At 40.3% G+C, this 57,671-nt stretch carries 51 protein-coding genes and 2 pseudogenes (1 of these 53 running past the window's edge); 38 read left to right on the top strand and 15 right to left on the bottom strand.

Annotated features, from left to right (window positions below; genetic code table 11):
* The 3 genes from pepF to QM450_RS05275 all read left to right on the top strand — a co-directional run.
* Positions 1-389 carry the final stretch of an oligoendopeptidase F gene (gene pepF / locus QM450_RS05285; RefSeq protein ID WP_414319902.1) on the top strand. Its footprint begins 1,408 nt before the window's first position, so 389 of the gene's 1,797 nt are visible here — the last part of the coding sequence; its start codon lies beyond the left edge, outside the window; it ends in the stop codon at positions 387-389.
* A gap of 355 nt (positions 390-744) precedes the next feature.
* Positions 745-1,536 (top strand): DUF2785 domain-containing protein, encoded by a 792-nt coding sequence (locus QM450_RS05280; RefSeq protein ID WP_414319901.1) that lies wholly within the window; start codon positions 745-747, stop codon positions 1,534-1,536.
* Positions 1,537-1,645: 109 nt separating this feature from the next.
* The gene (locus QM450_RS05275) at positions 1,646-2,314 is read left to right on the top strand and encodes an MIP/aquaporin family protein (RefSeq protein ID WP_414319900.1); all 669 of its coding nucleotides are present in this window, start codon (positions 1,646-1,648) and stop codon (positions 2,312-2,314) included.
* 597 nt (positions 2,315-2,911) lie between these two features.
* On the opposite strand, the gene queF is transcribed toward QM450_RS05275, so the two are convergent.
* From queF to QM450_RS05240, 7 genes are all read right to left on the bottom strand, one after another.
* Positions 2,912-3,403, bottom strand: coding sequence for a preQ(1) synthase (gene queF / locus QM450_RS05270; RefSeq protein WP_000082589.1), 492 nt, complete (start codon positions 3,401-3,403; stop codon positions 2,912-2,914).
* Positions 3,404-3,422: 19 nt separating this feature from the next.
* Positions 3,423-4,139, bottom strand: a complete 717-nt coding sequence (queE, locus tag QM450_RS05265; protein ID WP_414319899.1) for a 7-carboxy-7-deazaguanine synthase QueE — start codon at positions 4,137-4,139, stop codon at positions 3,423-3,425.
* Positions 4,132-4,575 (bottom strand): 6-carboxytetrahydropterin synthase QueD, encoded by a 444-nt coding sequence (gene queD / locus QM450_RS05260; protein ID WP_414319898.1) that lies wholly within the window; start codon positions 4,573-4,575, stop codon positions 4,132-4,134. Before queD ends, queE begins: the two co-directional genes overlap by 8 nt.
* Positions 4,575-5,228, bottom strand: coding sequence for a 7-cyano-7-deazaguanine synthase QueC (gene queC / locus QM450_RS05255; protein ID WP_261063345.1), 654 nt, complete (start codon positions 5,226-5,228; stop codon positions 4,575-4,577). The genes queD and queC overlap by 1 nt, the downstream gene beginning before the upstream one ends.
* A gap of 201 nt (positions 5,229-5,429) precedes the next feature.
* On the bottom strand, positions 5,430-5,744 hold the full coding sequence (gene trxA, locus QM450_RS05250; RefSeq protein WP_001029581.1) for a thioredoxin: 315 nt from the start codon (positions 5,742-5,744) through the stop codon (positions 5,430-5,432).
* Between the two features lie 15 nt (positions 5,745-5,759).
* On the bottom strand, positions 5,760-5,981 hold the full coding sequence (locus QM450_RS05245; RefSeq protein ID WP_000570251.1) for a DUF4649 family protein: 222 nt from the start codon (positions 5,979-5,981) through the stop codon (positions 5,760-5,762).
* A 97-nt stretch (positions 5,982-6,078) separates the two neighbouring features.
* Positions 6,079-6,459 (bottom strand): MarR family winged helix-turn-helix transcriptional regulator, encoded by a 381-nt coding sequence (locus QM450_RS05240; RefSeq protein ID WP_075227290.1) that lies wholly within the window; start codon positions 6,457-6,459, stop codon positions 6,079-6,081.
* 181 nt (positions 6,460-6,640) lie between these two features.
* Here QM450_RS05240 and QM450_RS05235 point away from each other — a divergent pair, with 181 nt between their 5' ends.
* From QM450_RS05235 to QM450_RS05210, 6 genes and pseudogenes are all read left to right on the top strand, one after another.
* Positions 6,641-7,015: a CidA/LrgA family protein gene (locus QM450_RS05235; protein WP_000781321.1), complete on the top strand. Its 375-nt coding sequence runs from the start codon at positions 6,641-6,643 to the stop codon at positions 7,013-7,015.
* Positions 7,012-7,707 carry an LrgB family protein gene (locus QM450_RS05230; protein ID WP_414319897.1) on the top strand — a complete coding sequence of 232 codons (696 nt, stop codon included), beginning with the start codon at positions 7,012-7,014 and terminating at the stop codon, positions 7,705-7,707. The genes QM450_RS05235 and QM450_RS05230 overlap by 4 nt, the downstream gene beginning before the upstream one ends.
* Before the next feature lie 154 nt (positions 7,708-7,861).
* Positions 7,862-8,584 carry a hypothetical protein gene (locus QM450_RS05225; RefSeq protein ID WP_414319896.1) on the top strand — a complete coding sequence of 241 codons (723 nt, stop codon included), beginning with the start codon at positions 7,862-7,864 and terminating at the stop codon, positions 8,582-8,584.
* A 185-nt stretch (positions 8,585-8,769) separates the two neighbouring features.
* Positions 8,770-10,041 carry a radical SAM protein gene (locus QM450_RS05220; protein WP_414319895.1) on the top strand — a complete coding sequence of 424 codons (1,272 nt, stop codon included), beginning with the start codon at positions 8,770-8,772 and terminating at the stop codon, positions 10,039-10,041.
* The gene (locus QM450_RS05215) at positions 10,038-11,498 is read left to right on the top strand and encodes an ATP-binding cassette domain-containing protein (protein ID WP_414319894.1); all 1,461 of its coding nucleotides are present in this window, start codon (positions 10,038-10,040) and stop codon (positions 11,496-11,498) included. Before QM450_RS05220 ends, QM450_RS05215 begins: the two co-directional genes overlap by 4 nt.
* 219 nt (positions 11,499-11,717) lie before the next feature.
* A pseudogene (locus QM450_RS05210) lies at positions 11,718-12,583 on the top strand (IS630 family transposase).
* A 139-nt stretch (positions 12,584-12,722) separates the two neighbouring features.
* Here the strand turns inward: QM450_RS05210 and QM450_RS05205 are convergent.
* The gene (locus QM450_RS05205) at positions 12,723-14,270 is read right to left on the bottom strand and encodes an ATP-binding cassette domain-containing protein (protein ID WP_414319893.1); all 1,548 of its coding nucleotides are present in this window, start codon (positions 14,268-14,270) and stop codon (positions 12,723-12,725) included.
* Between the two features lie 89 nt (positions 14,271-14,359).
* On the opposite strand from QM450_RS05205, the pseudogene QM450_RS05200 reads away from it, so the two are divergent.
* Positions 14,360-15,206: pseudogene (locus QM450_RS05200) on the top strand (IS630 family transposase).
* Positions 15,207-15,252: 46 nt separating this feature from the next.
* On the opposite strand, the gene treR reads toward QM450_RS05200, so the two are convergent.
* Positions 15,253-15,960 (bottom strand): trehalose operon repressor, encoded by a 708-nt coding sequence (gene treR / locus QM450_RS05195; protein WP_414319892.1) that lies wholly within the window; start codon positions 15,958-15,960, stop codon positions 15,253-15,255.
* 189 nt (positions 15,961-16,149) lie between these two features.
* Here treR and treP point away from each other — a divergent pair, with 189 nt between their 5' ends.
* The 15 genes from treP to QM450_RS05120 all read left to right on the top strand — a co-directional run bounded on the left by treP (position 16,150) and on the right by QM450_RS05120 (position 27,818).
* Positions 16,150-18,117, top strand: a complete 1,968-nt coding sequence (gene treP, locus QM450_RS05190) for a PTS system trehalose-specific EIIBC component (RefSeq protein WP_414319891.1) — start codon at positions 16,150-16,152, stop codon at positions 18,115-18,117.
* A 6-nt stretch (positions 18,118-18,123) separates the two neighbouring features.
* A complete protein-coding gene (locus QM450_RS05185) occupies positions 18,124-18,321 on the top strand; it encodes a hypothetical protein (protein WP_414319890.1) in 198 nt (65 codons plus the stop codon).
* A gap of 52 nt (positions 18,322-18,373) precedes the next feature.
* A complete protein-coding gene (treC, locus tag QM450_RS05180) occupies positions 18,374-19,999 on the top strand; it encodes an alpha,alpha-phosphotrehalase (RefSeq protein ID WP_414319889.1) in 1,626 nt (541 codons plus the stop codon).
* Between the two features lie 143 nt (positions 20,000-20,142).
* On the top strand, positions 20,143-20,391 hold the full coding sequence (locus tag QM450_RS05175; protein ID WP_414319888.1) for a YneF family protein: 249 nt from the start codon (positions 20,143-20,145) through the stop codon (positions 20,389-20,391).
* Between the two features lie 207 nt (positions 20,392-20,598).
* Positions 20,599-21,393, top strand: a complete 795-nt coding sequence (gene racE / locus QM450_RS05170) for a glutamate racemase (protein ID WP_414319887.1) — start codon at positions 20,599-20,601, stop codon at positions 21,391-21,393.
* Positions 21,351-22,361 (top strand): nucleoside-triphosphate diphosphatase, encoded by a 1,011-nt coding sequence (locus QM450_RS05165; RefSeq protein WP_414319886.1) that lies wholly within the window; start codon positions 21,351-21,353, stop codon positions 22,359-22,361. The genes racE and QM450_RS05165 overlap by 43 nt, the downstream gene beginning before the upstream one ends.
* Positions 22,337-22,858 carry a metallophosphoesterase gene (locus QM450_RS05160; RefSeq protein ID WP_004251713.1) on the top strand — a complete coding sequence of 174 codons (522 nt, stop codon included), beginning with the start codon at positions 22,337-22,339 and terminating at the stop codon, positions 22,856-22,858. The genes QM450_RS05165 and QM450_RS05160 overlap by 25 nt, the downstream gene beginning before the upstream one ends.
* Positions 22,855-23,316: a cyclic-di-AMP-binding protein CbpB gene (gene cbpB, locus QM450_RS05155; RefSeq protein WP_303404129.1), complete on the top strand. Its 462-nt coding sequence runs from the start codon at positions 22,855-22,857 to the stop codon at positions 23,314-23,316. Before QM450_RS05160 ends, cbpB begins: the two co-directional genes overlap by 4 nt.
* Positions 23,313-24,047, top strand: a complete 735-nt coding sequence (gene xerD, locus QM450_RS05150) for a site-specific tyrosine recombinase XerD (protein WP_414319885.1) — start codon at positions 23,313-23,315, stop codon at positions 24,045-24,047. Before cbpB ends, xerD begins: the two co-directional genes overlap by 4 nt.
* Entirely contained in the window at positions 24,047-24,781 is a 735-nt protein-coding gene (locus QM450_RS05145) for a segregation/condensation protein A (RefSeq protein ID WP_414319884.1), read from the top strand. Before xerD ends, QM450_RS05145 begins: the two co-directional genes overlap by 1 nt.
* Before the next feature lie 12 nt (positions 24,782-24,793).
* Complete coding sequence (scpB, locus tag QM450_RS05140; RefSeq protein ID WP_414319883.1) at positions 24,794-25,363, top strand: SMC-Scp complex subunit ScpB; 570 nt, start codon at positions 24,794-24,796, stop codon at positions 25,361-25,363.
* The gene (locus tag QM450_RS05135; RefSeq protein ID WP_016466836.1) at positions 25,350-26,075 is read left to right on the top strand and encodes a pseudouridine synthase; all 726 of its coding nucleotides are present in this window, start codon (positions 25,350-25,352) and stop codon (positions 26,073-26,075) included. Before scpB ends, QM450_RS05135 begins: the two co-directional genes overlap by 14 nt.
* Positions 26,075-26,329 (top strand): membrane protein insertion efficiency factor YidD, encoded by a 255-nt coding sequence (yidD, locus tag QM450_RS05130; RefSeq protein WP_049510280.1) that lies wholly within the window; start codon positions 26,075-26,077, stop codon positions 26,327-26,329. Before QM450_RS05135 ends, yidD begins: the two co-directional genes overlap by 1 nt.
* 103 nt (positions 26,330-26,432) lie before the next feature.
* Positions 26,433-27,497, top strand: coding sequence for a glutamyl aminopeptidase (pepA, locus tag QM450_RS05125; RefSeq protein ID WP_000209210.1), 1,065 nt, complete (start codon positions 26,433-26,435; stop codon positions 27,495-27,497).
* 24 nt (positions 27,498-27,521) lie between these two features.
* The gene (locus QM450_RS05120) at positions 27,522-27,818 is read left to right on the top strand and encodes an enterocin immunity protein (RefSeq protein ID WP_049510283.1); all 297 of its coding nucleotides are present in this window, start codon (positions 27,522-27,524) and stop codon (positions 27,816-27,818) included.
* Between the two features lie 134 nt (positions 27,819-27,952).
* On the opposite strand, the gene QM450_RS05115 is transcribed toward QM450_RS05120, so the two are convergent.
* A complete protein-coding gene (locus QM450_RS05115; protein ID WP_414319882.1) occupies positions 27,953-29,584 on the bottom strand; it encodes a Na/Pi cotransporter family protein in 1,632 nt (543 codons plus the stop codon).
* Between the two features lie 302 nt (positions 29,585-29,886).
* On the opposite strand from QM450_RS05115, the gene QM450_RS05110 reads away from it, so the two are divergent.
* The 8 genes from QM450_RS05110 (at position 29,887) to folK (ending at position 42,358) form a co-directional block, all read left to right on the top strand.
* Positions 29,887-35,142, top strand: a complete 5,256-nt coding sequence (locus QM450_RS05110) for an endo-beta-N-acetylglucosaminidase (RefSeq protein WP_414319881.1) — start codon at positions 29,887-29,889, stop codon at positions 35,140-35,142.
* Positions 35,143-35,445: 303 nt separating this feature from the next.
* Positions 35,446-35,985 carry a hypothetical protein gene (locus QM450_RS05105; RefSeq protein ID WP_414319880.1) on the top strand — a complete coding sequence of 180 codons (540 nt, stop codon included), beginning with the start codon at positions 35,446-35,448 and terminating at the stop codon, positions 35,983-35,985.
* Between the two features lie 385 nt (positions 35,986-36,370).
* Positions 36,371-37,054, top strand: a complete 684-nt coding sequence (locus tag QM450_RS05100) for a hypothetical protein (protein WP_414319879.1) — start codon at positions 36,371-36,373, stop codon at positions 37,052-37,054.
* 309 nt (positions 37,055-37,363) lie between these two features.
* The gene (locus QM450_RS05095; RefSeq protein WP_001096781.1) at positions 37,364-38,563 is read left to right on the top strand and encodes a phosphoglycerate kinase; all 1,200 of its coding nucleotides are present in this window, start codon (positions 37,364-37,366) and stop codon (positions 38,561-38,563) included.
* 135 nt (positions 38,564-38,698) lie between these two features.
* Entirely contained in the window at positions 38,699-39,649 is a 951-nt protein-coding gene (gene folP, locus QM450_RS05090) for a dihydropteroate synthase (protein WP_414319878.1), read from the top strand.
* A 1-nt stretch (position 39,650) separates the two neighbouring features.
* The gene (locus tag QM450_RS05085; RefSeq protein ID WP_414319877.1) at positions 39,651-40,949 is read left to right on the top strand and encodes a bifunctional folylpolyglutamate synthase/dihydrofolate synthase; all 1,299 of its coding nucleotides are present in this window, start codon (positions 39,651-39,653) and stop codon (positions 40,947-40,949) included.
* Position 40,950: 1 nt separating this feature from the next.
* A complete protein-coding gene (gene folE / locus QM450_RS05080) occupies positions 40,951-41,505 on the top strand; it encodes a GTP cyclohydrolase I FolE (protein ID WP_414319876.1) in 555 nt (184 codons plus the stop codon).
* A 40-nt stretch (positions 41,506-41,545) separates the two neighbouring features.
* A complete protein-coding gene (gene folK, locus QM450_RS05075; protein WP_414319875.1) occupies positions 41,546-42,358 on the top strand; it encodes a 2-amino-4-hydroxy-6-hydroxymethyldihydropteridine diphosphokinase in 813 nt (270 codons plus the stop codon).
* A 42-nt stretch (positions 42,359-42,400) separates the two neighbouring features.
* Here folK and QM450_RS05070 read toward each other — a convergent pair whose 3' ends face one another.
* The gene (locus QM450_RS05070; RefSeq protein WP_000885928.1) at positions 42,401-42,718 is read right to left on the bottom strand and encodes a DUF960 domain-containing protein; all 318 of its coding nucleotides are present in this window, start codon (positions 42,716-42,718) and stop codon (positions 42,401-42,403) included.
* A gap of 205 nt (positions 42,719-42,923) precedes the next feature.
* Between QM450_RS05070 and ccpA the strand changes: the two genes are divergently transcribed.
* On the top strand, positions 42,924-43,931 hold the full coding sequence (gene ccpA, locus QM450_RS05065; RefSeq protein WP_414319874.1) for a catabolite control protein A: 1,008 nt from the start codon (positions 42,924-42,926) through the stop codon (positions 43,929-43,931).
* Between the two features lie 257 nt (positions 43,932-44,188).
* Here ccpA and QM450_RS05060 read toward each other — a convergent pair whose 3' ends face one another.
* Positions 44,189-45,151, bottom strand: coding sequence for an asparaginase (locus QM450_RS05060; RefSeq protein ID WP_414319873.1), 963 nt, complete (start codon positions 45,149-45,151; stop codon positions 44,189-44,191).
* Positions 45,152-45,216: 65 nt separating this feature from the next.
* On the opposite strand from QM450_RS05060, the gene QM450_RS05055 reads away from it, so the two are divergent.
* Positions 45,217-46,608 carry a Cof-type HAD-IIB family hydrolase gene (locus QM450_RS05055; protein ID WP_414319872.1) on the top strand — a complete coding sequence of 464 codons (1,392 nt, stop codon included), beginning with the start codon at positions 45,217-45,219 and terminating at the stop codon, positions 46,606-46,608.
* A 221-nt stretch (positions 46,609-46,829) separates the two neighbouring features.
* Here QM450_RS05055 and QM450_RS05050 read toward each other — a convergent pair whose 3' ends face one another.
* The gene (locus QM450_RS05050; RefSeq protein ID WP_045762643.1) at positions 46,830-47,282 is read right to left on the bottom strand and encodes a universal stress protein; all 453 of its coding nucleotides are present in this window, start codon (positions 47,280-47,282) and stop codon (positions 46,830-46,832) included.
* Between the two features lie 144 nt (positions 47,283-47,426).
* Between QM450_RS05050 and QM450_RS05045 the strand changes: the two genes are divergently transcribed.
* Complete coding sequence (locus QM450_RS05045) at positions 47,427-48,266, top strand: metallophosphoesterase family protein (RefSeq protein ID WP_414319871.1); 840 nt, start codon at positions 47,427-47,429, stop codon at positions 48,264-48,266.
* 71 nt (positions 48,267-48,337) lie between these two features.
* Positions 48,338-48,775 (top strand): Rrf2 family transcriptional regulator, encoded by a 438-nt coding sequence (locus tag QM450_RS05040; protein ID WP_414319870.1) that lies wholly within the window; start codon positions 48,338-48,340, stop codon positions 48,773-48,775.
* A gap of 577 nt (positions 48,776-49,352) precedes the next feature.
* Here QM450_RS05040 and QM450_RS05035 read toward each other — a convergent pair.
* Positions 49,353-53,048, bottom strand: a complete 3,696-nt coding sequence (locus tag QM450_RS05035; protein WP_414319869.1) for a pullulanase — start codon at positions 53,046-53,048, stop codon at positions 49,353-49,355.
* Between the two features lie 634 nt (positions 53,049-53,682).
* Positions 53,683-55,152: a M protein trans-acting positive regulator PRD domain-containing protein gene (locus tag QM450_RS05030; protein WP_414319868.1), complete on the bottom strand. Its 1,470-nt coding sequence runs from the start codon at positions 55,150-55,152 to the stop codon at positions 53,683-53,685.
* A gap of 293 nt (positions 55,153-55,445) precedes the next feature.
* Between QM450_RS05030 and QM450_RS05025 the strand changes: the two genes are divergently transcribed.
* A partial coding sequence (locus QM450_RS05025) for an Ig-like domain-containing protein (protein ID WP_414319867.1) occupies positions 55,446-57,671 on the top strand: 2,226 nt, incomplete at its 3' end.

Below are 57,671 nucleotides of genomic sequence, written 5' to 3'. Positions count from 1 at the left end.
TTGAAGAAGGAGAAACTTTCGGAGCAAGCAAACTCAACAGCATTATGAAGGAAGTTTTGACCGAATTCTGGGGAGATGCTATTGAAATTGACGATGATGCAGCTCTGACTTGGATGCGCCAAGCTCACTACTACATGGGCTTGTATAGTTACACCTACTCAGCAGGACTAGTCATCTCGACTGCAGGTTACCTCCATCTGAAACATTCAGAAACTGGAGCTGAAGACTGGCTCAATCTCCTCAAATCAGGTGGTAGCAAGACACCGCTTGAGTCAGCTATGATTATCGGAGCAGATATCTCTACAGATAAACCACTTCGTGATACCATCCAATTCTTGTCTGACACAGTTGACCAGATTATCGCCTATAGTGCGGAGTTGGGGGAGTAAAGGAATAGAAAGGCTGTTTTATAGTAGATTGAATCTAGAACAGTACACTACAACTGATAAAAATATTTCTAGCAATTAGTTTGACTTTCCTAATTCCTCTGTTCATATCTTATTTCAATCTACTATAGAATAATGCTCCTGGGTTTGTTGAGCGTCATTATAATTGGACTAGCTGTAGCTATTTTCAAAAACGCCGTTGAAGGTCGTGATGTTAAATTTGAACTTGCTGTAGAGCTACTACTGATAGTTATTTACTTCATTTTAGACCAGTTATCCCAGATTCTATTTCCTTAAGAATTTAATATAAAGTCATCTGCGGATGATTTTTTGACAACTCATAAAAAGAGGTGGGCAGATGTATCCAGAATTGAAAAGAAAAGTAGTAGAAGAAAAACCGAGTTATCGTCAAGAAGAACTCCTGTGGTTGCTTGAGCACATAGGGGATCCGAGTCCAGAAATTCGCGATGCATTGGTTTTTACTAGTCTGGCTAGGGGGATTCAAGAAGAGTTATTTACCAAGGAGCAATTTCAGTTGATCGCTGCTGAGATTGTCTCTGATGGTGGCCTAGATAAAGAGATTGATAAGACAGGAGCTTCAACGCCTGAACGTTCTTTTAGGGCCCTTATTTATGCTAATCTCTTATCTGCCGATGGCAATGAACAGTCTCTTTTTTATCAAGTGCTTAAAACTGAAATCAGAAATACGATGCTCGATCAAGGGTTGCATTACCTTGAAAAAGAAGAGGATACGACAGGTTTTTCAAGCCAGTATGGTTGGGTGCATGCTTTTGCTCATGGGGCTGATCTTTTGACTGAAGTTGTTTGTCATCCAGACATTTCTGCAAGTCGAATTGATGAGGTGTTTGAGATCCTTGGTCCTATGTTTCAAAGAATTTCGGTTCGATTTATAGATGATGAGGACTGGCGCTTGGCCAGAGTCCTTTACGAACCTATTTTGCAAGGCAAGGTGGAGCAAGCGACACTGGCTTCTTGGATAAAGTCACTTGATTTTCCGATAGAAGAGAGGGAAGATTTTTATAAATTTTCCAATTTCAGATCCTGTCTCTTAGAAGTCTATGTTCAACTCGACCAGAGAAATAGTTTACAAGATGACTTGAAAGAAGCTATTCAATCTTTCCAATATTAGATTTTGATTATCAAATGTGAAAACTTACACAATGTTTCCAAGCACATTTCTTGAAACCCTTTCCTTCTTTTGATAGACTAATACATAGTTTGAAAAAAGGAGACTTAACATGAAAAAATTTGTTGCTGAATTAATCGGTACTTTTATGCTTGTGTTCATCGGAACAGGAGCTGTTGTTTTTGGAAATGGTGTTGAAGGCCTTGGACACCTTGGGATTGCTCTTGCCTTTGGTTTGGCAATCGTAGTGGCAGCCTTCTCAATCGGAACTGTTTCAGGTGCTCACTTGAACCCAGCTGTTTCTATCGCTATGTTTGTTAACAAACGTTTGTCATCTTCAGAGCTTGTAAACTACATTCTTGGTCAAGTGGTTGGTGCTTTCCTTGCGTCTGGAGCTGTATTCTTCCTCTTGGCAAATTCAGGTATGTCAACTGCAAGTCTTGGTGAAAATGCCTTGGCAAATGGAGTAACTGTCTTTGGTGGTTTCTTATTTGAAACAATTGCAACTTTCTTGTTTGTTTTGGTCATCATGACTGTAACTTCAGCAAGCAAAGGTAATGGCGCAATCGCTGGTTTGGTCATCGGTTTGTCATTGACAGCTTTGATTCTAGCTGGCTTGAACATTACTGGACTTTCAGTAAACCCAGCTCGTAGCTTGGCTCCTGCTGTCTTGGTAGGTGGCGCAGCCCTTCAACAAATTTGGATTTTCATCCTTGCACCAATCGTTGGTGGAGTTCTTGCAGCTCTTGTTGCTAAAAACTTTCTTGGAACTGAAGAATAATTGAAACTCAAAAAGCCTTGCTCCTCATGATGAGGAACAGGGCTTTTTCGTATCTGTTGATACTCAATATAGTAGATTGAATATAGAATAGTACACTACAACTGCTAAAAATATTTCTAGAAATTAGTTTGACTTTTCTAATCTCTCTGTTCATATCTTATTTCAATCCACTAGATAAACATTTTTTCAATTTTAAATTTATAGTAGATCAAATACAAAACGGTACACTGTGAATTCTAAAAAATGCTAGAAATTGACTTAACTACTCTGGTAAATTTGTTTAGATTCTATTTCATTTCACTATAAAAATCAAAGAGCAAACTAGCCGCAGGTTGCTCAAAGCACTGCTTGAGGTTGTAGAAAGAACTGACGAAGTCAGCTCAAAACATGGTTTTGAGATTGTAGATGAAGAGGCTGGGAAAAAAGTCTTTGGAATCAGAAAAACGCATAGTATCAGGTATTGAAAAACCTTGATGCTATGCGTTTTATTGTGGGGATATTTATTTCATTTTCTCCTGAAATTGAGTTTTTGCCCAGCCTCAACCATACCTACGGCAAGGCAACGTTGACGCGGTTTGAAGAGATTTTCGAAGAGTATTAGCGGTTGTCAATTTTCTCTGGATAAAGGTCGTGTTGGAAGAGGCGTTGTTCTGCCAAGCCTTCATACTTGGTACCAGGTCTACCGTAGTTGTAGTAAGGGTCGATTGAAATACCACCGCGAGGTGTAAATTTCCCCCAAACCTCTAAGTAGCGAGGGTCTAGCAAATTAACCAAGTCTTTTCCGATGGTGTTGATACAGTTTTCATGAAAATCTCCATGGTTTCGGTAGCTAAAGAGGTAGAGTTTGAGGGATTTTGACTCGACACAGAGCTTGTCAGGAATGTAGGAAATATAAATCGTCGCAAAGTCTGGCTGAGCAGTGATTGGACAAAGTGAGGTAAATTCAGGGCAGTTGAACTTGATGAAATAGTCATTTTCCACATGACGATTGTCAAAGGATTCGAGGACTTCGGGTTGATATTCGAAAATGTAGTTGGTTTCTTTGTTGCCGAGGAGGCTTAGGTTTTTCATTTCTTCTTGTTGTGACATGATTTTTTTCTTTCTAATCTTAAACACCACGTTGGTTGTCGTAGAGGAGGGTATGGAGTTGAGGAAGGACGCGGACATTGCCCCAGCTATCGTCAGTAGCGACGCGTTCCCAGAGTTCTTTGAGGCGGTCCAGTTGGTCTTGGACAATATTGCCTGTGGCCTTGGGCTCAGGATTTCCTGCTGATAAGAAGAGAACATCTGGTTGGTAGCGCTCTTGAATGCCTTTGGCAAAGGCCAAATCCGCATCATCAAAGACAGGGATTTTAAAGGTGACCTTGTCTGGATTTAGTTGGGAAACGATAAAGTCCAAGGTTTCAAAGTTGACTTCCATCTTGGATGAAGGAGGTTTGGGGCTGAGAGTGATCTGATCGATATCTTTTAACCAATTTTGCCAGCGAGAACCTTGAGTCTCGACAGCAAGGGTGACACCACGTTCCTTGAGCTTGGTGACCAATTCGGCCATGTTGGCTGCTAGGATAGCAGGATTTCCCCCAGATAGGGTGACGTAGTCGTAGCTCCCCAATTTATCCAAGGCAGCAATGACCTCGTCAGCAGTCATACGAGTTGGCTTTTCAGAGCCATCCCAAGTAAAGGCAGAGTCGCACCAGTCGCAGTGATAGTCGCAACCGGCAGTGCGGACAAACATGGTTTTCTGCCCAATTGCACGGCCTTCGCCTTGAAAGGTTGGGCCGAAAATTTCCAAAACTGGTAGTTTGAGGACACGCTCCCTAGTCATCTAACCACTCCCGTCTAAACTCCGCAAAGGCAGTCGGAGTTTCATAGAGGCGAACGTATTCCAAACGGAGACCGCGTTCGCCTGGCAACTCTTGGTTCATGGTTTGGAAAATCCAGTAAACCATATTTTCAGCAGTCGTGTTCATATAGGGCAGGGTTTCATTGAGATAGCGATGATCCAAGTGGGGCTCTAAGTAGTTCTTGTAGATCGTTTTGATGTCTCCGAAATCGTAGGTCATGCCCCGTTCATCTAAAAATCCACTGACAGCGATTTGCAAATGGTAGGTGTGGCCGTGCAGGGACTTGCATTTTCCCTCGTAGTGAAAGAGGTGGTGGGCAGCATCAAAGGTAAATTCTTTTGATACCAAGGTTCTGTGAGGATTGTAGACAAGAGACTCCCCAGTTTCCTGTTTGATTTCTTTGGGTGCAAAAAACATTAGTCTTCTCCTTTCTGTGAGAGGTAAACATCTAGACCATGCTGACGTAAATGGCAGGCTGGGCAATCTCCACAGCCACTTCCGATAATCCCGTTGTAGCAGGTTAAGGTCTTTTCACGAACATAGTCAAAGGCACCGAGTTGGTCGGCTAATTCCCAAGTTTCAGCCTTGTCCAGCCACATGAGAGGCGTTTGGATAACAAAGTCGTAATCCATGGCAAGGTTGAGAGTGACATTAAGGGATTTGACAAAGACATCTCGACAATCGGGGTAGCCTGAGAAGTCTGTCTCACAGACACCTGTCACGATGTCTTTAATGCCTCGTTGCTTGGCAAGAACTGCCGCAAAGGACAGAAAGAGGTGGTTGCGACCATCAACGAAGGTATTGGGAACCTCTCCCTCTTTTTGCTCGATTTCCAAATCAGAGGTCAAGGCATTTTCAGTGATTTGCCCCAGAAGAGACATATCGAGGATATGGTGGCGAATACCCTGTTCCTTAGCGATTTCTTGGGCAACTTGAATTTCGAGATGATGGCGTTGGCCGTAGGCAAAGGTGACAGCTTCGACTGTTTCATAGTGTTCTTTAGCCCAAAAGAGGCAGGTTGTGGAATCTTGACCGCCACTAAAGACGACCAAGGCTGATTGACGTTTCATAGTACTCCTTCCAAAATGGGAAATGTTCAGAGCACGCAAAAAGCTCCCTTGAGGGAGCTAAAAAATACCAAGTCAAGGTTTTTTTTAGCGATGGCATGTCCCAAACATCGTAATATTCTACCTACAGTCTAGCATATTTTTTGAAAAATGGCAAAGGGCAAGAAAAAAGAGACCAAATAAAGTACTTGGTCTCTCATTAGATTAGCTCAATTCAGCAACGATGGCCTTGATTTGTTCTGCTGTGTGTACACCAGCAACTTGTTTGACTACTTGCCCGTCTTTTTTGAAGAGAAGAGTTGGGATAGACATGATTCCAAAAGCACGAGCTGTGTTTGGATTTTCATCCACGTCCATTTTAACGATTTTCAAGACATCTTCTGAAAGTTCTTCAGACAATTTATCCAAGATTGGACCTTGCATGCGACATGGACCACACCAAGTTGCCCAGAAGTCTACTAAGACCAAACCGTCTTTTGTTTCTTGTTCAAATGTTGCATCTGTAATTGCTTTTGCCATTGTATTTCTCCTTTTTTAGTTATATTGGCTTAAATCTTGTTTCATGAGATAGAAGAAGACATCTCCGTAAGTCCCATGGTAGTCCAAATCATGACCGTTGTAAGTTAATTTTTGGACTGGGTAGTAGTCTGCGACGCCGATAAGGCAAGCTTGTTGTGAACGATCAAAGTCGTCATAAGATTCGAAAGTCACAGTTCTTTCGTTCTTGCTGGCATCTAGATAGGTAATTTCAATCATAGGATTCTCCTTTGCTAAATCATGTTTTCATTTTACTCCTTGAAAAAAGGAATGTCAAGAAAAATGATTGCGCACGCAAGTTTTTTAAAAAAATATGTTAGGCTAACCAGTTTGATTTTCTTGCTAAGCTTTCTTCAACAGCTGTTTGTAAATAAGCCAAGGTAGTCTGTCCTTCGCTTGTCAGGCAGATAAAACTAGCTCGTTTGTCCTGGTCGCAGCATCTCCGACTAAGTAAACCGCAGTTTTTTGCTTCTAGGCGAGCCACCATCCGTGAAACAGCACTAGGGCTCAGGTGGAGTTTGTCTGGCAAGTCGATTTGTCTTAGGGATTTGCCTTCAGCCTGATTTAGAAAGTGCAAGAGGTAAAATTCCTTGAGTGTCAAGGTTTGTTCACTCTGCTCAGCGATGGTCTCTTCTAAAATAGCTTCTAGCTCTACTTGCCTACGGTTGAAGTCAAACCATTTTTCTAAGTAAGTCATGTCCATCTCCTTTCCCTCTATAATAGTGTAATCATACTAGTGCATCTATGATGCTTGCGCACGCAATTAGTATACACCTTTTTGGCTTAGATAGCAAGAAGGATGTTTCTTATATATTTCCTTGAAATTTTCTGAAAAAAGAGTAAACTGGTATGCAGAAAGTCTATTTGTGGAGTTTACAATGAAGTTATATGTTCAGTTAATGATTCTCTTTGTGATTTCTCTAATCGGTGAAGGAATCTCCAGTTTTTTTCATTTGCCAATACCAGGAAGTATCATCGGCTTGATTATTCTTTTTCTTGCCTTGCAGTTCAAGTGGCTGCGTATCCGCCATGTCAATATGGTGGGGAATTTTCTCCTAGCCAACATGACCATTCTTTTTCTCCCTCCTGCGGTTGGAATTATGGAAAAGTTTGATGTGATTGCTCCCTATCTCCTACCTATTGTCTTGATTGTCTTTTTTGCAGCAGTGATTAATATCATCCTGATTGCGCTTGTGGTTCAATTTATCAAAAAACGCTATGAAGGTGACTACGAAGAAAGAGGTGCTAAATGAGCGAATTTGTATCCAATCCCCTATTTGGGATTGCCTTGTCAATCTTAGCCTATCTTGGGGGAATGATGATTTTCAGACGCTATCCTCATCCCTTAACGACTCCCTTGTTGCTGTCAGCTATTTTTATAATTATCTTTCTAAAGGTGACTGGCATTTCCTACCAAGATTACTACCAAGGTGGGGTTTATCTTAATAACTTAATTGTTCCTTCAACAGTGGCTCTAGGAATTCCCCTCTATAAGAGTTTCCACTTGATGAAGCATCATGCTCGCAGTATTCTCTTTGGTAGTCTGATGGCGGTAGTGGTCAATACCTCTTTCACAGCCCTTGTGGCCAAAATCTTTGGTATGGACTTTTTCCTAGCTATTTCCCTCTTTCCTAAGTCAGTAACGACTGCTATGGCAGTAGGGATTACAGAAAAGTTGCAGGGCTTGACAACTGTGACCCTAGTAGTTGTCGTAGCAACTGGTATTTTAACCAGTGTAATCGGACCAACACTTCTAAAATGGCTAAAAATAGACGATCCAGTAGCTGCTGGACTAGCCCTGGGTGGAACAGGTCACGCTGTTGGAACTGGAACAGCCTTTCGCTATGGACCAGTTGCAGGTGCTATGGGAGGATTAGCTATCGGTGTTACAGGTGTTCTCTATGTATTTGTCAGTCCTATTGTAGCTAATTTGATCTTGAGTTAAAAAGCAAGGATTAAGAATTTGGAGAACATCGGTTTTATTTTAGGGTGAGGATGAAAAAGATTGTCCTGTGACCCGAAACTATATCTATCTAGGACTTAAGAGTTGAAGAAAAGTGGCGTCAAGGGGATTTTACAGAAATGAATAGAGATAGTTTATGAATGAAAAATTAAATTTTTTAAAGAAATATGTGCCATTTGGAGAGATGGTCGAGATTTTATCTAATTTTGAAAATCTGTCCAATCATCCTATTCCACAATATTGGCGGGATGCCTTTCAAACATCAGATTTTTCTAAAAGAAAACAAATCATCCTAGGAGAATGGAAAAAATATCTAGCTGAAGAACTCAGCAATACGATCTCTTATCTAGAAGAGTTTCTGGAGGCTATAGACCTTATCAAAATTGGACCTACCTATTCCTTGCTTTATTCCATTAGAACTTATCAGAGCAAGAGTCTAGTATTTTATGAGGGTAAAATACCGATTTCGGACCGAGAGTTTACAGACCACTTTAATCAGTCAAAACTAGAACTTGACGGGAGTATCCGTGATTTCTATACACATATTCATGCAGGGTTTAATGACTATACCAGTAAAAGCATGGGCTTAGACGATCTAGATATGATTGAACCAATAGCTGATTATGATTGGGAATTTGAGGATCAGTTAACAAATGACATTTCCAGTTATTACAATTTTTTTAACGGAAAATTTTTCAAAAAAATACTTGACAATCTACATGAGAATATATACAATGAAATCAAAGAAAACGGATACAAAAAAATTTGCTTAACAGTATATGAGATTTTTCTTTTCTATAAAAGAATTATACGTATAATAAATTTTTTAAAAAAGGATGGAAAGCGATGCTTAATTTGACTTATGTTATCAAAGTTGTAAAAAAGGTCACCTAGCCTCAGTACAGTAGCATCCAGATAAATGCCCAGGGCGTTATCGTTAGATTGCCTTGAGTTGCTTATGTAAAAGCGATAATTTATCACTTTACTATTATAATGATGAGGCTGAGGGGATCCCCTCAGCCTTTTTAAAGCGGGAGATAAGTTGTGGAAACAATTTATTCTTTTTCTACAGATGATGTAGTTTATTTAAAAAATTTATATACAGGATCTATTCGTGAGATTGATGAGGGACTATTCAAGAAGTTATCTTTAAAAGAATTTCCTTATTTGATAAGTGATATTGATAAACAAGTGCCCTTTATTCACTCTAAACGAATAGTAGAGGGAGATGAATTATCACTATATATAGTTACAACTATGTCGTGTAACTTGACTTGCTCTTATTGCTTTGAGAATGATAAGGATAGGAAGCAGTCCTTAAGTAGTGAACATGACGGTAAAAAGATTGTGAATTTTATATTAGATGAGATCAATTTTAAGCAGTATAAATCTCTGGATATCTGTTTTACTGGTGGTGAACCATTATATAACTTTCAGCTTATACGAAATTTATGTGAAACTTTAGATGAGAAACTACCTATTCCTATTTCGTATACTTTGATTACAAATGGAACGATATTCACAAATAAAATAATGTCTTTTCTTGATTGTCATAATTTTGCTATTCAAGTTTCTTTTGATGGTGATGAACACTATCATAACCTAGAAAGATGCAATCGATTAGGGAAAGGAACTTATCATAGAATCATAAATAACTTGTCAGTTATGTTGGAAAAGTATAAAAATTTATCCATTCAGGCTAGAGTTAACATATCTAAAAGAAATTATATATCTATCCAGAAATTATTTTTAGATTTAAAAAAGTATACAGAATTTGAAAATTTTAATCTTTATTTTGATTTTGTAGCTGTACCTAACGATTCAATTTTATATATTGATAGTGAAACTAAAAAGAAGATTTGTCTAGATTTATTGCTGTTTTTATCAAAGGAAAATATACCGTATTATCATGATTTAAAAATAGGAGGGTACTGTATGTTCAAAAATCAAGATTCTCTTACAATTCATGCCAACGGTACCTTATATAAATGCTATTCATTAGTAGGGAATGAAAACTATCAGTTGGGAAGTATTGGTCAGGCTACTAACGAATTAACAGGTCTGGGAAGTATGTGCCCATATAAAGATTGTGCTTATTATGAATTTTGTTATGGAGGTTGCCCATTTAATACATTTGTAAATAATGGGAAGATGGAACGCGATTGTCAGTTTGACTATTTAGAGTGGTTTCACAAGATTGTATTTTTAGATGAATTAGGATTATTGACAAAGGAGGATGTTGAAGGGGCTATTCAACATATATCTGTTCATAAAATATATGTGGATAAAAATGTTACTATGGAGGCATGCAGATGAAAAGATTGTTATCCTATAACAATAAAGTGCTATTTCTAAAAAGCTTTATTTTGAATGCCCTTGTTACTATACTAACTGTAGCTATTCCTTATATTAGTAAGTTATTTGTTGACCATATTCTATCTCATAAAGTTCATGCTATGATTGTTTATGGGGTGCTTTATGTAGGAATTTCTCTGTTTATTCAAGTTTTATATTATTTTTGTGATGTGATTCAAGGAGAATCAGAATCGCATGTTTGGCAGAATATTTGCCAAAAAACTGCTGAAAATATCCAGCTCTATGATATGGTAGAGACAGAATTGTCTGAAGCTACCATTACACAAGAATTAGGGCAGACTTATGAGCTGTTAAAACGATTTTTTAACGAATATCCTGTTGCTCTTCTCCTGTACTTGATACGAGCGCTTGTGATTATAGGGATTTTATGGAGTATTTCTCCTACTATTGCTGTGATGATAGGTATTTTGATACCTGTATTTATCTTTATTTCGCAGAAATATAGTGGACGACTATCTAAGCTTGGTTCCGATACAGTGAATTGTATGAAGGATATACGCGATTATCTAGTGGATAGTTATAAACTCATGCCTAGTAAGCGATTTTCAGCTCATTCTAGCTTGATTGATTTCTCTCCCTTGGTGAAAAAATATATTTCATGTAAAAATAAGGAAGTGAGAATGACTTCTTTATTTGAAAATTTTCTTTCCTATGCATTTTTGAATTTTATGATTATGATGACGACGATTATATCAGGTTATCAAACTTATAAAGGTTGGATTACTATTGGTGATCTAATGGCTATCCAACTATATATTTCACAATTTTGGATACCTATTGAATACTTCCTTGATGTTTATAAGGAGTACTCAGGAAGTAAGCAAATTATCGAAAATTTTATCAATTTTTTAGAACCTGTTCAGATTTCGTATGAGTCTACTCCAATTTTAGAGATAGTCTTAGAAAAGTATGTTAGCCTGGGGAGGGATGGCGAAGAACTGCATGAGCCATTAACAACTCGTTTAGAAAAAGGGCATATTTATCGTATTGTTGGAGAAAATGGTGTGGGGAAGACGCGATTGATTTTAGCGATAGTAGGCTACAGCATGAATTATCATGGTGAGATTTACTTACCTAATTATAGAAAGAATTCGAATTTTTCGTACTGCCCTGCAGAACCTGTTGCGAGTCGATTTTATAAAAATGAATTGAGTCAAGGTGCATCTATGGGACAACTAAAATTGTTGCAGTTGCAAGAAGCAGTAGCGGTGGATAAAGATGTTTATATTTTTGATGAGCCAAGTAATTTTTTAGATTCACAAAACAAGAAAAAAGTAGTGCAAATCCTGTCCGACTTGTTATCAAAAGAAAAGTTAGTGATTTTGATTAGTCATGATGATGATTTAGTTGATTTTCCAACAGAAGTTATTAATCTTCAATCATGTGATAGTGAGTAAGGAAAATTAGAACTTTATTGAGTTTAAGAAATATAGTGCATTGACCCTAGAATAGTATGCTATGGATTCTAAAACATTTCTAGAAATTAATTTAACTTTCCTAATCTCTTTGTTCATATCTTATTTTCAATCCACTACAGATTAGCAAGAAAAGACTGGGTAAAAAGTTTTTATAGTCAATTGAACCCAAAATAGTACATAATGTGGTATAATCTTCTTATGGCATATTCAATAGATTTTCGTAAAAAAGTTCTCGCTTATTGTGAGCGAACAGGCAGTATAACAGAAGCGTCACACGTTTTCCAAATCTCACGTAATACCATTTATGGCTGGTTAAATCTAAAAGAGAAAACAGGGGACCTAAATCATCAAGTAAAAGGAACAAAACCAAGAAAAGTTGATAGAGATAGACTTAAAAACTATCTTACTGACAATCCAGATGCTTATTTGACTGAGATAGCTGCTGAATTTGACTGTCATCCAACTACTATCCACTATGCTCTTAAAGCTATGGGCTACACTCGAAAAAAAAGAACCACACCTACTTTGAACAAGACCCAGGAAAATTAGCCTTATTTTTTAAAAATTTTAATAGTTTTAATAGTTTTAATAGTTTAAAGCATCTAGCACCTGTTTATATTGATGAAACAGGATTCGATACTTATTTTTATCGAGAATATGGTCGCTCTTTAAAAGGTCAATTAATAAGAGGTAAAGTATCTGGAAGAAGATATCAGAGGATTTCTTTGGTTGCAGGGCTAACGAATGGTGAGTTAATCGCTCCAATGACTTACGAAGAGACGATGACGAGCGACTTTTTTGAAGCTTGATTTCAGAAGTTTCTCTTACCAACATTAAACAAACCATCAGTTATTATTATGGATAATGCAAGATTCCATAGAATGGGTAAGCTAGAGCTCTTATGTGAAGAATTTGGGCATAAACTTTTACCCCTTCCTCCCTACTCACCTGAGTACAATCCTATTGAGAAGAAATGAGCTCATATTAAAAAGCATCTCAAAAAGGTATTGCCAAGTTGCAATACTTTTTTTGAGGCTCTTTTGTCCTGCTCTTGTTTCAATTGACTGTAAAATCAGAAAAACGCATAATATCAGGTATTAAAAAACTTGATACTATGCGTTTTATTGTGGGAAGATTTACTTCATTTTCTCCTGAAATTGAGTTTTTACCCAGCTTCTTTTTAAAATCGTATGTTATAGACTATTACTTTTCTTTGCTTAGGTGAATGACTTGGTCGTAGTGTTTTAAGTCCTCTTCTGTGTAGTGGTGAATGACTTCTATGACTGTTTGAGGTAGGGGGAAGAGCAAGTCACTGATCTTTCTGCTATTTTCCAAGTCAAGATTGGCCTTAATCTCATCGGCTAAGATGAGTTGGCTATCATGGTAGAGGGCGCGAGCGATTTCTAGGCGTTGTTTCTCACCACTAGATAGGCTGTCATTACTGAGTGTTCGATTTTTCAAATGTTCTAATCCTGTTTTTTTGAGGATATGATTTAAAGTCTCTTGTTTTTTATCCAGTCCCAGAAGGATATTGTCTTCCAGAGAGAGCGTATCAAAGTAATGGCTATCTTGGAGGATATAGGAACTAATACTCGTGATTTCTTGACGTGACAGGTTTTGACCAGCAAAGTTAATCTGCCCACTTGTCGGTGTCTCTTCTCCATGAATGATATTGAGCAGGGTTGTCTTACCAGAGCCACTTTCCCCGATAATGGCAATTTTTTCTCCTTGCTTGATGTGCATGGAAATCGGAGATAGGAGGACATTTGCATCTTTTTCTAGGGAGATGATGTCAAGTTGGATAGGGAAAATGCTTTCTATGCTTCTAGGCGAGATGGAGTCAGACTGGTCCAAAAGTTTTTGGTATTTGTTGAGAAGAGTTCGAGTCGCTTTTCGGGTGTTGGTAAAGTAAGCCAACTCTTGGAATTGATAGCCGATATTATGGGAAACCAGATAGATGGCCACAAAACTAGCCGCATCTAAATAATTATAGTAGGTCATAAAACCACCGATGACAATAGGTGTGACGGAGCAAAAGGCGTCGATGCTATTGATCAAGAGACTGTTTAAAGTTCGTTGTTTTTCATAGTTGATCTCGGCATCTAGACTAGTTTGTAATTGCTTTTGGTAGCGAGCAAAAAAGAAGTCTTGACCCTGATAATGGCGAATTTGTTGGTTACCGCCAATAAAATTTGTCAAGCTTGATAAGTAGCTCTGGTTAATAGTTGACCGCTTTTCAGAAAGTGAATCCAAGCGCTTTGATCCGATAGCACTGCAGAGGACAGGAAAGGAGTAGAAGAGGATGAAAATCAAGCCTAGGTAAAAATTGGTCCACAGGGCATAGAGAATGGACACAGTGGTGAAACCAAGAGAAGAAATAATGATAACCGTTGGTTCAATATAGCTTTCTTCTATTTGCTTGACGTCGTTTTCTAGGTCGGACAAAATATCCTTTTCATCAATCTCATAACTGTTTAAAAATCGCTTGAAAATAGCACTCTTGATTCCATATTTGAAATCAGTAATCAAACGGGCATAGTAATAGCGTTTTCCAGCCAAACCTAGTAGGAGAATGAGATTACCAAGAATTCCTAAAATCAAAACTTTCCAAAGAAGGCCTAGTTCTTGATTGGTAAAACTAGCAACAATATTCTGAACAAGGGCTGGCGTAATAATCGCTTCCAGCCAGGTAATGCTAATAGAAAAGAAGTAAAGTACGAGGTGTTTCTTAGTAACAAATCTTCTTAGCATAAAGAGTTGACCTCCTTATCGATATACATGTAATTAGTTTTTAATTTATTATAGTTGCTTAGTTTTAAATAAGCAACTATAATAAAGCTATGTCATATAGTACAGATTTTAAACAACGAGCATTAAATTACATCAAAGAGGGACACAGCCATGTCGAGGCATCCAAAGTTTTTGATGTTGGCGTCAGAACTCTCTTCACATGGGAAAAGAAATTACGTGAACAAGGGCATTTAGAGCGGAAAAAGAGAGTCGCCAAAAGCCGAAAGATTCCTTTGGAGGAGTTGAAGGCCTTTGTCGAGGCTCATCCAGATGCTTTTTTACGGGAAATTGCGGCACATTTTGATTGTGCTGTTCCTTCAGTATGGGCAGCTTTAAAGCAGATCAATGTCACTTTAAAAAAAGACGACTAGCTTTAAGGAACAAGATCCAGAGAAAGTCGCTGAATTTCTTGATATTTTGGATAATCTAAAAGATTTACCAGTCGTATATATTGACGAAACAGGAATCGACCGCTACCTCTATCGTTCTCATGCACGGGCTCCTAGAGGAGAGAAAGTCTATGAAAAGATTAATGGACGGCGTTTTGAGCGGACTTCAATTGTTGCAGGACAAGTAGATGGAGAGTTTATAGCTCCCATGATTTACAAGGAGAGCATGACGAGCGACTTCTTTGTGAAGTGGTTCAAAACGAAACTCCTGCCTGCTTTGAAGACACCTCATGTCATTGTCATGGACAATGCTAGTTTTCATCCCAAGAAGATCTTGGATGAACTTTGCGTCAAAGATAAACACTTTTTCTTACCTCTACCACCTTATTCACCAGATTTGAATCCCATTGAGCAAGCTTGGGCTGTCTTGAAAAAGAAAGTGACAGATTTATTAAGGGAAGTTCCAAATATCTTTGAATGTTTAGAGTGCTTTTTTAAAACTAAATGACTATATCAAGTATTTTAAAACTTGATAACTATGCGCCTTTTCCTCTTTATTTTCTCTTTGCAAAATCTACAAATCGAAACTTCTCAAGTTTGTGTCGACTTTCAGTGAACTGAAATTGGCGCCCGTCTTGGAGATAGACTTTTGATTTAATGGATACAACATAGGGGTCTTTGCCAATGTCCATCAGAATCTTATCACGATCGTTACTCTGGTCAATGGTGATTTCCTTTTGAGCATAGTCTATGGTAAGTTTGAGCTGATTTTCGATATAAGAGTAGATAGACTGTTCAGCAATTTCTCGACTGAGTCCAGGAATTAGTTCCATATCTAAATAGTCAGTATCCAGTACGGAAACTAGGTCATCTACAACTCGTTGACGGACCACCTTCCAGACCATCCGAAATTCTGGAAAGCCAGTCAAGAGAGAAGCTTTCTTGTCGATGATAATCTTATCTAGACTCACTACATTTGTTTTTGAGCGAAGTCCTAACTCTTGGACCAATTCTTGGTAACTAGTTAGGTTAGACACTGGGAAATTTACAGTTTCTTCTTTAATGACCTGAGACCCCTGTCCTCTGATTTTTTTAATTAGTCCCTCTTCTTGGAGCAGGGACAAGGATTTTCGGACAGTATCACGACTGACTTGGTATATCTCCATCAACTCATGCTCGCTTGGAAGAAAATCTCCAATAGCATAGGTTTCATTTTGGATATCGGCTTCTATCTGTTTAAATAATTTTTGATATTTCTTCACAGTTACTTCCTTGTAAAAATAGTTCTGATTGCCTATGAGAACAGTACATGTATTTATTTTAACATACAAGTTACCAAAATATAAGGAAAAAATCCATTATTTTTAACAAACAAGTTGCAGACAAGTTTGGTATCGATTACAATTGAATTATCAAGTCAAGGAAGTCTTGACAAATATAAGGAGATTCAAATGGGAAAATTTGAACAAGAAGCTAAAGACTTGCTACAAGCAATCGGAGGCAAAGATAATATCACGGCAGTAACCCACTGTGCAACACGGATGCGGTTTGTTCTAGGAGACGATCAGAAAGCTGATGTCAAGGCTATCGAATCCATCTCAGCAGTTAAGGGGACTTTTACAAACGCTGGTCAATTCCAGGTTATCATCGGAAATGATGTGCCCATTTTTTATAATGATTTTACAGCTGTATCTGGGATCGAAGGAGTTTCTAAAGAAGCGGCTAAGTCAGCTGCTAAGAGTAATCAAAATCCAGTTCAACGTGTGATGACAACTCTGGCTGAAATCTTTACACCGATCATTCCGGCCTTGATCGTCGGAGGATTGATCCTCGGTTTCCGTAATGTTCTTGAAGGCGTACATTGGTCAATGTTGGATGGCAAGACCATCACAGAATCCTCTCAGTTTTGGTCAGGAGTCAATCACTTCCTCTGGTTGCCAGGTGAGGCCATCTTCCAGTTCTTGCCAGTAGGGATTACTTGGTCTGTTTCTCGTAAGATGGGAACCAGCCAAATCTTGGGTATTGTTCTCGGGATCTGTTTGGTTTCACCTCAGTTGCTGAATGCCTATGCAGTTGCTTCGACACCTGCATCAGAAATTGCAGATAACTGGGTTTGGAATTTTGGATATTTCACTGTTAATCGTATCGGTTACCAAGCTCAAGTTATCCCAGCTTTACTGGCAGGATTGAGTTTGGCTTACTTGGAACTCTTCTGGCGCAAGCATATTCCAGAAGTCATTTCCATGATTTTTGTACCATTCTTATCATTGATTCCGGCCTTGATTTTGGCTCACACTGTTTTGGGACCAATCGGATGGACAATTGGTCAAGGACTCTCAGCAGTTGTATTGGCAGGGTTAACTGGTCCAGTTAAGTGGCTCTTCGGTGCAATCTTTGGTGCCCTCTATGCTCCATTTGTTATCACTGGTCTTCACCACATGACTAATGCCATTGATACGCAGTTGATTGCAGATGCTGGTGGAACTGCTCTCTGGCCTATGATTGCTCTTTCTAATATTGCCCAAGGTTCAGCAGTGTTTGCCTACTATTTGATGCACCGTCGTGATGAGCGTGAAGCTCAGGTATCACTTCCTGCAACCATTTCAGCCTATCTCGGTGTAACAGAACCTGCCCTCTTTGGGGTTAACGTCAAATACATCTATCCATTTGTGGCTGGGATGATTGGTTCAGCTCTTGCAGGTATGCTTTCTGTGATATTTAACGTGACTGCTGCTTCTATCGGTATTGGTGGTTTGCCAGGTATTCTTTCTATTCAACCACAATACATGCTTCCATTTGCAGGGACCATGCTAGTTGCAATCGTTGTTCCAATGCTATTGACCTTCTTCTTCCGTAAGGCAGGACTCTTTACAAAAACAGAAGATGACACAGAATTAAAAGCAGAATTTCAAGCACAGGAAGAAGCAGAATTCCATCATCAAGAATCAACTCCTGTTGCTTCAACAAAAATTATCAGTCCACTGGAAGGACAAGTAAAAGAACTAAGTCAAGCAACAGACCCAGTCTTTGCATCAGGTGTCATGGGACAAGGTCTAGTGATTGAACCAAGCCAAGGTGAGTTGACTTCGCCAGTAAATGGTACAGTTACAGTCCTATTTCCAACTAAGCACGCCATCGGTATTGTATCTGATGAAGGTGTTGAGTTATTGATGCACATCGGCATGGACACTGTTGGTCTAGAAGGTCGTGGCTTTGAAAGTCATGTGTCTCAAGGAGACCATGTTACTGTAGGACAAAAATTGATTAGCTTTGATATGAAAGTGATCAAGGATGCAGGACTTGTGACTGAAACTCCAGTCATCATCACTAACCAAGATGCGTACACAGCGTCAATCGATGGAACTTACCCTCGAGTGATTAAACACGGGGAAGACTTGATGGTTGCTAAACGAATCTAATACTCAATGAAAATCAAAGAGCAAACTAGGAAGCTAGCCGCAGGTTGCTCAAAACACCGTTTTGATGTTGTAGATGGAACTGACGAAGTCAGCTCAAAACACTGTTTTGAGGTTGCGGATAGAACTGACGAAGTCAGTAACCATACCTACGGTAAGGCGACGCTGACGTGGTTTGAAGAGATTTTCGAAGAGTATAAGTTTTAAAATGTGTAGGGTTGGGATATAGCTCCCTCCCTTTTATCAAAAAGGAGAAACTATGGCTCTTGATAAAAGAAAAGTTGTCTATCAAATCTATCCAAAATCATATAAGGACACGACAGGAAATGGAATCGGTGATTTCAGAGGCATCATCGAAAAAATTCCTTATCTAGTAGAATTGGGCGTGGATATGGTTTGGCTTAATCCTTTCTACCCAAGCCCTCAGCGAGATAATGGCTACGATATTTCAGACTATACAGCCGTCAATCCTATCTTTGGGGATATGGCTGATTTTGAAGAAATGATCCGTGTCGGAAAAGAGCACAAGATTGACTTCATGCTAGATATGGTGCTTAACCATTGCTCAACAGAGCATGAGTGGTTCCAAAAGGCTCTCGCTGGAGACAAGTACTACCAAGATTTCTTCTTTATCCAGGACCAACCAACCGATTGGTTGTCTAAATTTGGTGGTTCTGCCTGGTCACCTTTTGGAGATACAGGGAAATACTATCTCCACCTCTTTGACGTGACGCAGGCGGATCTCAATTGGCGTAATCCCAATGTCCGCAAGGAATTGTTCCAGGTGGTCAACTTCTGGCGTGACAAGGGTGTCAAAGGATTCCGTTTTGACGTGATTAATTTGATTGGTAAAGACGAAGTCTTGGTGGATTGCCCTGAAAACGAAGGAAAACCAGCTTATACGGATAAACCCATTGTCCATGACTATCTTCACATGATGAATGAAGCGACCTTCGGTTCTGATGATAGTTTTATGACAGTTGGAGAGATGTCTTCGACAACGATTGATAACTGTGTTCTTTATTCAGCGCCAGAGCGTCACGAATTGTCAATGGCCTTTAATTTTCACCATCTTAAAGTAGACTATGAAGACGGTCAAAAATGGACCATTGCTCCCTTTGATTTCGAAGAGCTCAAACGCCTCTATCATACATGGGGCAAGGAAATGAGTGAACGTGGTGGTTGGAGTGCCCTTTTCTGGAATAACCATGACCAACCTCGTGCCTTGAATCGCTTTGTAGATATCAAGAACTTCCGCAATGAAGGAGCAACCATGCTGGCAGCCAGCATTCACTTGTCACGTGGGACCCCTTATATCTACATGGGCGAAGAAATCGGCATGATTGATCCAGACTATGATTCTATGGAAGACTATGTAGATGTGGAATCCATCAATGCCTACCAGATGCTTTTGGATCAAGGCAAGTCACCTCAGCAGGACTTTAAGATTATTCAAGCCAAGTCACGTGATAATTCTCGTACACCAATGCAATGGGATGCTTCTGAAAATGCAGGTTTTTCAACAGGCACTCCATGGTTGAAAGCTGGTAAATCCTACAAAGACATCAACGTTGAAAATGAAATCAACGGACCAATCTTTAAATTCTATAAAGAAATGATTCGATTGCGTAAAGCAATGCCAATCATTTCAGAAGGGAGCTATCAACCAGCACTTGAAGATAGCAAGCAGGTCTACGCCTTTGAACGCCACTTAGACGGTCAAAAACTCTTGGTGCTCAATCATTTCTATGGAAACGAAGTTGAAGTGACAATTCCAGCAGAATATCAAGCCGGGCGCGTGCTCTTGTCAAACTATGAGAATGTGGAACTTGCTGAAAAAGTAATTCTTAAACCATACCAAACGCTAGCAATTTATGTAGATTAACATCAAGAAAGAGCCTTCTTCTAAGGAATAGAAGGGCTCTTTTTTTACTAGAATCCATTTTTTTGAAAGCGTAACTCAAACTAGTCAGGCGTAGGACTTTATGGTATAATATAGAAGACTCAAAAAGAAACAGGAGAAATATTATGGATCTTATTTTAGCAATTGTCTTGATTGTTTTAGCTTTTCTAGGAGGAGCTCTTGGAGGTATGTACTTGGTGCGCAAGCAAATCGAAAAAGAATTCGCTGACAACCCACGTTTGAATGCTGAAGCGGTTCGTACTCTTTTGAGTGCAAATGGTCAAAAGCCAAGCGAAGCTAAGGTACAACAAGTTTACCACCAAATCATCCGCCAACAAAAAGCAGCCCTTGCTAACAATAAAAAGAAAAAATAAATAAGGAAAAGTCTGGGATGAAAGTTCCAGACTTCTCACTATGTTGGCTATGGTTTAGGGATGAGACTTTTTCCTTGCATTCTATTGATATTTGATTATGATTAAGAGGGAGACAGTCGGGAGCTACCCAGTCTGTCAGAAATTTCAGGAAGAGATGTAATGATAATGAACTATCAATCAGAAAAATAAGACTAGAAAGAAGACTGTATGGATAATCGACCAATTGGTTTTTTGGATTCGGGTGTTGGAGGCTTGACCGTCGTACGGGAGCTTATGCGCCAGCTTCCTCATGAAGAAATCGTCTATATTGGAGATTCGGCACGGGCACCTTATGGGCCCCGTCCTGCTGAGCAAATTCGTGAATATACTTGGCAGTTGGTTAACTTTCTCTTGACCAAGGATGTCAAGATGATTGTCATTGCTTGTAATACTGCGACTGCGGTTGTCTGGGAAGAAATCAAGGCTCAACTAGATATTCCCGTCCTAGGTGTGATTTTACCAGGAGCTTCGGCAGCCATCAAGTCCAGCCAAGGTGGGAAAATCGGAGTGATTGGAACGCCCATGACGGTCCAATCAGACATCTACCGTCAGAAAATTCATGATCTGGATCCGGACTTACAGGTGGAGAGTTTGGCCTGTCCCAAGTTTGCTCCCTTGGTGGAGTCTGGGGCTCTTTCAACCAGTGTGACCAAGAAGGTGGTCTATGAAACTTTGCGTCCCTTAGTCGGAAAAGTGGATAGCTTGATTTTAGGCTGTACCCATTATCCACTCCTCAGACCCATTATTCAAAACGTGATGGGACCAGAGGTAAAACTGATTGATAGTGGTGCAGAGTGCGTGCGGGACATCTCTGTCTTACTCAATTATTTTGAGATTAACCGTAGCCGAGATGCGGCGCCCCTTCAACACCGTTTTTATACAACTGCAAATAGCCAAAGTTTTGCCCAGATAGGAGCCGAATGGCTAGAAAAAGAGATTCATGTGGAGCATGTAACATTATGACAAACAAAATTTATGAATACAAGGATGAGCAGGACTGGTATGTAGGTGTCTGGGACGTCTACGGTGGAATTTATAGCCTCATAAAAGATCCTCTTGATCTTGATTTTATGGATTTGGCTCGCATTTTCCGTGATGAGGAAAATGGTTTTCCAATCACGATTACGGTAATGCGCTGGTCTTCCAACTTCCGCTTGCTATCTTTTATCGTTGAGATTTTAAATGCAGAAGCCGGCCGAAACTTGGAAGTTATTCAACGCCAAGGTGCCTTGCTCTTAGTTGAAAATGGACAACTTCTGCATGTAGAATTGCCTAAAGAAGGAGTCAATGTTCAAGACTTTTTCGAGACAAATAAAGTCAGAGAAACCTTGCTCATAGCGACTCGTAATGAAGGGAAGACCAAAGAATTTCGTGCTATCTTTGACAAACTTGGATATGACGTAGAAAATCTCAATGATTATCCAGACCTACCTGAAGTAGCTGAAACAGGAATGACCTTTGAAGAGAACGCCCGCCTCAAAGCAGAAACTATTTCCCAATTAACAGGTAAGATGGTTTTAGCTGATGACTCTGGGCTCAAAGTCGATGTGCTTGGTGGTCTACCAGGCGTTTGGTCGGCTCGCTTCGCAGGAGTGGGAGCCACTGACCAAGAAAACAATGCTAAACTCTTGCACGAATTAGCCATGGTCTTTGAACTCAAGGACCGCTCAGCGCAATTTCACACAACCTTGGTCGTTGCTAGCCCAGGTAAGGAAAGCTTGGTCGTCGAAGCTGATTGGCCAGGTTACATTAACTTTGAACCTAAGGGTGAAAATGGTTTTGGCTATGATCCTCTTTTCCTAGTAGGAGAAACAGGCAAGTCATCAGCTGAATTAACCCTTGAAGAAAAAAATAGTCAATCTCACCGTGCCTTAGCCGTTAAGAAACTTTTGGAGGTATTTCCATCATGGCAAAGCAAACCATCATTGTAATGAGTGACTCCCATGGAGATAGCTTGATTGTAGAAGAAATACGTGATCGCTATCTTGGGAAAGTTGATGCCATTTTTCACGATGGTGACTCGGAGCTTCGCCCTGATTCACCGCTCTGGGAAGGAATTCAGGTAGTTAGAGGGAACATGGATTTCTATTCAGATTATCCAGAACGCTTAGTGACTCAACTGGGTCCTACCAAGATTATCCAGACTCACGGACACTTATTTGACATTAATTTCAATTTCCAAAAACTAGATTTCTGGGCTCAAGAGGAAGATGCAGATATCTGTCTCTATGGTCACTTACATGTACCAAATGCTTGGATGGAAGGGAAGACCCTCTTTCTAAATCCAGGTTCTATCAGCCAACCACGTGGAACCATCAGAGAATGTCTCTATGCCCGTGTGGAGATTGATGATAGCTACTTTAAAGTGGACTTTTTGACACGTAATCATGAGGTTTACCCAGGATTGTCCAAGGAGTTTGCTCGATGATTGCCAAAGAATTTGAACTCTTTTTGCTGGAGCAAGAGGAAACCTTTTTGACTCCTGCTGAAAATTTGGCTGTGCTCATTGATACTCACAATGCAGATCATGCAATTCTCCTCCTTAGCCAGATGACTTATACACGAGTTCCAGTAGTGACTGCTGAGAAAAAATTTGTTGGGACCATAGGGCTTAGAGATATTTTTGCATATCAAATGGAGCAGGGTTTGAGTCAGGAAGTCATGGCAGATATGGATATTGTTCACATGACAAAGAAGGATGTCGCGGTAGTTAATCCAAACTATACATTGACGGATGTTTTACATAAGTTAGTGGATGAGTCTTTCCTGCCAGTCGTTGATAAGGATGGTATTTTCCAAGGGATTATCACGCGGAAGTCAATCCTCAAAGCTGTCAATGCCCTCCTGCATGATTTTAGTAAGGAATATGAGATTCGAAGCAAATGAGAGAATGGATTTTAACATTTTTAGAAGAAAAGCAAAATCTATCTAGTAATTCTAAACAGTCTTATAAATATGACTTGGAGCAGTTTTTAGATCTTATTGGAGAACGAATTTCTGAGACAAGTTTAAAAATTTACCAAGCCCAGCTATCAAATTTTAAAATCAGTGCCCAAAAGCGTAAAGTTTCTGCCTGCAATCAATTTCTTTACTTTTTATACCAGAAAGGAAAGATTGGCACCTTTTATCGTTTGGAATTGCCGAAACAGGCTGAAAAAAAACAAGTCAAGTCAGAGCTTTTAGACTTGAGTTCTTTCTGGCAAGAAAGTACCTATCCAGAAGGACGCTTGTTGGCCTTACTGATAGTTGAATTGGGTCTCTTACCAAGTGAAATTCTAGCCTTAAAAACAAGTGATGTGAACCTAGATTTTCAAGTGTTGAGAGTCAATAAAGCTTCTCAACAAAGAATCTTGAGCCTTCCTACAAACCTGCTTGCGGAGTTAGAACCCTTGATGGGACAGACCTACCTCTTTGAAAAAGCTGGGAAGTCCTATTCTCGTCAATGGGCCTTTCGTCAGTTAGAAGCCTTTCTAAAGGAAAAAGGTTTTTCAGACTTATCTGCCCAAGGATTGAGAGAACAGTTTATATTAAGACAAATCGAAGAAAAGGTTGACTTGTACGAAATTGCTAAAAAATTAGGATTAAAGACAGTCATGACCTTGGAAAAATATAGATAATGGATATTAAATTAAAAGATTTTGAAGGGCCTTTGGACTTGCTCCTACACTTGGTTTCAAAGTACCAGATGGATATCTATGATGTGCCGATTACAGAGGTTATCGAGCAATATCTTGCCTATATCTCGACCTTACAAGCTATGCGTTTGGAAGTCGCAGGTGAGTACATGGTCATGGCTAGTCAACTCATGCTAATCAAGAGTCGCAAGCTCTTGCCAAAGGTTGCAGAAGTGACAAACCTAGAGGATGACCTAGAGCAGGACCTCCTTTCTCAAATCGAAGAATACCGCAAGTTTAAACTTTTGGGAGAGCAGTTGGAAGAGAAACACCAAGAGCGAGCTCAATATTACTCAAAAGCGCCGACAGAGTTGATTTATGAGGATGCTGAACTTGTGCATGATAAGACGACGATTGATCTTTTCTTAGCCTTTTCAAACTTGCTTTCCAAGAAAAAAGAAGAATTCTCGCAAAATCATACAACCATTTTACGAGATGAGTATAAGATTGAGGATATGATGGTTATCGTTCGAGAAGCCTTGGTTGAAGGTCAACAATTGCGCTTGCAGGATTTGTTTAAAGAAACCAAGGATTTACAAGAGGTCATCACGCTCTTTTTAGCAACCTTGGAGTTGATTAAAACCCAAGAAATTCTCTTAATTCAAAAAGAGAGCTTTGGAGATATCTATCTCCTGAAAAAGAATGAGGAAAATCAAGTAGAGCAGAGTCGATCTTGATAGAGAGGAAATATGAGTACTTTAGCAGAAATAGAAGCGCTCTTGTTTGTAGCGGGTGAAGAGGGGATTAGGATTCGCCAGTTGGCTGAGCTCCTTTCTTTGCCACCGACTGGGATTCAGCAGAGTCTAGAAAAATTAGCCCAAAAGTATGAAAAAGACCAGGATTCCAGTTTAGACTTGATTGAGACAGGTGGTGCCTACAGATTGGTAACCAAGCCTCAATTTGCAGCCATTTTGAAAGAATACTCTAAGGCACCCATTAATCAGAGCCTGTCTCGGGCTGCCCTTGAAACCCTGTCCATCATTGCCTACAAGCAACCCATCACACGGATCGAGATTGATGCTATTCGGGGGGTTAATTCAAGTGGAGCGCTAGCTAAGTTGCAAGCCTTTGACTTGATACGAGAAGGTGGGAAAAAAGAGGTGCTTGGACGCCCTAATCTCTATGTGACGACGGATTATTTCCTGGATTACATGGGTATTAATCATTTGGAAGAATTGCCCGTGATTGATGAGCTTGATATTCAAGCACAAGAAAGCCAATTATTTGGTGAAAGGATAGAAGAAGATGAGAATCAATAAATATATTGCCCACGCAGGTGTGGCCAGTAGGAGAAAAGCAGAAGAGTTGATCAAGCAAGGCTTGGTAACTGTCAATGGCCAAGTGGTTCGTGAACTAGCAACGACTATCAAGTCAGGCGACAAGGTTGAAGTTGAAGGACAACCAATCTATAACGAAGAAAAGGTCTACTATCTGCTCAATAAACCACGCGGTGTGATTTCCAGTGTGACAGATGACAAGGGTCGTAAGACTGTTGTAGATCTCTTACCTAATGTCAAAGAGCGTATTTACCCTGTGGGGCGTTTGGACTGGGATACGTCTGGAGTTTTGATTTTGACCAATGATGGGGACTTTACAGATGAGATGATTCACCCTCGTAATGAGATTGATAAGGTCTATGTTGCGCGTGTGAAAGGAATTGCCAACAAAGAAAATCTTCGTCCCTTGACTCGAGGGGTTGAGATTGATGGTAAGAAAACCAAGCCGGCTGTTTACGAGATTCTTAAAGTAGATCCAGTTAAAAACCGTTCAGTTGTACAGTTGACAATCCATGAGGGACGCAATCACCAGGTCAAAAAAATGTTTGAAGCTGTTGGTCTCCAAGTAGATAAACTTTCTCGAACTCGTTTTGGTCATCTAGACTTGACAGGACTTCGTCCAGGAGAATCACGCCGTCTCAATAAAAAAGAAATCAGCCAACTACACACCATGGCTGTAACCAATAATAAATAATGAAAAAAATCTTAATTGCGCCAGTGCGCTTTTACCAACGCTTTATCTCGCCAGCCTTTCCACCTTCTTGCAGATTTGAGCCCAGCTGTTCAAACTATATGATTCAAGCTATTGATAAGCATGGATTCAAGGGAGTTTTGATGGGCTTGGCTAGGATATTACGTTGCCATCCTTGGTCTGAAACGGGTAAAGATCCAGTACCAGACTACTTTTCATTAAAGCGAAATACAAGAGAAGAAGGATCACATTTGTGATTCTTTTATTGTTATAAGAGTAAGTTACTTGGTAAAATGTTGATTTCCACTACCTTTCTCCTATAAAAAGTGGTAAAATGGTTGAAAGAAAGAAGGGATAGAAATGACAACATTATTTTCTAAAATCAAAGAAGTAACAGAACTTTCCGCTATCTCAGGTCATGAAGCACCTGTTCGCGCTTATCTTCGTGAAAAATTAACACCTCACGTGGATGAAGTTGTGACTGATGGCTTGGGTGGTATTTTTGGGGTGAAGCACTCAGAAGTTGAAAATGCACCTCGTGTTTTGGTAGCCTCTCACATGGATGAAGTTGGTTTTATGGTTAGTGAAATCAAGCCAGACGGGACTTTCCGAGTAGTCAGCATTGGTGGTTGGAACCCTATGGTTGTCAGCAGCCAACGCTTTAAACTCTTTACACGTGAAGGACGTGAGATTCCAGTAATTTCAGGTTCAGTTCCTCCACATTTGACTCGTGGCACAGGTGGACCAACCATGCCAGCTATTTCAGATATCGTTTTTGACGGTGGTTTTGCAGATAAGGCTGAGGCTGAAAGTTTTGGTATCCGTCCTGGAGATACAATTGTTCCAGATAGTAGTGCAATCCTAACTGCTAATGAAAAAAATATCATTTCCAAAGCATGGGATAACCGTTACGGTGTGCTCATGGTTAGTGAGTTGGCTGAAAACTTGTCAGGCCAAAAACTAGGAAATGAACTTTATCTTGGTGCTAACGTCCAAGAAGAAGTTGGACTTCGTGGTGCCCATGCATCTACAACAAAATTTGACCCAGAAGTATTTCTTGCAGTTGACTGTTCACCAGCTGGTGATGTTTATGGTGGTCAAGGTAAGATTGGTGATGGAACCTTGATTCGTTTCTATGATCCAGGTCACTTGCTTCTCCCAGGCATGAAGGACTTCCTTTTGACAACTGCTGAAGAAGCTGGAATCAAATACCAATACTATTGTGGAAAAGGTGGTACAGATGCAGGAGCAGCTCATTTGAAAAATGGTGGTGTTCCATCTACAACGATCGGTGTCTGCGCTCGTTATATCCACTCTCACCAAACACTTTATGCCATGGATGACTTCTTAGAAGCTCAAGCTTTCCTACAAGCCTTGGTTAAAAAATTAGATCGCTCTACTGTAGATTTGATTAAAAACTATTAAACAGAAAAGATGGAGGTGATAGGTATGGAAGAACCAAACCTAGAAACCTTGATACGGGACCTTTACAATCATGCCCGTCAAAACTTGAGTGAAGATTTAGTGGCTGCACTTCTAGAGACTGCTAAGCAGTTGCCCAGCACCAATGAACGCTTGCTTGCAGTCCGACTTTCAGGGCTAGTCACACTTGAACTTCTTAAGAATCCCAAGACTCCTGCGCCAGAGTTAGTCAATCTGGCTCGCTATATCAAAAAGGAAGAAGCTAGGTACAAGGGTGCAGCTGCCTCTTCCTTTATGATTGGAGAGCTATTTAAAATGCTTTGATTCGAACGAATCAAAGCATTTTTTTATCTTATACTCTTCGAAAATCAAATTCAAACCACGTCAGCTTCACTTTGCCGTACTCAAGTACAGCCTGCGGCTAGTTTCCTAGTTTGCTCTTTGATTTTCATTGAGTATTAAATTTGTTCAGCCAAAACTTTTTCAGCAAGGTTCATAGCGTGGTCTGACACGCGAGTATAGTGTGAAATAATGTCGATAAAGTTGACACCAGCTTGGGTAGAACATTCGCCGTTGTTGAGGCGTTTGATGTGTGTCTTACGAAGGACGCGTTCCATCTTGTTGATGGCTTCATGGCGTTCAATAAGAGATTGAGCCTTTTCAAGGTCGTTGTTTTCAACACTCTCAAGAGCATCTTTAACGAAATCGCTTGTTTGACGATAAATATCTTCCAACTCTTCTAGGGCTGAGTTAGAGAATTGAACATTCTTGCGTTGCAAGTAGTCGTTAAGATTAATCAAAGCTTCAGCGTGGTCACCGATACGTTCCAAGTCTCGAGAAGAATCAAGGATGTTGGTTAAGACTTCACTCTCTTTTTGACTCAATGCTTCACTAGACAGACTAATGAGGTAACGTGTTAATTTCTCATCGATTGTGTTGATAGCTTCTTCTGTCTTGTGTCCTTTTTCAGCTACTTTCTCGTCAGAATTGATGATGTAGTCGTAAGAAAGGTCAAATGCTTTAACCGCATAGTTTCCTAAGTGCAAGAGTTCTTTCTTGGCATTTCCTAGGGCGATAGAAGGAGCTTGCTTGATGAGTTGTTCATCCAAATAAAGAGGCTCGTATTTTACAACTTCGTCTTCACCAGGGATTAGCTTAGTAACAAAGTAAGCCAGAGCACCGATGAACGGGAATTGTACAATGGTGTTACTTACGTTAAAGGCACCGTGTGAGAAGGCAATCGTCATCTCGGGTGAGAGGTGAAGTAGTGCCTGGAAGTACTCGATCATCGAAGTGAATGGGCCTAACAAGATTAAGCAGAGGATAGTTCCTAAAACGTTAAAGGTAACGTGTGTTGCTGCAACCCGTTTAGCAGAAACATTTGCTCCGGCTGCTGCGATAATAACCGTTAAGGTTGTACCGATATTATCTCCGAATAGGACTGGTAGTGCCCCTTTGAGGTCGAGGAATCCACCTGCATAGAGACCTTGTAGAATCCCGATGGTTGCAGAAGATGCCTGAATCAGAACGGTAATGACAGCACCAGCCACAACTCCCAAGATAGGATTTTGCCCCAAGGTAATCATGTATTCCTTAAACTGAGGCAAGTCTTTAAGAGGGCTCATCCCAGCACTAATGAGGTTGAGGGCGTAGAAGATACCACCCACACCAAAAAGGATACGTCCAATATTATTTGCAGTACGGTTTTTTGTAAAAAATAAGAACATGGTTCCAAGGAAAATCAAGGGAAGGGCATACTCACCAAGTTTGAAACCGATGATGAAGGACGTTACGGTCGTTCCAATATTGGCTCCCATGATAATCCCGATGGCCTGTCTAAGGGTGAGGAGACTAGCACTAACCAGTCCAACCGTAATAACCGTTACACCTGTACTTGACTGGATGAGGGCAGTGACGACAATCCCCACTAAGACCCCTAAGAAGGGATTACTTGTGTATTTGTCAATGTAATAACGAAGGCGGTCTCCAGCAGCTTGTTGCAAACCGTCTCCCATGGTCTTGATACTATACAAAAACAGTCCCAGACCACCTAAAAAGTGAAAAATAATTTCCTGCCAATTAATGGACATTTTCTTTTTCCTCCGAAAAATAATCGCGGAATTTCTCCCATTCTATTTTAAAGGATAAAAGTAAATCTAACAAGTAGTAAATGCCCTTTTTTCGAGAAAAATGTTGATTTTATTCGAAAAAAGATTGGTGATTGTCTAATTTATATTAATTTTTCACTTCTTTATAGTTCTTTGGGGGCTAGTGTTGACTCTACTTATAAATATCGTAAAATAAGATTGAACAGTTCTGCTATTTTAGAGGCAGATACTTTTTTTAAATAAAAATAAAGCGCTTACGTTTTGGAAAGTTAAAGGAGAAAAAGATGAAGAATCCATTTTTTGAGAAACATTGTCGCTATAGTATTCGAAAATTGTCAGTGGGTGCCTGCTCATTGATGATTGGTTCAGTTCTGTTTGCTGGTCCAGCTTTAGCTGAAGAGTCAGTAGTTCCAGAAAACGGGGCAACAACTACAGCAGTAGCTTCAGAACAGCCATCAACCGCTACTCCAGCAGAAACAACTACACCAGCACCAGAAGTGTTGAAGGAGTTGGAAGCAACTGAAGATAAGGCAAGTGATCAACCTGTTTCAGAAGAGAAACCGACCTTGGATCGATTGACTGCAACTGATAAGGAAGTAGCTAGTCTATCAGCTGAAACTCCTAAGGCTGAAGAAGCGCCTGCAACTACAGAAAATAAGCCAGAAGAAAAAGCTACTGTCTCTGATATTCCTAAGAAAGAAGAAAAAAGTCTTCGACCAAAAGAAATTAAGTTTGACACATGGGAAGATTTGTTGAAATGGGAACCAGGTGCCCGTGAAGACGATATTATTAACCGATCTTCAGTAGAACTAGCCAAGCGCTATCGTGGACATGTAGTCAACGAAAAAGCCAATAAGGATGCCAAGGTTGAAGCCCTTGCTAACACTAACTCTAAGGCTAAAGACCACGCTTCTGTAGGTGGTGAAGAGTTTAAAGCCTATGCTTTTGACTACTGGCAATACTTGAATTCAATGGTCTTCTGGGAAGGGCTGGTTCCAACTCCAGACGTGATTGATGCTGGTCACCGTAATGGTGTTCCTGTATTAGGAACTTTGTTCTTTAACTGGTCTAACAGTATTGCAGACCAAGAAAAATTTGCTGCAGCCCTTCAACAAGACGAAGACGGTACTTTCCCTATCGCTCGTAAGTTGGTTGATTTGGCTAAATACTATGGATTTGACGGCTACTTTATCAACCAAGAAACAACAGGTGATATCGTAACGCCCCTTGGTAAGAAAATGCGTGACTTCATGCTCTATACCAAGGAATATGCTGCTAAAGTCAACCATCCTGTCAAGTATTCTTGGTACGATGCCATGACCTATGAATATGGTCGTTATCACGAAGATGGACTTGGTGAATACAACTACCCATTCATGCAAAAAGAAGGGGACAAGGTTCCTGCAGATCACTTCTTTGCAAACTTTAACTGGACTAAAGAGAAAAATGACTATTCTGTAGCTATGGCCAAATGGCTAGAATGCAGTCAGTATGATGTTTTTGCAGGTTTGGAATTGCAACAAGGTGGTTCTTACAAGACAAAAGTGAAATGGGATGCTCTTTTTGATGAGAATGGCAAACTTCGCTTATCACTTGGACTTTTTGCTCCAGATACTATCACGAGTCTTGGGAAAACAGGTGAAGACTATCATAAGAATGAAAATATCTTCTTCACAGGTTACCAAGGAGATCCAACTGGTCAAAAACCAGATGACAAGGACTGGTACGGGATTGCCAACCTCGTAGCTGACCGCACACCAGCAGTAGGCCGTAGCTTTACAACATCCTTTAACACAAGACATGGCAAAAAATGGTTTGTGGACGGTAAAGTTTCCAAGGATTCTGAATGGAACTATCGTTCTGTATCAGGTATCTTGCCTACATGGCGTTGGTGGCAAACATCATCAGGAGCTAAACTCCAAGCTGATTATGACTTTGAAGATGCCTACAATGGTGGTAACTCACTTAAATTTGCGGGTAATTTAGCTGAAAATACCAACCAAGATGTTCGTCTTTACTCTACAAAACTCGAAGTAACAGATAAAACGAAACTTCGTGTTGCTCATAAAGGTGGTAAGGGAAGCAAGGTTTATGTAGAGTTTGCGACTCAGAAAAACTATACTTATGGTGGAGAGAATGCTCGTAAAGAACTGACTCTATCTGACGACTGGACAAAAGACGAATTTGACTTGAGTGCCTTGGCAGGTAAAACCATCTATGGCATCAAGCTCACTTTTGAAAATACTGCTGCCCTTAAGGATTACCAATTCAATTTGGGTGAGTTGACCGTGTCAGATAATCAAGAGGCTCCTCAAGCACCAACAGCTCTTAAAGTAGCAAAACAATCTCTCAAAAATGCCCAAGAAGCGGAAGCTATTGTCCAATTTACAGGTAACAAAGATGCTGACTTCTATGAAGTTTATGAGAAGGATGGCGATGCTTGGCGTCTATTGACAGGCTCATCTGCCACTACTATCTACCTACCAAAAGTTACCCGTTCAGCTAGTGCAACTGGTACTAGTCAAGAGTTGAAGGTTGTCGCAGTTGGGAAGAATGGTCTTCGTTCTGAAGCAGCAACTACAAACTTTGACTGGGGAATGACTGTCCAAGACACCAGTCTTCCAAGACCACTAGCAGAAAATATCGTTCCAGGAGCGACTGTTATCGGAAGTACCTTCCCAGACACAGAAGGTGGAGAGGGTATCGAAGGTATGTTGAATGGTACGATCACCAGCCTATCTGACAAATGGTCTTCTGCTCAGTTGAGTGGTAGTGTTGATATTCGTTTGACACAACCACGCCGTGTTGTTAGATGGGTCATGGACCATGCCGGTGCTGGTGGAGAATCTGTCAATGACGGCTTGATGAACACGAAGGACTTTGACCTCTACTACAAGGATGAAGCTGGAGAATGGAAACTAGCTAAAGCTGTTCGTGGAAATAAAGCCCATGTTTCAGATATTACCCTTGATAGTCCAATTACAGCCCAAGACTGGCGCTTGAACGTCATCACATCTGACAATGGAACACCATGGAAAGCCATTCGTATCTACAACTGGAAGATGTATGAAGCTCTTGATACGGAGAGCCAAAACATTCCAATGGCTAAAGTGGCGGCGCGTGTTCTAACGGACAATAAGATTCAGCTTGGATTCTCAGAAGTTCCTGCTGGAGCAACAATTACAGTTTATGACAAGGCAGATTCACAAACTCCAATCGCTACCTTAAATACAGCAGTTGGAGGAGATTTGGCGACAGATCCATTGAGCTTTGAAAAACGTCCGAGCCTTCTTTACTATCGTACACAATTGCCAGGTAAAGAAATCAGTAATACTCTTGCTGTAACGATTCCTCAGGATGAGAGAAAGATTAAGGCTGTCAGTCTAGAAGTGGCACCTAAAAAGACAAGTTACCAAGTTGGTGAGGAATTGAATCTCAAAGGTGGTCTTCTCCGTGTTAAATATGAGGGTGAAGAAGCAGACGAAGTCATCAACCTTAGTCATGCAGGAGTTACTGTTAATGGCTACGATGCTCACCATCATGGCGAACAAGAGTTGACAGTAGCCTATCTTGGTCTTCCGGTTGCAGGTAGCTTTAAGGTTCAAGTGACCGGTGAAGAAGCTGGTCCCAAAGAAGTCGCAGCCTTGTATATTAGCAAGCAACCGAAAATTGATTACTTTGTAGGCGATACTCTTGACTTATCAGAAGGACGTTTCAAGGTCTTGTATGATGATGAAACGGAGACTGAACATAACTTTACAGACCAAGGAGTCGAAATTACAGGCTATGATGCTCAAAAAACAGGCCGTCAAAAACTTCAGTTGCACTATCAAGGACAAACTGTCGAGTTTGATGTTCTAGTATCACCTAAAGCGGCTGTCAACGACGAATACCTGAAACAAGAAATCACATCTGCCCAAGGACGCAAAGAAACATTAGCTTATACATTTGCTGATGCAGCAAAACAAGCAGCTCTAGTTGAGAAGATTAATACAGCGAAAGCGATCTTAGAAAATCATGATGCTAGTCAAGAAGCAGTCAACCAAGCCTTGAATGACTTGAAAAAAGCTGGTACTGACTTGGATGGCAATCAACGTTATCAAACTGCTAGAGAAGAATTGGAAAGCTTGCTCGAATCTGTCCTTGAAAAAGATCCTCAATCTGAGTTGATTGCGGAAGCTGAAGCTTTGTTGTCTTCACAAACGCCAACTCCAGAAGCCTTTGCGGACATGAAAGAAAAGCTGAATAAGAAACTAGTTCCTGCAGAAGAAAGCCATCATGTGGGTAGCTTAGAAGATGAAGTGGCTCCAACAGTTGAAGCTCTACCTGAGTTAGTGATTGAAACAGAAACTCAAGCTTTCGAGCGTCAAGAACGTCCGTCAGGAGACCTCTTGTTGGGTGAACGTCGAGTCGTTCAGGCTGGTGCAGAAGGACAAATCCGTCATTTGATTGAAGTGGATGCCAAAGGCAACCGTACTCTTCTTCAGACAGAGGTAGTCAAGGAAGCAGTTGCAGAGATTACTGAAGTTGGTACCAAAGTAGAAAGTCGTGTTCAACCGCTAGACGGTTCTGGAGATCTTGTTCTCGAAAAACCAGAATTGGAAGTGAAGGAAGAAGCCCTAGCCTTCAAACACCAAGAGCGTCCGACAGCAGATCTTTTACTAGGTGAACGCCGTCTGGTTCAAGCAGGTGAGGCTGGGCAAATCCGTCACTTGATTGAGGTAGATGCTAAAGGCAGTCGCACACTTCTTCAGACAGAGGTAGTCAAGGAAGCAGTGACTGAGATTACTGAAGTTGGTACCAAAGTAGAAAGCCGTGTTCAGCCACTAGAAGGACCAAAAGTCCTGGATGTTAAAAAACCAAGCTTGGTTATGGAAGAAGAAGTTCTTGCCTATGGACATGAAGAACGAGAAAACGCAAACCTTTCAGCAGGTGAACGCCGTCTAGTTCAAGCTGGAATGGAAGGACTTCGTAGAAATCTTGTAGAGGTTGATTCAGAAGGAAACCGCAGTCTTAAGAGGACAGAACTTGTCAAAGAGCCAGTAACTGAGATTGTTGAAGTTGGTACCAAAGTAGAAAGCCGTGTTCAGCCACTAGAAGGAGTCAAAGATTTGACAATTAGCAATCCAGCATTGGTGATTGAAGAAGAAAAAGTTGCATACGGCCATGAAGAACGAGTAAATCCTAGTCTTCAAGCAGGAGAACGTCGAATTGTTCAGGCCGGAGTTGAAGGGCTTCGTAGAAATCTTGTAGAAGTTGATGCAGAAGGCAACCGCAGTCTTAAGGGTACAGAACTTGTCAAAGAAACTGTAACTGAGATTGTTGAGATTGGACCAAAAGTGGATGCCCAAGCTGACAAACCTCTTGCCCCTGCTCCAGTAGTGCAAGCAGCTAAGCAGGAAGTAGCACAAGCTGAAAAACTTGAAGGAAAACAACTTCCAAGTACAGGTACAGAAGTAGATGCAAACCTCCTTGCTTTAGGCTTGGTTGGAGTTCTAGGTGGCTTTGGACTACTCGCTCAAAAGAAAAAAGAAGATTAACTTAAACTTCTTAATTTACCGTCTGATAGGACAAACATGTTTATGATAGATGAATTCAAAACTGGATAATACTTCCGAAAGTTTGAAACAACAATAGTTTAAAAGGCAAGGACCATCATTTTTGGCTCCTGCCTTTTTGCATTCTTAGAATGTTTGTGTTAAGATTTTTATTATTTTATAAGAAACCTTGTAATGAAATGTTTGCATGTTCTGCTTTTAAATTTTTTGGTTGTGTCTGTTTATAGAGTTATTTCTAGTAACTCTCATCAAGAATTGGTTTGGGAATAAGAAAGGAAAAAGAAGATGAAATTGTTAAAAGTAGTCATTGCTGTAATCATTGTAGTAGTGAGCCTTGGCTTAGTAGTATTTATAGGAGCGAGTATGTATGCTGTTACTACTATCAATTTGCTATCTAACTCAGTCTATTATGCGCAACGGATGCCTCATAAGGAGGGAACAGAACCCGACTTAGTCATGTTGATTGAAAACATGGGGGAGATTTATACTCCGAAAATTGAAGGTATTCGCTATGATGATGATGATGGAGCGAATTTTATCGAAAATTCTATCGATTCAAGTGGTCATCCTACAAATTTTGGTGAGTTTGATGAAGATTATGGCTACAGTGATAAAAACGATGTGTCCTATAAGTTTGATAAGAATTTTGAGCTTGAGTGGGCTCTCGATAAAGAGTATAAAGAAATTGATACTGCAACAATTGATGAAACAAAGATAAAAGGGGAGATTAGAGAAACCCTTAAACCCATACTTGATGTACAGAGTAAACCCCTCATCAATCTGCAGTGGTTATTTAATAAAAAGTATCAAGACAGGTTTAATTAGAGATGCGGATAAGTCTTTAATTTGAAATTAAACTGAACAAAAGTGATTGAACTCTTAGAAATGCGATAAATGCTTTTGGAAATTCTTATTTTGTTGCTAGATGTATTTAATGGCAATATTAAATGAATCTCTGAAATTGTGTTAGGTTTTAATAGAGCAGAATTATTTGAATTAATTTCTTTTTTATTCTAGAAAAATCATAAAAGGCTTTGATTCATTAACTCTAATAAAACTTTATCACAATATTTATTGACGATTAATAATGCAAATTGTATAATTTAGCTAGAATATCATTTAGATATAATAATATTTTTATAGTTTGATTTACTAATCACAGCGATTTATTTCTTTATGAAATAGAAAATGACATTGGAGAATATCTATTATGGCCCATTATATTATGTTACATCAAAATAGAATTGAAGTAAAAATTGATGATACTATTGTATACTGTGATAATTTTAAAGGGAATCAAGATCCATATGTTTGGAGTGAAAGATTTTTGAATACATTTTGTAAAACTACTCAAATTAAAGCATCTCAACTTAAAAAGGGAGATACCTTGTTTTGGTTTTCAAGACAGGGAAATCCATCAGAGGATAGGTGGTTTGTTGATTTAGTATTTATTGTTGATGAGATCAGCTACTGGGAAAAAAGTGATAAAGCAGGGGAAGCAGTTGATTACCCTTTTGAACACTATAATGATGTTAAACTTTCAACAATAAAATATGATGAATATTCTTATAAAGATCATTATGAGTGGGCAAAAAATGATCATCCTAAAACAAGTAGTAGACCAAAGAGACGATTTACTATTGTTGCTTCAAAGGAGAGTTATCAACCACAAACTGAACATAAAGAATTAATTGAAATAAAAGATAAATATATCCTTGATATGTTTGAGCAATCACCACGTGGTGGGAGTGGGTTCAGGTGTAAAGAAATTAACGATAAAGAAGTAAAATATATTGAGAGCTATATACTTGAAAACAAGAAGATAGAATTGAAAGGAAGTGATCTTTTTAAATTAAGGAGAGATAGTAAGAAATGGGAGAGCAAGGAATATTAGATAAGACAATTTGAATGGAACCGACTCTTTAAAAGTTCAAGAAAGTAGTCTGAAAATGAATTAGATGCTAGTCTTTTGTATCGATAAAACTATATTTTTAAAACTAGGAACTAAGTTTGATTAAGTGAATTTTACAATTCTAAATGTTATCACAGCCTCTACTTTTTCTACTATATTTTCGGAACTGGAATAAAGCTTGTACAGAGGTAAAAGAACAATAAAGAACTGGAAAAGTTTAAGGTTTTGCTATCTCTTTTATTGATTTTGTGATATAATTAACACGTAAAAAAAATTAAGGAGTCTTTCCAAATGGCAAAATTGACTGTTAAAGACGTTGAATTGAAAGGGAAAAAAGTTCTCGTTCGTGTTGACTTCAACGTTCCTGTAAAAGATGGCGTGATTACTAATGACAACCGTATCACTGCAGCTCTTCCAACTATCAAGTACATCCTTGAACAAGGTGGACGTGCGATTCTTTTCTCTCACCTTGGACGTGTAAAAGAAGAAGCAGACAAAGCTGGTAAATCACTTGCTCCTGTAGCTGCTGACTTGGCTGCTAAATTGGGTCAAGAAGTTACTTTCCTTCCAGGTGTAACTCGTGGTGCTGAATTGGAAGCAGCTATCAACGCTCTTGAAGATGGGCAAGTTCTTTTGGTTGAAAACACTCGTTTTGAAGATGTTGACGGTAAGAAAGAATCTAAAAACGATCCTGAACTTGGTAAATACTGGGCATCACTTGGAGATGGTATCTTCGTAAACGATGCATTCGGTACAGCTCACCGTGCACACGCATCTAACGTTGGTATCTCAGCAAACGTTGAAAAAGCAGTTGCTGGATTCCTTCTTGAAAACGAAATTGCATACATCCAAGAAGCTGTTGAAGCTCCAGAACGTCCATTCGTAGCTATCCTTGGTGGTTCAAAAGTTTCAGACAAGATCGGTGTTATCGAAAACTTGCTTGAAAAAGCTGATAAAGTTCTTATCGGTGGTGGTATGACTTACACATTCTACAAAGCACAAGGTATCGAAATCGGTAACTCACTTGTAGAAGAAGACAAATTGGATGTTGCGAAAGCTCTTCTTGAAAAAGCAAACGGCAAATTGATCTTGCCAGTTGACTCAAAAGAAGCTAATGCATTTGCTGACTACACTGAAGTGAAAGACACTGAAGGTGAAGCAGTAGACCCAGGATTCCTTGGTTTGGATATCGGTCCAAAATCTATCGCTAAATTTGACGAAGCTTTGACTGGTGCTAAAACAGTTGTATGGAATGGACCAATGGGTGTATTTGAAAACCCTGACTTCCAAGCTGGTACAATCGGTGTCATGGACGCTATCGTTAAACAACCAGGCGTTAAATCAATCATCGGTGGTGGTGACTCAGCTGCCGCAGCTATCAACCTTGGACGTGCAGACAAGTTCTCATGGATCTCTACTGGTGGTGGAGCTTCAATGGAACTTCTCGAAGGTAAAGTTCTTCCAGGACTTGCAGCATTGACTGAAAAATAAGAATATAGAAAAAGGAGGACTCAGGTTCTCCTTTTTTTGCGCTCTTTTAAAGTTAAAGAGTACTGAGGGATAATTGGACAGAATCCAAAAAAAACAGTAAAATAGAGGAATACCAATCTAAATGAAATTTGAGTGATGAACGTGGAAAAAAGAGAGAATCTTACAAAAACAGCTATTTGCGGTATTATCAATGTCACCCCAGATTCTTTTTCTGACGGGGGCCAATTTTTTGCTATTGAAGAAGCCTTAAAACAAGCTAGAAAATTGATAGCTGAAGGTGCCACTATCTTAGATATCGGTGGAGAATCTACTCGACCAGGAAGTAGCTATGTTGAGATTGAAGAGGAAATCCAGCGTGTGGTTCCAGTTATTCAGGCTATTCGTCAAGAAAGTGATGTTCTGATTTCGGTCGATACTTGGAAGAGTCAGGTGGCAGAAGCAGCTTTAAAGGCTGGTGCCAATATAGTTAATGACATTACCGGTCTCATGGGTGATGAGAAAATGGCAGAGGTGGTTGCTAAGACTGAAGCTCAGGTGGTCATCATGTTCAATCCAGTCATGGCACGTCCTCAGCACCCTAGTTCACTCATATTTCCTCATTTTGGATTTGGAGAGACTTTTACAAAGAAAGACTTAGCAGACTTTGAACAACTATCAGTAGAAGAATTGATGATAGCTTTCTTTGACCGTGCTCTAGTAAGAGCGAAGGAAGCTGGTATTGCAAAAGAAAACATCATGCTGGATCCAGGGATTGGCTTTGGTTTGACCAAAAAGGAAAATCTCATCCTCCTACGTGACCTTGATAAGCTTCACGAAATGGGCTATCCTATCTTTTTAGGAGTCTCTCGCAAGCGCTTTGTCATTAATATCCTTGAAGAAAATGGATTTGAAGTCAATCCAGATACTGAAGCTGGTTTCCGAAATCGTGATACGGCTTCGGCTCATGTGACTAGTATCGCTGCTAGACAAGGTGTGGAAGTGGTGCGCGTGCACGATGTAGCCAGCCACAAGATGGCAGTTGAAATTGCGTCTGCTATCCGTCTGGCAGACCATGCGGAAAATTTAGATTTGAAACAATATAAGTAAGATGAATAAAAACGAAACGAATCAGTGGATTGCCCACTACCGGACAGACCAACCGCACTTTGGTTTGGAAAGAATGGTAGAGCTTTTAGCTTTACGAGGCAATCCCCATCTTAAGCTTAAGGTTATCCACATCGGAGGAACCAATGGCAAGGGCTCTACTATAGCCTTTTTGAAAAATATGCTGGAAAAGATGGGGCTAAGAGTTGGAGTCTTTAGCTCACCCTATCTGATTCATTATACCGACCAGATTGCTATTAATGGGGAATCTATCCCAGAAGCAAGATTAGAGTCCTTGATAGCAGACTATCGCTCGCTACTTGAAGGGGAGCATGCTCAAGCCTTACAAGGAACGACAGAATTCGAGATTATCACTGCTATAGCCTATGACTATTTTGCTTCTGAGCAAGTCGATGTGGCGATCATGGAAGTTGGTATGGGCGGACTTTTGGATAGCACTAATGTCTGTCAACCCATCCTAACAGGTATCACGACCATAGGATTGGATCATGTAGCCCTACTGGGTGACAGTCTAGAAGCCATCGCAGAGCAGAAAGCAGGCATTATCAAGACAGGAGTTACTCTTGTAACGGGGAACATTGTCCCAGAAGCTTTGGCGGTTATTGACCAGATTGCAAAAGCGAAACAAGCTACCAGAATCGCCTATGGAGATGCCTATCAAGTCAGTCATTATGAGAGTATTGTGACTGGCGAGGTCTTTGGCTATACAAGTGCTGTTAGACAAGGTCGCTTCCAGACAGGATTGCTGGGTTTGCACCAGATAGAGAATGCAGGGATGGCGCTAGCCTTGTTAGATAGCTATTGCCAAGCGACTGGTCGAGAATTGCCAGATAATGCTTTAGTGGCTCAAGCTTTGGAAGAAACAAGATGGCCTGGACGCTTGGAAGTTGTTGCTAGAGAACACTTGATGATTTTGGATGGGGCCCATAATCCCCATGCCATCAAGGCTTTGATAGCTACTTTAAAGGAGCGCTTTGCGGACTATCAGAAGGAAATTCTCTTTACTTGTATCAAAACCAAGGCCTTGGAGGATATGTTGGACTTGCTAGAAACCTTGCCCGATACTAAGATTACGCTAACTCATTTTGAGGATAGTCGGGCGACGGATGAAAAAGTCTTGAAAGAGATGGCTGATTCTAGAAATCTCAACTACCAAGATTGGCAAGAATTTCTAGACCAAAAATTATCAGAAAATGAAGAGAAAAAAACAGTTAGGATTATCACGGGTTCATTATACTTTTTAGCCCAAGTGAGAGCCTACCTAATGGAGGGGAAAAATTAGAATGGATACACAAAAGATTGAAGAAGCTGTAAAAATGATTATCGAGGCAGTTGGTGAGGATGCAAATCGCGAAGGCTTGCAGGAAACACCAGCCCGTGTCGCTCGTATGTACCAAGAGATTTTTTCAGATCTTGGTCAAACTGCGGAGGAACATTTATCAAAATCCTTTGAAATTATTGATGACAATATGGTAGTGGAAAAGGATATCTTTTTCCATACTATGTGTGAACACCACTTCTTGCCCTTTTATGGGAAGGCTCATATTGCCTACATTCCAGATGGCCGTGTAGCAGGCTTATCAAAGTTAGCTCGTACGGTGGAAGTCTACTCTAAAAAGCCACAGATTCAAGAGCGTTTGAATATCGAAGTGGCTGATGCCTTGATGGAGTATTTGGGTGCTAAGGGAGCTTTTGTTGTTATTGAAGCAGAGCATATGTGTATGAGTATGCGTGGTGTTCGAAAACCAGGAACTGCGACCTTGACTACAGTAGCTCGTGGTCTATTTGAGACAGATAAGGATCTTCGGGATCAGGCTTATCGTCTGATGGGACTATAAAAAATCCGCGTCAAGCGGATTTTTCTAGAAAGGACTAGTTATGGATCAACTGCGAATTAAAGACCTAGAAATTTTCGCCTTTCATGGACTCTTTCCTAGTGAGAAGGAACTGGGGCAGAAGTTTGTCGTTTCAGCCACCCTATCCTATGATATGACCAAGGCTGCGACAGACTTGGATTTAACTGCTTCTGTCCATTACGGAGAACTTTGCCAGCAATGGACGACTTGGTTTCAGGAAACCACTGAGGACTTGATTGAAACGGTAGCTTACAAATTGGTAGAACGTACTTTTGAAACCTATCCTCTTGTCCAAGAAATCAAGCTGGAACTGAAAAAGCCTTGGGCGCCAGTTCATTTGCCACTAGATACTTGCTCAGTAACCATACATCGCCGCAAGCAGCGAGCCTTTATCGCTCTAGGAAGTAATATGGGGGATAAGCAAGCGAACTTGGAGCAAGCTATTGACAAACTGCGAGCTCGTGGCATCCATATTCTCAAAGAGTCCAGTGTCTTAGCGACGGAGCCTTGGGGTGGAGTGGAGCAGGATAGCTTTGCTAATCAAGTGGTTGAGGTGGAAACCTGGTTGCCAGCTCCAATCTTGTTAGAAACCTTGTTAGAGATTGAATCAGAGATGGGACGGGTCAGAGAGGTGCATTGGGGACCTCGCTTGATTGACCTAGATTTGCTTTTTGTAGAGGACCAGATCATCTATACAGACGACCTCATCTTGCCCCATCCTTATATAGCTGAGCGTCTCTTTGTCCTAGAATCACTCCAGGAAATAGCCCCCCATTTTATCCACCCAACACTGAAACAACCGATTCGGCACTTGTACCAAGGATTGAAAAAATAAGAAAACTCTAGTTTCCTAAGTAGATAGAGGAGACTAGAGTTTTTAAAATAGGTCATTTTCTTCTGGTAGGAGAATGGTTTCCTTCCCATCCATATCCATGACCAGAACTTTAGGTGGATAGAGTGGGTCAAAGGGATGATTGAAGTCGAAGTCAATCGTAGTTGGTAGATGTTGACTAGAAAAACGAAAAGTGATGGAGCCTTCATGATTCAAAAGTCGAAATTCCAATTCATCTTCTAGCTCAAAAACATGCTTTAAAAAATGATCGATTATATACCAGATTGAGTCGATAACATCGTCGGGTAAATTGGTCACCACACCGAAACTGGCACATCGTCTATGAGAATCTGTAAAAGCCATCCCTATCTCCTAATTGATTTTTTTATTATCATACTGCAAACTGCTAGAAAAATCAAGAAAAGTCAACTACCTTTAAAAAGATGAGAATGATTTTGAAATTTTTTCAACGAATCTTCATCAAATGCTTGAAAATGCTTACAATTAGTGGTAAAATGGAAACAGTGGAATCATGAAAACAAAATTTTCAAAGTAGAAAGGAAACGGAATGAACACAGATGATACAGTAACAATTTATGACGTTGCCCGAGAAGCGGGAGTGTCAATGGCGACTGTCAGTCGTGTTGTCAATGGCAATAAAAATGTTAAAGAAAATACTCGAAAGAAAGTCTTAGAGGTTATTGAACGTCTAGATTATCGTCCTAATGCAGTAGCACGTGGTCTAGCAAGCAAGAAAACGACAACAGTTGGAGTCGTCATTCCAGATATCACAAATACTTATTTCTCTGCCCTTGCTAAAGGGATTGACGATATCGCGGAAATGTACAAATACAACATCGTCCTTGCTAACAGTGATGAGGATGATGAAAAGGAAGTATCTGTGGTCAATACTCTCTTTTCTAAACAGGTGGATGGCGTTATCTTCATGGGTTATCATTTAACTGAGAAGATTCGCTCAGAGTTTTCACGCTCACGCACACCTGTGGTTCTTGCAGGAACAGTGGATGTGGAGCACCAACTTCCAAGTGTCAATATTGACTATAAACATGCTACTGTTGATGCAGTCCGTCATCTTTTGAAGCGAAACAAAAAAATTGCCTTCGTTAGTGGACCATTAGTGGATGATATTAATGGCAAGATTCGCTTAGCTGGCTACAAAGATGCCTTAAAAGAAGCGGGAATCAACTACAGTGAAGGTCTTGTTTTTGAATCAAAATACCGTTATGACGATGGCTATGCCTTGGCAGAACGTTTGATTTCTTCTAAAGCAACAGCAGCAGTCGTAACAGGAGATGAACTGGCGGCAGGTGTGTTGAACGGACTTGCTGACAAGGGAGTTTCTGTACCAGAAGACTTTGAAATTATCACCAGTGATGATTCACAAATCGCGCGTTACACTCGTCCAAACCTAACCACCATTGCGCAACCTTTGTATGACCTTGGTGCTATTAGTATGCGTATGTTGACGAAGATTATGCATAAGGAAGAGTTAGAAGAACGTGAAGTTCTCTTGCCACATGGTTTGGTAGAACGTCATTCAACTCGTAAAGATTAACAAGAAGAGGTCGGGATAAAAATCCCGACCTCGCTTTTTAGTAGTAAAAACTTTTTAGCCAATAGTTCAATCATCAAGTTGATGGTAGAAGGCTTGAGGGGATGACTAGAAAACAAGACTTGATCTAGTAATTTCTATCTCACCGACTTTTTTATACTCAATGAAAATCAAAGAGCAAACTAGGAAACTAGCCGCAGGCTGTACTTGAGTACGGCAAGGCGACGTTGACGAGGTTTGAATTTGATTTTCGAAGAGTATTATCCTTCCATATAGGCTCGTAATTCCTCTCCTGTAAGGCCAACATTGATAGCAATGAGGAGTTTGAGACGAGCCTTTTGAGCATTGAGCTCTTTGACAAAGAAAATACCAGCATTTTGCAGGCAAACGCCACCGCCTTCATAGGCATAGACAGGTTCGGCAATCCCGTTAAAACAACGAGAGACTAAGGCGATTGGAAGTCCTTCTTGGATAAGGGCGATCAATTTTTGTGCTGTTTCCTTGGGAACATTTCCAGCACCAAAGGCCTGGATAATAAGTCCATCCAGTTGGTCAACGGGAAGCAAATCGAGGAGTTCTTCTGTCATGCCAGCATAGACTGGAATAATTGGAACCAAGCCCTGGATCCTATCAAGGTCAAAACGAACACGGGGTTCAGCTGTTTTAAAGTAGAGAATCTCGTGTTTCATGATGAGCCCAAGAGGGCCGTGGGTCGGCGTTTGAAAGGTGCTAACATTTGTCGTGTGCGTCTTGGTCACATACTTAGCAGCGTGAATTTCATCATTCATCACGACCAAGACACCCTTGTCAGCAGCCTTATCGTCACTCGCTACGCGTAAGGCACTGAGATAATTGTAGACACCATCGCTTCCGAGTTCGTTGGAACTACGCATGGCCCCTGTTAGTACGATCGGTTTGTGAGGAACCTCCATAGTGTCAAGGAAATAGGCAGTTTCTTCCAAGGTATCTGTCCCATGTGTAATCACGAAACCGTCATAACGATCAGCCTCCTCTTTAATTTTTTGATAAAGAGCCAGCATATGCTTTGGTTTAATATGGGGACTTGGCAGATTAAAAAAGTCGAGGGCGTGGACTTCAACTCCTTCAAGTGGATTGGATACATGATTCATAGGGTTGTCTTGACTAGTCACAACAGCGCCAGAGTCATCGGCTTGCATGGAAATAGTACCACCCGTATGTAAAACAAGGATTTTCTTAGGCATGATTTACTCACTCTTTCTGAAATGTGGTATAATCATTGTATCACAAAAGGGGAGATTGAGGTAGGATGGAAGTCAAAGCTGTTTTTTTTGATATCGATGGAACACTGGTCAACGATCGCAAGAGTGTTTTGAAATCCACTAAGGATGCGATTAAGATAGTGAAGGACCAGGGGGTGCTTGTTGGAGTAGCGACAGGGCGAGGACCTTTTTTTGTTAAGGATTTAATGGAAGATTTAGATCTGGATTTTGCTGTAACCTATAACGGCCAATATATCTTTAATAAAGACAGAGTCTTGTTTACAAGTCCTCTTTCCAAGTCTCATTTACGGCAGTTGATCACCTATGCCAAAAAAGAGGGCAAGGAAATTGCTTTGGGGGCCAAGGATGCCATGCTAGGTTCAAAAATCATGTCTTTTGGCCTAGGTTCTTTTTCACAAAGAGTGAGTCGTTTTGTCCCCTCTATGTTGACTCGTACAGTTAGTCATTCCTTTAATCGAATGGTGAGTAAGGTCGTTCCTCAGAAGGAAGAAGATCTGCTCCAGTTGATGAATCAGCCAATTTATCAAGTTTTGATGCTAATGACACCAGAAGAATCTGAGAAAGCAGTAGCTGATTTTCAAGACTTGAAATTGACTCGTAGTAATCCTTTTGCGGCCGATGTCATCAACCAAGGAAATTCCAAGCTAGAAGGCATTCGTCGTGTCGGAAAAGAGTATGGTTTTGATCTCAATCAAGTCATGGCCTTTGGTGACTCGGACAATGACCTAGAGATGCTGGCGGGTGTTGGGATGTCAGTCGCTATGGGCAATGGTAGTAGCAGTGTCAAGGAAGTGGCGAAGCATATCACAACCAGCAACCAGCAAGATGGGATTCACAAAGCTTTAGAGCATTTTGGTGTTCTGGCTTCAGAAAAAGTCTTTGTCAGTCGTGATTACCATTTTAATAAGGTCAAGACCTTCCACCACATGATGGATGAACGAACTCAAGAGGAGCCCCAAGCTTGGGACTTAGAAGGTGCCACACATAGAGCAGGATTTAAGATAGAAGAATTGGTGGAGTTTGTTCGAGCTGCTAGCTCTTCTGAAGAAGATTTCAAACAGGTACTAGAACAGTTACACCAAGAGCTGGATAAAGCAGCAGAGAAAGTTGCTAAGAAAACGCCTGCTAAGCAAGATTTGGTTGGGCAAGTAGATGCCTTGATTGACACCCTATACTTTACCTATGGTAGCTTTGTTTTGATGGGGGTGGATCCAGAGCGGATTTTTGACATTGTCCATCAAGCCAATATGGGTAAAATGTTCCCTGATGGAAAAGCTCATTTTGATCCAGTGACCCACAAAATCCTAAAACCAGATGATTGGGAAGAAAAATACGCTCCAGAACCAGCCATTAAAAAAGAGATTGAGCGCCAGATAAAGGCCTATGAACGCCACAAGGAAAGAGCCGATAAGAAATAGGCGGTAGGAAAGGAAGCCTGGAATGATGTTTTTATTTCCTAGCTCCAACTACGACATCAACAATTTATAGTTGGTTGAATCTAGAATAGTACACTACGGATTCTAAAAAAACTTCTAGAAATTAAGTTGGCTTTCCCAATCTCTTTGTTCACACCTTAATTCAATCTATTATATAAAAAAATGAGGTTAGGAGAAAAATCCCAACCTCATTTCTGTGTTTATTACAAAGTTTTATCCTTATCTCTAACGACGAGAAGGTCAACGCTGGTATGGCGTAGGATATATTCTGATGAAGAACCAACTAGCAGGCGCTCAAAGGCATTGAGTCCTGTTGCTCCAACTAAAATCAAATCAACCTTTTCTTTGTCTGGAATTGTTTTAGCTAAGAGAGTTTTAGGGTTACCCATCTCAATAACAACTTTAATGTCTGTGAGCCCAGCATCTTTTGCACGCTTTTCGTATTCAGCCATTAAATCGTTGGCCTCTACTTGCAATTCTTCGTAAACTTCGGCATCAAATGTTGAGATGCTTTGAAGAGCACGTGTGTCAATGACATGGGCAATCGTTAGTTTTGCTTGGTTACGCAGTGCTGAATGAACCCCTTTGATGAAAGCCAAGTCAGCTTCCTTAGAACCGTCAACCGCTACCATGATGTTTTCATAACGTTGTGCCATAGCAAAAACCTCCTCATTCTTATTACCTTCATTGTATTCCTTTTCACTAAAAAAGTAAAGTAAAAAACGATAGGAATATAGATGCTTTTTGACTTTGACTTGGAGTTTGTTATAATAAAACTAGAAAAGCTAAGAGGAAAAGATATGACAAAAATAGCAGTATTATCGGATATACATGGCAATACAACAGCCTTAGAAGCTGTTCTGGCAGATGCCCAGAAGTCAGAGGTTGATGAGTATTGGCTCTTGGGAGATATCCTCATGCCTGGAACAGGACGAAAAAATATTCTCCAGAGCTTGAATACTTTACCCATCACCCTTAGAGTTTTAGGGAATTGGGAGGAGAGCTTATGGCGCGCCTGTCATCGTCAGTTAGATGAAAGTAGACCCAGTCATCGTTATCTCTTACGCCAGTGTCAGTATATTATGGAAGAACTCAGTGTTGAGGAGATTGAGGCGCTACAGAACTATCCCTTGCAAGTGCACCGCCAGTTTGGAGATTTGAAGCTAGGGATTAGCCACCACTTGCCTGATAAAAATTGGGGACGAGAGCTGATTCATCTTGGGAAGCAAGAGGACTTTGACCGTCTTGTCACCAATCCTAACTGCGATGTTGCCATATACGGGCATATCCATCAACAATTTCTTCGTTATGGTAGTGGTGGCCAGCTTATCCTGAATCCAGGTTCCATTGGGCAACCCTTCTTTTTATCTGAGAATTTACGCAAGGACTTGCGGGCCCAGTACATGTTCTTAGAATTTGATGAAAAAGGTTTGAAAGATGTCGATTTCCGTCGGGTTGATTATGATATTGAGACAGAATTACAACTAGCCAAAGAGTTACAGTTACCCTACTACCAAGTTTATTATGAAAGCTTGGTTAATGGGATTCACCATACCCATAATCAGGAACTACTTCATGAAATTGCCCAAAGTCAAGGGCATGATGCTGAGTTGGATGACTGGCTTAGTGGTAACTCTTGACATTACAACTACATGAGATATAATAAATATAAGAAAAAGAACGAGTTAGTCTACTTAAAAAGGAGGAGAAGATGCAAATTTCAAGTCGATTTACCATCGCGACCCATATGTTGATTATCATAGCCTTAAAAGGGAAAGAAAGTAAGGTGACTAGTGATTTTCTTGCTAGTAGCGTTGGAGTCAATCCTGTCATTATCCGCAAGACCTTATCCCAACTGAAAAAGGCAGAGTTGATCTTAGTCGCGCGTGGAACTGGTGGAGCAGAGATCATCAAAGACCTAGAGGATATCAGTCTTTTAGATGTTTACCAAGCAGTTGAGTGTCTAGGAAAGACAGGTCAACTCTTTAGTTTTCATGACAATCCCAATCCAGCCTGTCCAGTTGGCGCAAATATCCATGGGGTTTTAGATGAAAAATTACAAAAGATTCAGCTAGCCATGGAGCAGGAGCTGAGCCAAACCAGCCTTGCCCAAGTAGTAGCGGATGCAGAAGCAAGGATAGAGAAATAAGAGCTTCTAGAAAGAGGCAGAACGTAGACCTACTCTATCAGTAATAAAAAATTGCCCTTATAGAGGTTGGATACTATATAGTAAAAACTCTTAGAAATGCTGACATAATGCTATTTTTAAGAGTTTTTTTATTTTCTCTAGTAAAAGAAAGAGATTGAAACAAATTGATCAAAATGAACCTTTTTTTAAATCTGAAGAGGCGAGACACAAACATAATTTTATAGTAGATTGAATCTAGAACAGTACAACCGCTAAAGATATTTCTAGAAATTAGTTTGACTTTCCTAATCTCTCTGTGCGCATCTTATTTCAATCCACTATATAAACATTTTTTCAATTTTGAATTTATAGCAGATTAAATACAAAACAGTACACTGTGAATTCTAAAAAATGCTAGAAATTGACTTAACTGCTCTAGTAAATTTGTTCAGATTTTATTTCATTTCACTATAAAACGCATATTATCAAGTTTTTTAAACATCTGATAATATGCGTTTTTCTGAGTTTAAAGACTTTTATCCCAGCTTCTTTTTACATGTCTTTCTATCAAGTTGCTGGATTTATAGAGTCCTTGCTTTTATTGTTCCTTTCTTGACTTGAGGAAGCTACCAAGTCCAAGGAAAGTGAGGAGACCAATTCCTGCAAGAACAAGAGTAGATTGTTTTTCAGTACCTGTGTTTGGCAGGACTTTTTGAGACAGAGTCTCTACAACAGTTTCTTGGGTTTCGGGATTTGCTGCTAGGTTTTGGGCTTGACCTTGTTCTTGTTCGACATTCAAGCTAGAAAGATCAAATTCTGGTTTTTCTTCCACAGCTGGGGCAACGATGGCACCACCTTGTGCGACTCGAAGAACAGTAGCTGTAAGGGCATTTAATTTCAAGCCTTTTTCAGTCCATTCAAGTCCTTTCGGGTTGGCAATTCCGACTGGTCCTGCTTGGTTTTCATCTGCTAAAACTTCAGCATTTCTGAGGTGGGCAAAGGCAGTTCCCAAGTTAAATTCGCGAGCTTTTTCATCCGCATTGACAAAGACTGCGTAGATATCTCCATTTGGAGCAGTGATTTGGTAGCCAATCACTACATCTTCTTTTTCCACACCATTTTGGCCTGGGACAGTGATGAGTTGGACACGGTCTTTGATATCTTGAAGACTCTTGAGTCGGAAGGCGTCTGTAGATTGACGAAGGGCAATCAACCCTTTCATATAGTCACGGCTCTTGACATTTTCAGGATATGCTTTTCCATCTGTAGCTTTAGTCCAGTCAAACTTGTTGACAGCATCGCTAGAGTCATAAGAATCATGGATGAAGTAAGGATAGTCAAATGGGTTACCATCCTTGTCACGAAGTAAGTGAGATTTGTTTGGAACCTTATCTTCTGCTACTGGAGTCTTGTAAGCTGGGTCACGGAATTGTTTGGTACGTCCGTATTCCTGACCAGAGTGGATAAATGGAGTTCCTTGAGCTGTCAAGACCATGAGATTTCCAAGGCGCAAACGACGATGGATTTCCGCATAGTTTTCAGCCTTGCTTGGGTCTTTTTTGATTGATTGAGCAATGATGTCAAAAAGGGTCAAGTTATCATGGGCTGCGATGTATTGAATCACATCTCCAGGGCTGTCTGCTTCAAAGTTGGTTGGTTGAGCAATCAGATTTTTAAAGATGGTATTGAGATCACGTTTGCCACCTGTGATAAAGGCAGGTTGACCTTCGTTTGGATAACCAGACTTGAGGTTGTTACGGATGTCGTCTGAGAAGACTGCGACAGTATCGGTATGTTTCATCCAATCTTGGTCAGCAGGCTGTGTTGGCATATTTTCATCACCAGAATAGGTTCTCCAACCTTCACCAAGCATGATGAGATTTGGATTGAGGGCGCGTGCAGCCTTGTAAGCTTCTTCGACAGAAGCTGCATCATGATCTCCCATCATATCGAAACGGAAACCATCTACTTTATAGGTTTCAACTAGATACTTGATAGAGTCTACCATGATGCGTTTAGACATGTAGTGGGTTGTTCCTAGACGACCACCACCAAAGCTAGTACGAGGTGTTCCGTCTGCATCCATGAAGTGGTAGTAGTTTGGCTCAAGGTCTTCAAAGATATCAACATTGGCAGTATGGTTATACACTACATCCAGGATAGCTCCCATGCCACGTTTGTGGATTTCGTTGATGAGGTTTTTAAATTCTGCGATACGTTTTTCTGGGTCCTTCGGATTGCTTGAGTACATACCAGTCAAGGAGAAGTAGTTTTGAGGGTCATAACCCCAGTTGTAGTTGCTATTGCTTGAAGCATAGGCAGACAGTCGTTCTTGATTCTTCAATTCATTGACATAGTAGTAAGACAAGACAGGAAGGAGTTGGATGTGGGTAACACCTAAATCCTTGAGGTAGTCAAGCTTTTCGATAAAGGCTTCAAAGGTACCAAATGGTTTTGTCAAGTCTTTTGCGATGGCAGGATCTGAAGTGAAGTCACGAACGTGAGCCTCGTAGATAACAGCATCTTCACGAGATTTGAAGTTATGAATCTTACCATAAGTCAAGTCTTGAGGTCCAAGTTTTGCTGGATCCACAAAAGCAGCTTTAGCAACCTTATGGGCAGCGTCTGTTTTGGCTAGATCGCTGTTCCAAGCTGCTAGAGATTTGGCGTAAGGATCAAGTACGAGGACAGTCTTGCCTTGGCGCTCGATTTGATAGTGGTAGTAGTAGCCAGTATAGTTGCTGATGCCAAGACCAGAGTTTTCATTCAGAGTTTGTTTCCAGGTTCCTTTTTCTCCTTTTTCAAGGGCGACGGTTCCGACCACTTTTTCAGGATCTTTCTTATCGTAGACGACAACTGAAACCTTATCGGCACTTGGAGACCAAAGAGTCAGATCAACACGTTTACCATCTTCTTTAAGATTTGCACCGAGTGGGCCATCGTAACTGTAAGTCTCATCTTTGAGACGCCAGCTTGAACGAGTTGTAAAATGGTCTGAATCATAGGCGACTGTATATGGGTTTTGAGTGTCAGAGAAATCACCGATGTAAGTTACTTTCTTACCTGCTTCATCGATTGTAACATCGGAGATAGCCACTTTATTCCCTTGGTGGTCAGTGATGTTGGAATGTTTAAGGATGTCTTCTTTTTTAGCCCCAACCAAGGTAGAAAAACTACTTTCAATACGGGACTTAGCCACATGTTGGGCACCAGTCATACGGATGTCATGCACATAGTAAGGGTTGGTGTAGATGGTTTCGTCATCATCCTTAAGGAAGATTTGACTGTGGTTTTTCAGGTCAGTAAATTTATAATCTTCTTTTCTGATTTTCACATCATCGCCTTTCTTGCTCTCATCTAATAGTAAAAATCCAAATTCTCTAGCAGCTTCATTGAGCGGAATATCGATATAGCGTCCGTGTTTTCCACTTGCAGTAAAGTCTGTACCGTCAGGCCATTCACCATTGCTTGGAGTCTTCACATCTCCCCAGTACCAGAGAGATTTCTTGTCATAGTTGCCATCGGTGCGGAAATAGTTGACGCGGATTGTTCCCGCAGGCTGAGGTTGGTAGTTGTGAACCTTGTAGTCCTCATCAAGCCAAGCTTCATTCATCTTTGGAGAGAGGCGCTCTACCGAACGGTCTCCAGTAAGGTTGTCACCTTTGGTGTTGTTAATGAGGAAGCTGACTTTCTTGGCTTGTTCATTTTTTAGTTTGACATCTAGGTAGTAGCCGTAATCGTCTTTCTTGGCATCCTTGAAGGACTGGGCGCCATTTGGCCAGTTCTCAGATGGTTTTTCAACATCATCCCAAGTCCAAAGACCTTGCGAATCTTGGTTTTCTTGAGGAAGTTTTTTGACGTGGATACGGAAGTAGTTGTCTGCGATTGGGGTTTCAGATACAGTGTCTGCTAGCGAAGCTTTCTCAGTGGCTAGACTTGATACTTCTGTTTTCTCGTCTTTGTTGTTTGGAAGGTTTGGAGTAGCTTCAGTTGTAGTTATTTCAGAAACTGCTACTGGTTCAGATGTTTTAGACTCTAGGGAAGCGTTTGCATCTTTGTGGTCCAAAATAGGCGTTTTTTCCTCAGCTTGGCTGGTTTCTGTAGTAGCTGGGTTCACACTAATAGCGCTTACATTTCCTTGTGTGCCAAGACTAGTTTCAGCTGCAGATACAGAAGGTGCTGTTAGGGCAAGGAGGATAAAGCTTGCTCCAATAAGGACAGAGCCAGTTCCGTTTTTCAGAGAACGGATACTGTAAACCATTTTTTTATCTGGTTGAGATGACGTGTTTTTCATAGACACTCTCCTATCATTTATTTCTATCTTAGTATAGCACGGAGTAAGAGTTTATGCAATCGTTTTCTTGAATTTTATAGATGAGAAATTAGACTATGTGAAAAATCATCCTCCATTAAAATCAAAACCCCTTTTTGTTGATAGTCTACTGAAGAAATATTGTAGCCTGAGTAAAAACATTGACATTGACCAGCTCATCAGTAGATCTTACTATATTCTAGCAAAGCAAGGAAAAAGTTTTTAGGCGGACTAAAATATATATGTTTACATAGATAGATGAAATAAAATCTCAACAAATTTACTAGAGAACTTAAGTCAATTTCTAGCAATTTTTTTAGAATTCACAATGCAGAGTAGATTGAATCTAGAATAGTACATCACGACTGCTAAAAATATTTCTAGAAATAAGTTTGACTTTCCTAATCGAATTGTTCATCCCTTATTTCAATCTACTATAGTGTTTTATATTCAATCTATCATACAACAAAATTATTGTAAATGAGCAGAAATTTATCGACAAGTGCGAATCTATTTTTGAAAGCAAAAACGCATAATATCAAGTTTTTAAGATAACTGACATTATGCGTTTGTATCTGTTTTAGTCTGCTTACTTGGTCATAAAACAGAGGCTATTTTAAAGTTTACCAATGGAAAGAGTATTGAGTTCATTGACGACTTGTAGATTAGCCATGCGACCAACGTTCATGAGCTTCGGATGAACCAATCCTTCAATATCAAAGTTTGTAATGATGGCATCGTAACCCGCTTCCATGATTTCATCGACATTGAGTGTCGTTTTATCCCATGTTTCAAAGTGGATGTTTTTAGAGGTGTAAAATTGATAAAGTGAAATCAAAGCCTGAGGATGGGCAAAGTCAAACTCACTCAAAACAAGAACACGAACCTTAGTTTGGCGCTTTAGGAGTTGTTCCACTAGATCAGTTGCGTGAGTTAAAAGAGTATAGACTAGATGGATAACAGCGTGAAGTTGCTCCTTTTGTCCCAAGCTGGACTTATAGCGCATCATTTCAAAACTAGCAGCTTCATAAAAATCTGGGAAGAACTTTTTAATCTTATTCAGTGCATAAGATTTGTTATGAGAAATGATAGATTCTGAGTTGATTTCTTGACGTTCTAGAAATGCAGTGTTATGCAAGTGCCAAATCAATTGATCGGTATTTGAAAAGTGGACATCAAACTGTCGGGTAAGATTGTCTAGGACATCCCGAGCTGAGTGATAGGAGTGGTCGACTTTCTCATTGTCTTTCCGTGCTTCTAGGAAATCTTCAACCGTGAAGAAAATTCCCTCTTGAGTATAGGAGCTGAAAATTTGGTCAATAGTTGGAAAGTCGAGCGTGATTCCAAGACGATCACCAAGAGATTGCAACTCCTGCTGGAAGTTTGAAAGTTGACTAAAAATAGGATGAAGAAAGTCAGACTCGATTTCCCCTTTAGGTCTCGGTAAAATCTTTGCTCGATGGAGATTGACTGCAATTTGTGTCTTCAGCTGAAACAGATTTTGGTAGGTGATAGGATAGCCTGTGACCTTGACAAAAAAAGTCACAAACTCATCTACATCTTCAGAAGACATATGAAATGGCCATTTGAAGAAACCATAGGCTTCATGGAAATATTGGGCAAAAAAGAAGCGAATGTCTCTTTCGTCTCCAATAATTGAAATAGGCGTCACCTTGAGCTTGAATTTATACTTTGATTGCAAAATATTATTGATTTCAGCAACCTTTTTACGAAGTGAGGGAAGAGAAATATCAAGCGTTTGGACTAGGTGCTCGAAAGTAAATGGTTCTTCTAATAGGAAGAAAGCTCTGAGTACCTGAAAATTAACAGACTCTTGCAAAATGTGTCTATAAATCCGCTCAATACCAAAGTTCTGTTCGTTCGTCAGTCTGATACCAGCGGTTGATGATAGAATATCAAAACAAGAAAGTTGCTCCCGCATTTCTTTGATATCGCTTTTGATGATGCGTCCATTCAAATCTAGAATATCAGCCAAGGTGTCAATATGAATCCATTCTTGGTTCTCAAATAAGTATTCTAGAATTTTTAATTGTCTCTGTTCTTTGTGAGATAATAGTTCTCTCATGGGAAATACTCCTTGGAAATATAAAGTCTTATAAACAAAAAAGATAAAAATAATTATCAGGGCTTTTCTCTATTATAGCATGTTTTAGGAAAAAAGTTTTTGAAATCGTTTACAAATTATCAATTCTTATAATAATTTTACTAAAAAATTCACAAATTTAGAAATGATTTGTATCAAGCGTTTTTTTTTTTTCTAAAACGATCAAAATATTTGACTATATTGCTTCCATATTTTATAATAACAACGTATGTAAAACACATGCGACTCTAATACAAAATAAATAGGAGATAACAATGTATTTTAATCGTAAAAATGCAGAGCAGAAGAACTGGCGTATGATTAAAAAGGGAAAACATTTCCTTTTTGGTTGTTCGCTTGTTTTTGCGGTCGGAGCTAGCTTAGCTACTCAAACGGTCCATGCAGACACAGCATCGGAATTTACAGTTGAGAGTGGCTCAAAAGCTGAAGAGGCTAAGCCTGGATATGGTGGAGAAACGGGGACTTATGAAGCTCCTGCTGCTGTAGCAGAGACTCAGTCAGCAACAGTTGAAAAAGCAGTGGTAGCGGAAAATACTACTGCTAAAACAGCTAACAAAGAAGCTTTGACCCAATTGGTCGAAGAAGTGAAAGGCTTGGACAAAGCAGGCAAGACAGAAGACTCTCTTTCTCGCTTGAACACAGCACTTGAACAAGCACAAAATGTTTTGGCAAATGCAGAAGCTAGCCAAGACCAAGTGGATGCAGCTCTTGCTAGCCTCAAAGAGGCAGAGACTCAGCTTGCTAGCAAAGAATCACCAGTTGCACCAACTGCGGCTGAAGACAGATCTGCAACTGAAGACAGATCCGCAAGTTCAGCTGAGACAGTGGCACCTGCTGAACCAGTCCATTCAAGAGGGAAACGTGATCTAAGTTCACGTTCAGCAGACCGTGCAGCAAACCGCTCAGTTGATGGCTCAATCGCTGAAGGTGAATTTTCTGGTGCGGGTATCAAGCAGCTTCAGTCAGTTCGCTATAGTGTGGATGGAGACAAAACAACTTGGACAATCAATGTTGTACCGTATCATAAGACTAACCAATCTGCTGGATTGTTGGTCGCATCAGATGATACCATCGAAAGTATTACTGTCGTAGATCGTGGTCCTAAAGCTGGAAGCCTTACTGATGAATATTACGTTAATAAAAGTTTCAAAAAACTCCCTCCTATGAGCAATAATAAAGCATTGGCATCTCATTATAGATTAATTGGTGGAGGAGTTCCTGATTCGCTTACCTATAGAGTAGTGACTAAAGGGACCCATCACAATCTGTTTGCTCGTTTTGCAACAGCTCCTGTGCTAAAAACGCTTGAAAACCGCACGTTAAATGGTCCAGATGCAACGATTGTTGATAGTCGTACTTCAGACTTCCCAGCAGTCGGTATCAATCTTTCATCAAGACTTGCACCACAACCAGGAGTGAACAACACTTATACCCAAACAAATGGCACGATTACAGTACCTACTATAGCTTCTACTGATACAGTCTTGACAGGTACAGGAAAACCAGGTGCCCGCATCAATATTAAGAATGAGGGTAAAACTATTAATGATAGAGTCGTAGTTGGACAGAACGGACAGTGGTCAATCCCAATTACTGTTGGTTTGAATAGTAACGTTACTGGTGGAGCACAGCTGGTTCCTAAGAGTCAACTCAGCGTTAGCCAAACAGTTAATGGAGTAGAAAGTGCTGCTACACCTGTAAACGTCTCTCTAGGTCATTCAGAGATCGTACCATCAGAAAACTCTAAACAAAAAAATAACCTTGTCCAAGGTGAGAAAACTGTTACCTTGAAAGTACCACATGATGCGGGAGCAGCTTACTTCCAATTCACGGATACAGATGGCAAAACGCAAGAAGTTGCACTCAAACGTGATTCTGTTCCAGGTAAGTGGCAAGTGAACTCTTCAAGCAGTGCACTTGCAAGTGTTGCTTCAAGTGAACAAGGCGCCCACTACTCAACGATCAACTTGACCTTGAACAAAGATATGAAAGCTGGAACAACAGCTCGAGTTATCTCTAACATGAAAGAAGGCAGCTACTCAAGTCTTCAAGGATGGCAAACACGTAACGTTGAAGAAGCTCCAAAAGATACAACAGCTCCAGCGAAACCAGTAGTGAATACAGATTTAACAGGTAAAGCAGGAACTAAGACACCAGTTGAAGTAAGCGCAGAACCAGGTTCAACTGTTGCCCTTTACGATAAAGACGGCAACAAGATTGGTGAAGGAACAGCTGGTAGCAATGGTAAAGTAACAATTACTCCAACAGTTGATATTCCAGCAGGTAATGTCACAGCGAAAGCAACTGATGCAGCAGGTAACACATCAGATGCAAGTAATCCTAAAGTAGCGACAGATACAACAGCTCCAGCGAAACCAGTAGTGAATACAGATTTAACAGGTAAAGCAGGAACTAAGACACCAGTTGAAGTAAGCGCAGAACCAGGTTCAACTGTTGCCCTTTACGATAAAGACGGCAAC

The sequence above is a fragment of the Streptococcus infantis genome (genome assembly GCF_047464615.1).
Lineage (GTDB): Bacteria > Bacillota > Bacilli > Lactobacillales > Streptococcaceae > Streptococcus > Streptococcus infantis_Y.
The sequence above is the reverse complement of the archived record's forward strand: the minus strand, read 5'-3'. Positions and strand labels throughout refer to the sequence as shown.

Excerpts from the sequence above, each read along its gene's own strand:
- QM450_RS05055 (WP_414319872.1), top strand. The coding sequence starts at position 45,217 with ATGGAAGTCAAAGCTGTTTTTTTTGATATCGATGGAACACTGGTCAAC.
- QM450_RS05240 (WP_075227290.1), bottom strand. The coding sequence starts at position 6,459 with ATGACTTACTTAGAAAAATGGTTTGACTTCAACCGTAGGCAAGTAGAG.
- treC (WP_414319889.1), top strand. The coding sequence starts at position 18,374 with ATGGCTCTTGATAAAAGAAAAGTTGTCTATCAAATCTATCCAAAATCA.
- trxA (WP_001029581.1), bottom strand. The coding sequence starts at position 5,744 with ATGGCAAAAGCAATTACAGATGCAACATTTGAACAAGAAACAAAAGAC.
- scpB (WP_414319883.1), top strand. The coding sequence starts at position 24,794 with ATGAGTACTTTAGCAGAAATAGAAGCGCTCTTGTTTGTAGCGGGTGAA.
- QM450_RS05275 (WP_414319900.1), top strand. The coding sequence starts at position 1,646 with ATGAAAAAATTTGTTGCTGAATTAATCGGTACTTTTATGCTTGTGTTC.
- QM450_RS05035 (WP_414319869.1), bottom strand. The coding sequence starts at position 53,048 with ATGAAAAACACGTCATCTCAACCAGATAAAAAAATGGTTTACAGTATC.
- xerD (WP_414319885.1), top strand. The coding sequence starts at position 23,313 with ATGAGAGAATGGATTTTAACATTTTTAGAAGAAAAGCAAAATCTATCT.
- folP (WP_414319878.1), top strand. The coding sequence starts at position 38,699 with ATGAACGTGGAAAAAAGAGAGAATCTTACAAAAACAGCTATTTGCGGT.
- yidD (WP_049510280.1), top strand. The coding sequence starts at position 26,075 with ATGAAAAAAATCTTAATTGCGCCAGTGCGCTTTTACCAACGCTTTATC.
- QM450_RS05120 (WP_049510283.1), top strand. The coding sequence starts at position 27,522 with ATGGAAGAACCAAACCTAGAAACCTTGATACGGGACCTTTACAATCAT.
- QM450_RS05280 (WP_414319901.1), top strand. The coding sequence starts at position 745 with ATGTATCCAGAATTGAAAAGAAAAGTAGTAGAAGAAAAACCGAGTTAT.
- QM450_RS05045 (WP_414319871.1), top strand. The coding sequence starts at position 47,427 with ATGACAAAAATAGCAGTATTATCGGATATACATGGCAATACAACAGCC.
- QM450_RS05205 (WP_414319893.1), bottom strand. The coding sequence starts at position 14,270 with ATGCTAAGAAGATTTGTTACTAAGAAACACCTCGTACTTTACTTCTTT.
- QM450_RS05185 (WP_414319890.1), top strand. The coding sequence starts at position 18,124 with ATGAAAATCAAAGAGCAAACTAGGAAGCTAGCCGCAGGTTGCTCAAAA.
- QM450_RS05095 (WP_001096781.1), top strand. The coding sequence starts at position 37,364 with ATGGCAAAATTGACTGTTAAAGACGTTGAATTGAAAGGGAAAAAAGTT.
- QM450_RS05245 (WP_000570251.1), bottom strand. The coding sequence starts at position 5,981 with ATGATTGAAATTACCTATCTAGATGCCAGCAAGAACGAAAGAACTGTG.
- QM450_RS05225 (WP_414319896.1), top strand. The coding sequence starts at position 7,862 with ATGAATGAAAAATTAAATTTTTTAAAGAAATATGTGCCATTTGGAGAG.
- QM450_RS05040 (WP_414319870.1), top strand. The coding sequence starts at position 48,338 with ATGCAAATTTCAAGTCGATTTACCATCGCGACCCATATGTTGATTATC.
- treP (WP_414319891.1), top strand. The coding sequence starts at position 16,150 with ATGGGAAAATTTGAACAAGAAGCTAAAGACTTGCTACAAGCAATCGGA.
- ccpA (WP_414319874.1), top strand. The coding sequence starts at position 42,924 with ATGAACACAGATGATACAGTAACAATTTATGACGTTGCCCGAGAAGCG.
- queD (WP_414319898.1), bottom strand. The coding sequence starts at position 4,575 with ATGTTTTTTGCACCCAAAGAAATCAAACAGGAAACTGGGGAGTCTCTT.
- QM450_RS05060 (WP_414319873.1), bottom strand. The coding sequence starts at position 45,151 with ATGCCTAAGAAAATCCTTGTTTTACATACGGGTGGTACTATTTCCATG.
- QM450_RS05215 (WP_414319894.1), top strand. The coding sequence starts at position 10,038 with ATGAAAAGATTGTTATCCTATAACAATAAAGTGCTATTTCTAAAAAGC.
- QM450_RS05145 (WP_414319884.1), top strand. The coding sequence starts at position 24,047 with ATGGATATTAAATTAAAAGATTTTGAAGGGCCTTTGGACTTGCTCCTA.
- QM450_RS05110 (WP_414319881.1), top strand. The coding sequence starts at position 29,887 with ATGAAGAATCCATTTTTTGAGAAACATTGTCGCTATAGTATTCGAAAA.
- QM450_RS05070 (WP_000885928.1), bottom strand. The coding sequence starts at position 42,718 with ATGGCTTTTACAGATTCTCATAGACGATGTGCCAGTTTCGGTGTGGTG.
- QM450_RS05175 (WP_414319888.1), top strand. The coding sequence starts at position 20,143 with ATGGATCTTATTTTAGCAATTGTCTTGATTGTTTTAGCTTTTCTAGGA.
- QM450_RS05100 (WP_414319879.1), top strand. The coding sequence starts at position 36,371 with ATGGCCCATTATATTATGTTACATCAAAATAGAATTGAAGTAAAAATT.
- pepA (WP_000209210.1), top strand. The coding sequence starts at position 26,433 with ATGACAACATTATTTTCTAAAATCAAAGAAGTAACAGAACTTTCCGCT.
- queE (WP_414319899.1), bottom strand. The coding sequence starts at position 4,139 with ATGACTAGGGAGCGTGTCCTCAAACTACCAGTTTTGGAAATTTTCGGC.
- QM450_RS05105 (WP_414319880.1), top strand. The coding sequence starts at position 35,446 with ATGAAATTGTTAAAAGTAGTCATTGCTGTAATCATTGTAGTAGTGAGC.
- QM450_RS05050 (WP_045762643.1), bottom strand. The coding sequence starts at position 47,282 with ATGGCACAACGTTATGAAAACATCATGGTAGCGGTTGACGGTTCTAAG.
- QM450_RS05085 (WP_414319877.1), top strand. The coding sequence starts at position 39,651 with ATGAATAAAAACGAAACGAATCAGTGGATTGCCCACTACCGGACAGAC.
- folE (WP_414319876.1), top strand. The coding sequence starts at position 40,951 with ATGGATACACAAAAGATTGAAGAAGCTGTAAAAATGATTATCGAGGCA.
- queF (WP_000082589.1), bottom strand. The coding sequence starts at position 3,403 with ATGTCACAACAAGAAGAAATGAAAAACCTAAGCCTCCTCGGCAACAAA.
- QM450_RS05160 (WP_004251713.1), top strand. The coding sequence starts at position 22,337 with ATGGCAAAGCAAACCATCATTGTAATGAGTGACTCCCATGGAGATAGC.
- racE (WP_414319887.1), top strand. The coding sequence starts at position 20,599 with ATGGATAATCGACCAATTGGTTTTTTGGATTCGGGTGTTGGAGGCTTG.
- QM450_RS05030 (WP_414319868.1), bottom strand. The coding sequence starts at position 55,152 with ATGAGAGAACTATTATCTCACAAAGAACAGAGACAATTAAAAATTCTA.
- cbpB (WP_303404129.1), top strand. The coding sequence starts at position 22,855 with ATGATTGCCAAAGAATTTGAACTCTTTTTGCTGGAGCAAGAGGAAACC.
- QM450_RS05230 (WP_414319897.1), top strand. The coding sequence starts at position 7,012 with ATGAGCGAATTTGTATCCAATCCCCTATTTGGGATTGCCTTGTCAATC.
- QM450_RS05235 (WP_000781321.1), top strand. The coding sequence starts at position 6,641 with ATGAAGTTATATGTTCAGTTAATGATTCTCTTTGTGATTTCTCTAATC.
- QM450_RS05115 (WP_414319882.1), bottom strand. The coding sequence starts at position 29,584 with ATGTCCATTAATTGGCAGGAAATTATTTTTCACTTTTTAGGTGGTCTG.
- folK (WP_414319875.1), top strand. The coding sequence starts at position 41,546 with ATGGATCAACTGCGAATTAAAGACCTAGAAATTTTCGCCTTTCATGGA.
- QM450_RS05135 (WP_016466836.1), top strand. The coding sequence starts at position 25,350 with ATGAGAATCAATAAATATATTGCCCACGCAGGTGTGGCCAGTAGGAGA.
- queC (WP_261063345.1), bottom strand. The coding sequence starts at position 5,228 with ATGAAACGTCAATCAGCCTTGGTCGTCTTTAGTGGCGGTCAAGATTCC.
- QM450_RS05165 (WP_414319886.1), top strand. The coding sequence starts at position 21,351 with ATGGCTAGAAAAAGAGATTCATGTGGAGCATGTAACATTATGACAAAC.